This is a genomic window from Nostoc sp. T09, assembly GCF_002154695.1.
Classification (GTDB): domain Bacteria; phylum Cyanobacteriota; class Cyanobacteriia; order Cyanobacteriales; family Nostocaceae; genus Aulosira.
Genome location: NZ_MTAV01000019.1, coordinates 1 through 57,671 on the forward strand (window position 1 = coordinate 1; position 57,671 = coordinate 57,671).

The following is a 57,671-nucleotide window of genomic DNA, read 5'->3' on the forward strand; positions in this document are numbered from 1 at the left end:
ATGGTTAGACGACTTGCATGATTTTTTACCTGCTTGGACTTTTCAAACAACCTCTTAGAAATAAATAGTTTTCAGCATTTAGCTATAAGGTGGGTTAGACTCACCTTATAGCTCATTATCTTATTCACCACCATCTTCAAATTAGAAAAAAGTTGCGGAACTTTTGAGAAATTCTAAGTCAATATATGCTGGCTGTTTTCATTACGATGTTTTTTCAGATACTCCATGAATGGTGTGCCGCCCGTGCCAATATCAGTGTCGTTGTTTAACTTTGCAGTTTGTTGGTTAATGTAAGAAGCAGCAAATTTGAGATGCTGAGTCCGGAATTGTTCTATGAGAGCAACGCAGCCATTATATAAATCCTTCAGTTGAGGGACTTGATCCATGTGGTTTTTAACAAAATCACGCAGCGTTGAAAGGTTCTCTACTTCTTTAATAAAGGCTCTGTGTTTAGGTGGCATATAATCCCGCATTTCTATCAGGTATTCCCATAACGGGTCGCCTTGATGGGTAATGTTGAACAGAGCATCCATAGTAGGTACGATCGCACTTTGTGCGCCTGTCTCACCACGAAACTGCTGGGGTTGTTCACCGTAAGCCTCTACACCTTGATATATCAATCCTTCGGGCAATGCAGGGTTGTTTTTCCAGGCGTGAATGTAAGGACGCACTCGATTGTAGTACATATAAGGATCGCAGGCTTCTGGCATCCGGTTCATGGTGGTGTTAATGTTTATCCATGCCTGCTTGATATCCTTCAAACCAGCAATGACAGCAGTAGTGTCAGCTTGAGCAATTCCTGCCAAAATCACGGGAATTGCTGCTAGTGCGGGTGCAGCTTTAGCTTCGATTTCGATATGAATCAGGATAAACCAGTCTTCATCCAACCCACCTAAAAAGTTTTGCCACACCATGATATTGCCAATTTCAATAGGTTCGGTTTCGTGAATCCGTACCCAGTTATCCAAAGCATAGGAAGCATAAGACAACACAGGCGGCCTGCCCAGTTTTTGAGAAATTTTATAAAAAGGTACAGCAATGTTGCAGGGTAGCACTTTAGCGGGTGTTGGCTCGCCCCAAACATAGGCATGGGTTAGGTAGGAATATATCTGCATTGCCCGACGCAACTGCATTTGATTTAATGTTGCTCGCTCTACGTCTACTTTCAGGATGCTATCAAGGACGTGGCGAATCTTCCTGGTAGCCATCCACTTGGGTAATAAGCCCACAGTTTTTTGGACTTGCCAGAAAATGTCTGGTAATTGCGCCTCGGCTGGAGAATTCGTTGGTAAAAAACCAGTTTCTGGGCTAACTTCATAATCCTCCAGCTTCAGAGGATAGACAATTTCTTCTTTGGGTGCGATGCTTTCGGTAACCCCCTCAGTGTACGCAGTCATAATTCTTTTCCTCAAACCAATTTGTAGCTTGGTAAAATAGCTTGGTAATGTTCGCGTAGCACACGACGCATGACTTTATTAGATGCAGTACGCGGCAATGTATCAATAATTACGAGGTCTTGAATTTTAAATAAAGGATTGAGTCGCTGACGAATTGCCGTTTGTAAGAAAGTTTTTAGTACTTCTTTGTCATGCTGTAGATGAGTTTCCAGCACAGCGTAAATGACTAACTGGCTAGGCCCACCTTCAGGAGGTGAATAGGCGATCGCCACAGCTTCAGAAATTCCCTCTACAGAATTGACAATTTGCTCAATTTCCACAGAGCTAACTTTGATACCGCCTAAATTCATTGTGTCGTCAACTCGACCTTGGGCGCGGTAGTAGCCATTAGACAAACGCTCAATTTGGTCACCGTGACGGCGGAGGGAAGAACCAGGGGTATTAGCAAAGTAAACTTGATGGTGGTTTTTGTTCAGTAATTCGGTAGAAAGTCCTATTGATGGAGAAACGATCAACACTTCGCCTTTATCAGCAGGATGACCTTCTTCATCAATAATGACAAAATCTAGACCTAAAGTAGGTGTAGTAAAGGTTGAAGGTGCAGAGGCTTGTACCAGCGTACTAGTGATATATGCCCCGCCAATTTCTGTACCGCCACAATATTCCACAATTGGTTTGTAGCCAGCCTTAGACATCAAAAAGAGCATATCTTGCTGATTGGAACACTCACCTGTGGAACTGAAAGCTTTGATATTACTCCAATCAAGACCTTGCATACAGGCAGTGGTTTTCCAAACGCTGACTAAACTAGGCACTACACCCAGCATAGTGACGCGAGCATCTTGAATAAATTCACCAAATCCCCGTTCTGTAGGTGTGCCGTAATACAGCGCAATGGTTGCTCGATTCACCAAACTGGCATAGATTAACCACGGCCCCATCATCCACCCCAAATTGGTGGGCCAGGCTACCACATCACTAGGATGAATATCTTGGTGTAAATGCCCATCCACAGCACATTTGATCGGGGTGGTTTGTGTCCAGGGAATTGCCTTCGGTACTCCGGTAGTACCTGAAGAGAACAGGATGTTAGTATGAGCCGCCGGATGGGCGGGAACAGCATCGAACTGTTCGTTGTTACTAAGAAATTCCTTCCAAGTCAAATCGCCAGAACGCAGTTCCACAGAGTGTCCCAGCACGATCGCTTGCGGTGCGTTGGCATCAACCACTTTGCTATAAAGGGGCAATTGCTTGCCGCAACGCCAAATATAGTCTTGAGTAAAGATAGCTTTCGCCTCAGACAGGTGCAACCGCATCGCAATTTCCGCAGCCGCAAAACTATCGGCAATGGAAACAACCACACAACCAGCTTTGACAATGCCCAAATAAATTGCCACCGATTCAGCAGTCATGGGCATAGCAATTGCGATCGCATCCCCAGGAACAAAGCCAGCGTTTACCAATCCATTGGCGACTCGGTTAGTTAAACTGTGGAGTTCTCCATAGGTAAGGGTAGTAAGCGCACCGCCTTCTTCTTGAAAGATAATGGCGATCGCATTTTCATCTGCTAAAAAACAACTCTCAGCAATATTCAGGCGCGCATCCACCAGCCATTGGGGAGACTCTACACCTTGCGACAAATCAACAATTTCGCTGTATGGCTTTTGCAAGCGGATACCTAATCGTTGAATCATCATCTCCCAGAACTCACGACGATGTTCAGCTGACCAAGCGTGCAGTTCTGCGTAGGAATTCACTTTTAGGTGTTTCATCAACGCCGCGATGTTGGTTGCCTGTATCTGCTCGTCGGTAGGGAACCAAGCGGGAGGAGGCCCTTGGCTGGTTTTCCAGTCAGCAAAAGTGGTTTTATAAAGTAGTTCGTGGAAGTTAAAAGGTTGGTCAGGTTTAAGGATGTGGTGGGTAAGATACTGCCAGCACTCCGAGGCAGGCAGAGAAGATAACCACTGATTGATTTGTGGTAGCATTGCGACAGCCGTTTCTTTTGCTATGCCGCAACTGATAATTTGTTCTAGCGACAACTGCTTTGTCATCGCCTTTTACCTCTTATAAGAATTTTGGATTTTAGGTGTTGCTGATTGAGAGTAAGAATTAAGTCTCACGCAAAGGCGCAAAGACGCAAAGATAAGAGTTTTAAGGATTTATCGCAAGTAAATTTACCAAAATAAACAACCCACAAAGGATGCTAAGGACACAAAGAAGGATTTGGTATTGCATATTTGCAAACACTTTTCATGTATTTCTTTCTTCCTTTGCGCCTTTGCGCCTCTGCGTGAGGTAATTCATCTCCAGATTCAGCAAATAGTACTAAGTAAAAACTCTCGTTACTCTGTCTTCGTTGAGACCATTCCAAAAGACGGCGATCGCATCTAAAATTTCTCGCCCTCCTTGGATGAATTTGGCTCGCTCAAAGTTGGGCTGAAAATACACTTCTTCCAGTTCTTCTAAGGTATGTCCGGCGTGCTGTCCTTCAACGCGGTTGTGCCAAGTGAAGAATGCTAAATGCAGTTGCGGATGTCGTGTTTTTTTTATGCCCGTCAGTCCGTCTTCCAATTCTTGCCAAAAGCCTGCTGCTGCCCAATTCTCGACGGCAAAGCTAGCACCCTCAGCTATTTGGGGGTCATCGCTACCATATAGACGTTGCAACTCGTCGCAAAAATGCAGAGTGCTAGGGCGTCCATGCTTGCGCTTACCCAGTTCTTCGTAGTGCAGCCCCAATCCTTCAGCCACACCTAACAGCCATTCAAAATGAGCAGCCCGAAAACGGCAGATACCACCGTCTACAGTGCCCTCTGTACTGACTAGTTCGGGGTCGCCTTCTTGGTCTTTTTCTTCTTCTGTTTGAGAGGTGCGATCGCCTGCATTTCTCCCAGACTGACGATAAATTACGCCCAACTCGTTTAACAAAATCTCTCGACTAGCCCGCGACTGCTGGAGTGTAGGCGAGTTGATCGCTTTCAATAAAGCTGCAATTAAGAATTGGTTGGAGAAAACCGAGAATTGTTTGATGAAGTGCCGTAATTCTTCATCTGTTGCCGTACCGTTACTAAACCACCGAGTATAGGTGTTGTTAGTGATGATGCGGTGCTGCAAAAATTCATGTTCTACTTCGGTAAGGAAGTCACGGAAGCTGTCCACTTGAGCCTGAGTCAAATCGCCTCGCTGCAAGCGTTCCTCAATGCGCGAGGAAATAGTTAAATTGTTTGGTGTTGCAAGAACTTGAGTCATAAACACACCTCGTTTGAGAAACTTACGGCTTTAAACCGTGTACAGGTTCTCCTATATGTGAAATCCAACTGTAAGAATAGTTTTTGTCCTCCAGCGCCAAGGCATACTTCGTTAGTTTCAACGGACGAAATGTATCAATCATAACCGCAAGTTCATTCGTCCGCTCTTTACCAATCGACCCCTCGTATGTCCCAGGATGGGGGCCGTGAGGAATGCCGCTAGGATGAACGGTAATCGATGCTCGCTCAATTCCTTTACGAGACATAAAGTTGCCTTCTACGTAGTAGATCACCTCATCCGAATCAACGTTGGAATGGTTGTAAGGAGCTGGAATCGATTGGGGATGATAATCGAAAAGGCGTGGTACGAAGGAACACACCACAAAACCCGGAGCTTCAAAGGTTTGATGTACAGGTGGTGGTTGATGCAGTCGCCCTGTAATTGGCTCAAAGTCTTCGATATTGAAGGCAAAGGGCCAGAGATGTCCATCCCAGCCAACCACATCTAAGGGATGATGACGATAAAGATAACTGGTAATCCGGTTTTGCGCTTTAACTCGTACCTCAAACTCCCCTTCTTCGTCATGGGTAATTAGCTCATCAGGTGCGCGAATGTCACGTTCGCAGTAGGGAGAATGTTCTAGAAATTGACCGTAACGATTGAGGTAACGGGCTGGTGGCTCAATATGTCCGTAAGCTTCGATCACAAGCATCCGCTGCTCAATTCCAACGTCGGGAATGATGCGCCACATTACGCCTGTGGGAATCACCAAATAATCCCCCACTTGGTAACGCAGAATGCCGTATTGGCTTTCTAATATACCGCTACCATCGTGGATGAAAATCACTTCATCACCGTGAGCAAATCGATACCAGTAATGCATGGGTTGGGTGGGACAAGCCACCGAGATGCAGATATCTGCATTAGCCATTAGCGGAATACGAGATGCGATCGCATCCCCACTTGCTGCTACTGTTGCTGTCCGTAAGTGGCGGTGCAGCAAAGGGCCAGGTTCTTCATGAAGCAGTTCCACCGTTTGTTCCAAGAAAATTTTCTGAATTTGAGTAGGTGGACGCAGGTGGTAAAGCAGAGATTGCACACCTGAAAAGCCGTGTATACTAATTAACTCTTCGTGATATAAAGAACCGTTGGGTTGACGAAATTGTGTATGTCGCTTGTGTGGAATTTTGCCCAACTTATAGTAATAAGTCATATCGTTTCGCCCCTAGACGCTTACGAGATTTCCTCGCCGTGCTTGTTCGCGTTCAATAGCTTCAAACAAGGCTTTGAAGTTTCCTTCACCGAAACCACGCGCCCCGTGTCTTTCAATTACCTCAAAAAACAGTGTTGGTCTATCTTGTACAGGTTGGGTGAAAATTTGCAGCAAATACCCATCTTGATCTCTATCCACCAAGATGCCTAACTCTGCCAACTTATCTATAGATTCGTCAATTTTCCCTACCCGTTGTTCCAAGTTCTCGTAATAGGTTGGTGGGGTGACCAAAAACTCCACACCTGTTGCTCTCATGCAGGTAACTGTCTCAATAATATTGTCAGTTGCCAACGCCACGTGTTGAACTCCAGGCCCAAAGTTATATTCTAGATACTCTTCAATCTGGGATTTGCGTTTACCACCCGCAGGTTCGTTAATTGGGAATTTAATTTTACCTGCACCATCCTGCATCACCTTGGACATTAAGGCAGAGTATTCTGTAGTGATGGTTTTCTCGTCAAAATGTACTAAAAGATTAAAGCCCATTGTGTCAGCAAAAAACTGCACCCAGCGTTCCATTGCACCCAGTTCGACGTTACCAACTATGTGGTCAATGGCTTTCAGTCCCACTTCTTTACTATTGAGGTGGGTCTTACCTTGAGGCTCGAAACCAGGAGCAAACACACCTGCGTAATCGCTGCGATCGATGAACTTAATTAAAGTGTCACCGTAGCCACGAATCGCAGCATAGCGTAATCTGCCATAGGCATCTTCTTCTTCAATAGGAGCAATAACTCCTACCGCACCACGACTAGTTGTCTGTTCGTAAGCGCTAACAGCATCCGGTACTTCTAGGGCGATCGCAGCTACACCATCACCATGTTTCAGTACACTTTTGGAAATGGGATGATCTGGACTCAGCCCTGTACTTAAAACAAAGTTGATATTTCCTTGTTGCATCACATAAGATGCTGTTTCGCGGTAGCCTGTTTCTAACCCTCTATAAGCTATGTTAGTAAATCCAAAACACTTGGCATAAAACAGCGCTGCTTGCTTGGCGTTACCAACATGAAATTCCAAGTGGTCAATGCGCTTAATTGGGCAAAAATCGTTAATCATATATTACTCCTTCTAAAAAGCTTCTTTAACTGCTGAACTTCTTGCCAAGGTTGGTTTAACAGCAGTTTCAACAAGCTTAAATGCAGACAGTTTCAGGTCTTTCATTCCTTAACCAAACATGGTCGGCAATGAACACCTTTTCTTCTACACTGCCTGTGCTAACGATGTAGGCACAGTCTCCTAAAGAAGGAGATTTATATAGATAAACATCTCCCCTTTGGCAAGTTCACCTGATGCCTTTGCAAAAATCTGTCTTTATTTGCCGAAGTTTGAGTTTAGATTATTAACTCTACTCTCCTAATTTAGATTATAAATTTTACTTACAAGCATATACAAGTGTAAAATATTAACTTTTAAAATAAATTTAGAATGTAGTTTTAACTACCCTCTAGGGATATTCTTAAAAATAGCAACAAAAAATGCTATTTCCTTCTACGTATAGGAGGAAAGTTGCTTTGTGCTGTCAACTGAAGGTGCTCAGTATGAAGTATGAAATTAACCCTTTCCTTCTGCCTTCTGCCCTCTGCCCTCTGACTTGTAAGTAGGGAACAGGGAACAGGGAACGGGGAACAGGTAAGAACTACTTACATGCTTGGCGATGAAAATTTTTTCATGGGGACTGCCTTCTGCCCTCTGCCTTGCTTTATAAGACTGGAGAATGTGAAAGTGAAGCCAATACTCAAGAACTTGGAACAACTCCAACAATTGGATGACATAGACCGACAACTGTTGTGTCTGTTGCAAGAAAATAGCCGTACAACCATTGTTGAATTAGCCCGTCACGTTAATCTCTCAACGCCTGGGTTACAAAAGAGACTGCGAAAGCTGGAAGAAAAAGGCGTAATTGATCGCTATGTTACTTTAGTGAATCGAGAGGCGCTAGGTTTAGACTTGCTGTGTTTTGCCCAAGTTACCTTGGCAAATCATCAGCCTGAATGTGTAGGAATATTCTGCGATCGCGTCAAGGAGCTACCAGAAGTTTTAGAATGCCACCATCTCAGTGGAGAATTTGACTACCTATTGAAAATGGTTGTTCCTAACCATCAGCATTTAGCAAAGTTATTGTCAGATAAAATTACCCGCATTCCTGGTATAGATAGAATCCAGACCAATATTGTTCTTAATGAAATCAAAGCTTCAACCTCGCTACCATTGGATTAAATACAGCAGGTGAAATCCGATGGTTGCATCACTAGAGGCGCTTCTTTCATCAGTTGTGGACTACGCTGGACTGTTTCCGCCAGCAAAGTTGGAATTACAGTCAGCAATGGCAAATTATGCTCAATATCAAACAACTTCCTATACTTGGATGTTAGGACGCTTTATTTTGCCAATTTCCCGGTTGCACGAGTTTGAGCAACTTTTACCGGAGAAACCAACAAAATGGTCACTGAGCGTAATTATGACTGGAGATGTCCAAGAGGTGACCGCACAGCTACAGTCATTTAACAACCAGAAAATTGGCATTACGTCCCTAGAGTTTCCGCCACTTCCACCCACTGAAATCGAAACAATACTTTCTTATCTTCCTGATGGAATAGAATCATTCTTTGAAATTCCTTTTAACAGCGACTTCAAGAGCTATTTATCAGTTTTGCAACATACTGGTGCAGCCGCTAAAATTCGTACTGGCGGCGTAACAGTTGATGCCTTTCCGAGTTTGACTCAACTGTGCCAAAGTATCTTCGCCTTTGCAGAAGCTCAAGTTCCCTTTAAAGCAACCGCAGGACTGCACCATCCATTACTAGGCAAACATCGGTTAACAAGTGAGCCAAACAGCCCTGTCAGCATTATGCACGGTTTTTTAAATGTTATAGTCTTGGCAGCACTTGTTTATCAACACAAATCAACGCCAGAGACAGCCTTAGAACTACTCCAAGAATCATCCAAAGAAAATTTTAAATTTACATCTGATAGTATTTCTTGGAAAGATTACCAACTGAATATTTCAGAAATTGAGGAAACTAGACAGCGTTTCTTTCGTTCCTTTGGTTCCTGCTCATTTCAAGAGCCGATAGACGATCTTAAGGAACTCCAATTATTAATCTAATTAGCACTCAAGTTATGACTATATTCTACTTTGTGTGTTTGCAAAAACTTTTGTATATAGCAATCCGATTTGATTACTGAAATTATTTACATAGGGAAGGAACAGGGAACAGGGAAGAAGGAATAAACTGTACTGAGTTTTTTTCAAAAATCAAATATGAGTCCTATAGGTATTGAAGGGTTATACTTACCATTTACCAGTATTTGTAGAGTGGGCAGTGCCCACCAAAACCTTGATCTTGATACAGTGAGCGCTGCCTATTCCACGGATATTTCAAAACTTAAGTATAAATCCTATACTTACCATTTATCAGGGATTTTTGCTGCATAAAAAAACAGCATAAAACCTACTATATAAATGTAAACCTTAAGAGGTTATTGATATAGTCATACCAATTGGTAATCAATAATTTGTAATTAAAAAATTCAGATTTAATCTAGTAGATCGCGGCATAAATCCACCCTATAATCATAACTCAGAACTCACGAATTCTGAATTATGCTGTAATTTCTCATCCAAAAAAAATAAAATCGGTATGTGTCCACGTGGTGTTACTACCAGTCGCTCAACTCAAGCTAAACAAACAATTGCTCCGAAATTGTGGTTGTTACTTGTGGGTGTCAATCAATATCAGGATGAACAACTTCCTTCTCTACGTTATTCAGCAGTTGATTGCCAGGTATTAGCTGAGGCTTTAGCAGGTGCAACTAAGGAACAGTTTCCCCAAAGACAGGTAAAAATTTATCACGATTTTGCTAACCAGTTACCACTATTAGTAACTGTGCGCGAAAGTTTACGGCAAATTGCAGCTGATGCACAACCGATTGACACGATTTTATTCTATTTTTCCGGTCACGGAATGCTACAGCCAAATACACAGGAAGCATTTTTGTGTTTGGCAGATACGCAAAAAGATAGTTTAGAAAATACTGGTTTACCTGTTAAAGAACTGTTGACACAGTTAAGTAAAAGTGGGGCGCAAAATCAGTTATTGTGGCTGGATGCTTGCCATAGTGGGGGGATGACTCTTAGGGGAGCCATAGCAGAGCCATTACTAAATCCTACTCCGCAATTGGTAGACGCTTTACAACGTAACGCTACAAAAGGTAAAGGTTTTTATGCATTGCTTTCTTGTGATGTTAATCAGCAATCTTGGGAGTTCCCTGAACTGGGGCATGGGGTATTTACTTATTATTTAATGCGGGGTTTAAATGGTGATGCTGCTAATGCCCAAGGTGTAATTTTTGCTGATGAGCTTTATCGCTATGTTTATCACCAGACGTTGCAATATATAGATAAAACCAATCAACAATTACGATTAATTAATCAGCAGAAGCGCGGCAAAGGTGACACTCAACTTTTTAGCGAGTATCCCCTGCAAACACCGAAGCGTATTGTCGAAGGAGTCGGGGAATTGCTTCTAGGCTCAATACCTGCAATCGCGCAATCACGCCCTTCAAGAATAGCACTGGTAATTGAGGGATTTACTGGTTATCAGGCAACTCTAGATTTGAGTAAAGTCTTGGTTGGTGCTGGTGATTTCGAGTTGGAATATTTGCCTCGTTCAGGAGAAACAACCGCTAAGGATATTCGGGCTGCAATTCAAGAATGTTTGGGTTCAGTAAATCAACAACGCCACGAAATAATTGAAGAAACCTCAACTGTATTTTTATATTTACGCGGAAGTTTGGAAGAAACCCCGACTGGGGAAGCGGCATTATTAATATCAGAAGATATTTGGCTAAGCCGTTCTTGGCTAAGGCAACAATTACGCCGTTCACAAATTGCCCAACAAATCATTATCTTAGATTTTCCGGTAGTTGCAACTGCTGTTTCTTCTCTCCATGAGTGGGTAGAAGACTTACAGTTAGAATCGGAAAAAGGGCAATGTATTATCGCTGCCACTTCCCCAAAAGATAATTCGGAATTTTTTGCACAAACGCTGATCGAAACTTTAAAAAATGCTAATAACCCAGCAGGTTTATCTGTAGCTGGTTGGATTACTCAATTACAAGTTCAACTGGCATCACAAACACAAAATACCCCGTTTCTATCACTTAATTTTTGGCTATCAGGAACTCAAGGTGTAATTGAAATCATCCCTGCCACAACTGGCGCACGCAGTTATAAAAAAGCAGCATTAGATTTAAAAATTTGTCCTTACCGGGGATTAAGAGCTTTTGCTGAAGAAGATGCTCAATATTTTTTTGGCAGAGAATCTTTAACTCAGCATTTAATTAGTCAAATAGCGCATAAATCTTTCTTAGCTGTAGTGGGTGCTTCTGGTAGTGGTAAATCTTCTGTTGTGCAAGCGGGATTAATTGCCCAATTACGTCCAGGTAATTGTTTACCTGGAAGTGATTCTTGGTTAATTAAAAGTTTGCGTCCCGGTGCGCGTCCCTTGGAAGAGTTAGCGAGACGATTGGAGGAGGGAGGGGGAAGGGGACAAGGTAGTAATCTTTCTCCCTCATCCCCCCACACTCCCCACACTCCCTCCTCTCCTCCATCGCCCCAGCTTGTACTAGAGGGAATGCTATATCAGGGGGTGGAAGGCTTTGTCTACTGGTTGCGTAGCCGACCTGAGTCTGTGGTGGTTTTGGTGGTAGACCAGTTTGAGGAATTATTTACCCTTGCACCTATCGAAGATAGACAGCGGTTTTTAGAATTGGTGTTGGGAGCAATAGAATATGCTTCTGATAAGTTTAAATTAGTCATTACTTTGCGCGCAGATTTTATCGCTTCTTGTTTGGAAGTCTCTGCACTGGCGACTTTACTGCAAGAATTTAGCGTCTTAGTTCCGCCTCATCTGAGCGATCGCGATTATCGTCGTGTCATTATTAATCCAGCGGAACAAGTGAGTTTAAAAGTAGAGCCAGAATTGGTAGAAGTTCTGGTACAAGAGTTAAACCACTCGGCGGGGGATTTACCGCTGTTAGAATTCGTACTAGAGCAGTTGTGGGAATTCCGGCAAGAGGGAGAACTGACTCTAGCGGCGTATCAGCAACGAGTGGGTGGTATTAAGGGCGCGCTGGAACGTAAGGCCCAAGCAGTTTATGAAAGTTTAGATAGCCAAGCTCAAGATTGTGCGCGATGGATTTTTCTTTCTCTCACCCAATTAGGGGAGGGTACAGAAGATACTAGGCGCAGGGCATTGAAATCAGAGTTAGTAGTGCAAAAATATCCGGCGGCGTTGGTGGAAAGAACGCTGCAAGTGTTAACTGCTGCGAAGTTAGTGGTGGTGAATTTGGAAGAGGAGGGGGGGAGTAGGGGACAAAGAGACAAGGGAGACAGGGGGGACAAGGGGGATTCTGCGATCGCTTCTCTTCCTGCGTCGGCTGTGACTATTGAAGTGGCGCATGAAATTTTGATTCGCCATTGGTCAACTTTGCGATGGTGGTTGGAGGAAAATCGTAGTAGGTTGCGATCGCAGCGTCAAATTGAACAAGCGGCAGCTTTGTGGAAATATAATCATGAGCAAGCTGATTTTTTGTTGCATGGTATCCGTTTAGCTGAGGCGGAAGAAATTTATGTTAAATATACAGAGGAATTATCTCAAGATGTTCAACTTTTTATTGCTGCTTGTTTAGAAGCAAGGCAACGACAACAAATTGAACAAAAAAAGCGACTCCGACAAGCTCAAAAAGCTGTTGCTGTTATTAGTGTATTAGGTATTGCTGCTAGTGGTTTTGGCGGTTTGGCTTATTTCCAAAAACAAGCGGCTCAGTTACGCGAAATTTCTGCTTTGAATGCCTCATCAGAAGCATTATTGTTATCAAATCAGCAACTTGAAGCTTTAATTGCGAGTGTGAAAGCTGGGCGAGAAATCAAGCAGGTATTTGCGCCAGCTAAAGATATACAATTAGCAACTGTAGCAACTCTTCAGCAAGCTGTTGAGCAAACTCAAGAACTCAACCGCTTACAAGGTCACAGTCAACAAGTTAATGCTGTTACTTTTAGCTCCGATGGTAAAATTATCGCTTCTACTAGCGATGATGGCACAATTAAATTTTGGAGTTACAATGGTAAATTAATCAATACTATTACTGATACTAAAAATAGATTTACATCTCTGTATTTTAGTCCTGATAGTCAATTTATTGCGGCTGCGAGTACAGAGAAAAGCATTAAATTATATAACATCAATTTGGCAAATTGCCCGCAGGCTAGAAGCCTGGGGCTACATAAACAAAGCCTGCCTTCGCAGGCTGAGATATCTGCTATAAATGGGAAATGTTACCCATTAATTAAGAGTTTCACAGGACATAATGATATTGTCAGCAATGTAGTTTTTAGTCCCGATGGGAAGACGCTTGTTTCTGTTAGTCGAGATAAAACTATAAAGTTATGGCGCATTGATGGCAGTTTAATTAAAACCTGGAATGCCCATAATGGCTGGGTGAATACTGTTAGCTTTAGCCCTGATGGTCAAGTTATTGCTTCTGGTGGTGAAGATAATTTAGTCAAGCTTTGGCAGATTGCAGATGGTAAGTTACTGCAAACAATGACAGGGCATAAAGAACGGGTTACTTGTGTGAAATTTAGCCCTGATGGTCAAATTATTGCTTCTGCTAGCGGTGATAAAACTATCAAGTTTTGGAATCGTCAAGGCAAAATTTTACAAACTATTGAAGGTAATACAAATCAAATTAACAGTATCAGCTTTAGTCCAGATGGTCAATTAATTGCTGCTGGTGATGCTGATGCTATGTTGAAAATCTGGAATATTAAAAATAAATTAGGTATAGAATATAAAATCAAACAAAATTTGAGAGGGCATGGCGCACAAATTAATCATATTAGCTTTAGCCCGTCAGGTAAAATTATTGCCTCTGCTAGCGTTGACAAAACCGTTAGGCTTTGGCGAGTAACTAATTCTAAACAAACCCAGGATGAAGGTAGTTTTTATAGTGTGAGTGTTAGTCCTGATAACAAGATGTTTGCTGCGGCTGGTTGGGACGGCACAATCAAAATATGGGAAAGTAATAGTAAATTTATAAAATCTATTTCAGGGAATAAACAGATAATTTATGCTGTGGATTTTAGCCCCAATAGTAAAATTATAGCTAATGCAAGTGATGATAAAACAATTAAATTATGGAATATAACCAATAGTTCTCTACTTCAGACACTAATAGGACATACAGCGCGAGTAACTAGCATTATTTTTAGTCCCGATGGTAAAATGCTAGCTTCTGGTAGTGCCGATAAAACTATTAAGTTATGGCAAATTGTAGATGGAAAATTACTACAAACTTTCAAAGGACATACTGATGAAATAACCAGCGTTAGTTTTAGTATTGATGGTAAAATGCTGGCTTCTAGCAGTTACGATAATACTGTCAAAGTTTGGAAACTTGATGGTAGTCTTGTCAGAAGTTTGCAAGGAAATGGACTGGCGATCGCATCTGTAAAATTCAGTCCAGATAACACAATTCTCGCTACTGCTAGTTTGGACAACAATATCAAAATTTGGAACGTCGCCGACGGAACTTTAATCAATACCCTTGCAGGACATACCGACGGCGTAACTAGTTTGAGTTTTCTACCAAATAGTCAAATACTAGCTTCTGGCAGCGCTGACGGTACAATTAAGCTGTGGAATATCAGCGAGCGCACTTTACTAAAAACTCTATTGGGTCATCCTGGGAAAGTGAATAGCATCAGCTTCAGTCCCGATGGTAAGACGCTGATTAGTGCAGGTGAGGATACTGGGGTAAAGCTGTGGAATTTAGATTTAGACGATCTGAAGCGGCACGGATGCTTACAAATCAAAGATTATCTGCAAAATAATCCCAATGTAAGCGAGAGCGATCGCAATATCTGCAAAGATTGATTGATACAGTTATGAATAAATAACCACAGATGAACACCGATAAACACCGATATGGCGTTGCTGATTGATGGGATGAATTTTGTTTGACTTATTACTTGGTTTTAATCCCTGATAGGGATTTTAATTAATTGCAATTTATCAGGCGATCGTCACTGTAGTAGCCATTTTGCACGTTTCAATCCCTAATAGGGATTTTAGTTAATTGCAATATTTATTCGATTAATGGCGTGAAATGCCGTTTAAGTTTCAATCCCTAATAGGGATTTTAGTTAATTGCAATTTATTTTCAGTGAAAACCAGGCTAAACCAGCAAGTTTCAATCCCTAATAGGGATTTTAGTTAATTGCAATGCATTTTCTATTTAAATTGTTCAGGCTATTTTTCGGGTTTCAATCCCTAATAGGGATTTTAGTTAATTGCAATATTTATTCGATTAATGGCGTGAAATGCCGTTTAAGTTTCAATTCCTAATAGGGATTTTAGTTAATTGCAATCTAGTCGAGCTATCAAGTTTTTTAGCAATTGTTTTGTTTCAATCCCTAATAGGGATTTTAGTTAATTGCAATTACGGTTGGAATTGCCATATTGAGCCAAAATTACCCTGTTTCAATCCCTAATAGGGATTTTAGTTAATTGCAATTCGCGTTGCATCTCCTGATGTTGACTTGCTCGTGTTTCAATCCCTAATAGGGATTTTAGTTAATTGCAATTGGATACCACTGTAAGCTCTGCACAGTTTTATCCCGTTTCAATCCCTAATAGGGATTTTAGTTAATTGCAATGAATTCATCTTTTTTACAAAGGCTAGTTCATGCGAGGTTTCAATCCCTAATAGGGATTTTAGTTAATTGCAATTTGGTGAAGAGAATGTTGTTGCAACCACCTTGTCACGTTTCAATCCCTAATAGGGATTTTAGTTAATTGCAATGCTGTAACGTTGTCGGCAATGGATATCCCCATCTGCTCAGTTTCAATCCCTAATAGGGATTTTAGTTAATTGCAATCTTGTTTTGTTACCAAGCCCAACCATTATTTTCATGTTTCAATCCCTAATAGGGATTTTAGTTAATTGCAATTTCCGTGGCGGCTCCACTTAATTACTCGCTTAGCTTCTTTCGTTTCAATCCCTAATAGGGATTTTAGTTAATTGCAATCTAAAGCTTTTTTAGATTCATCACTACCTGGATTGTTTCAATCCCTAATAGGGATTTTAGTTAATTGCAATGTGCAGTTCTTAAAGTTTGCTCGTAATGATCCACTACGTTTCAATCCCTAATAGGGATTTTAGTTAATTGCAATACTGCCGGGGGTGGCATAGGGGTTACAGCACAAGGTTTCAATCCCTAATAGGGATTTTAGTTAATTGCAATTTTTGGGATTTTGCAGCCTCAATTGGCACGGCTGGTGTTTCAATCCCTAATAGGGATTTTAGTTAATTGCAATTGAAAAAAAACGGGCTAGTTTAGAAAAGTCTAAGCTCGTTTCAATCCCTAATAGGGATTTTAGTTAATTGCAATCTACAACATCAATAAAGATAAATTAGGACGCAAATCTGATGTTTCAATCCCTAATAGGGATTTTAGTTAATTGCAATGTAAATACCCAACTCAAAATCAACAGGAGAAAGATAGTTTCAATCCCTAATAGGGATTTTAGTTAATTGCAATTATTTATTCCCCGTCTTTCTAAATTCGGAGTTTCGTTTCAATCCCTAATAGGGATTTTAGTTAATTGCAATCGGTTTTAATATTTACACAGTTCTTAGTCTTCTAAGTTTCAATCCCTAATAGGGATTTTAGTTAATTGCAATGCATTTTCTCTTAGTAGGAAAGGGAGGCTGTTGCTGGTTTCAATCCCTAATAGGGATTTTAGTTAATTGCAATCACTTAGCTTATATTTCCCTAGCTTCGGCAATTAGTTTGTTTCAATCCCTAATAGGGATTTTAGTTAATTGCAATTTGCCAGTTTGCTACAAGTAACCAACTTGATGGCGAATATGTTTCAATCCCTAATAGGGATTTTAGTTAATTGCAATAAATTAATTCAACCACTAAGCTCAATAGAATTAGTTTCAATCCCTAATAGGGATTTTAGTTAATTGCAATCTGCCTCATTAACAGCAGCGAATGCTTCCATTGGTTTCAATCCCTAATAGGGATTTTAGTTAATTGCAATTTGAATTGCCAATAGCTCTGGCGTCCAGGGAATCGCTGTTAGGTGGTTTCAATCCCTAATAGGGATTTTAGTTAATTGCAATGCTCCTAATGATATTGATGCTCAAGCTAAGGCCAGTTTCAATCCCTAATAGGGATTTTAGTTAATTGCAATTTGTAAATCCCGGTGTAATTTGCCCATACCGATGTGTTTCAATCCCTAATAGGGATTTTAGTTAATTGCAATCTGTAGCTACAGCAATTAGGCAAGATGGGGCAGTTTCAATCCCTAATAGGGATTTTAGTTAATTGCAATTATATTGCGATCCTCCCTACCCACACAGCACCCGGGTTTCAATCCCTAATAGGGATTTTAGTTAATTGCAATCGCCCGCAGTTGAAAGCATTGATATATTTGGTTTTCAAGGTGCAGTTGCGTCAATCTCCAATCAAAGTAGCTTTTTGGGCATTGAGTTGTCAAGGGTGTCATGAGTAAAATCACTCCAAAAGCTTGTGTAGCAAGGCTTAACGAGTTTGCGTCAACCTCAAAGTTGGTGTAAAAGGGGTCAAAGCTAGAGGGAGTAAGCTTTTGAGGTGCAAAATTTTTCTTGATTTTTTAAACACCTAGTGGTTGACGCCAGCTTACCTTACCATCACTTTTACAATGGGATGTTTTAGCCATTCATTAAAATTGTTCCAAAATTACTCTTCAGTTTTGAGAGATAGAGAAATAATGAAAGGATGCTTCTTTTCTATCATGGCAGCAAGCTGTTCTCAATCCTAACCCACTTGTGTAGAAGCTAATGAAAGCAGGCATGACACGGAGACAAAAAAGTGCAAATCACTAAGCGCAATGTCGAGTTAAGAGTAAATGACAGTTTAATGCGTGTCTATGTAGCGGCTCCCAAAGCAGCAGGAGTTTACCCAGGTATTGTATTTTATAGTGATATTTATCAGTTAGGTAGTCCGATCGTTCGTTTAGCTAACTACTTAGCAGGATTTGGCTATGTAGTAGCAGCACCAGAAATTTTTCATCGCCTTGAGCCAATTGGTACAGTTATTGAACCCGACGATCTCGGTCGGATGCGAGGGAATGATGATGCACGCCGAACTGCGATCGCAGATTATGATGCTGATTGTCGTGCAGTTATTGAATTTCTCAAAACAGAAAGTGCCGTTTCTCCAGATAAAATAGGTACTCTCGGCTTTTGTATTGGTGGACATTTAGCTTTTCGAGCAGCTTTTCAAAACGAGATTAAGGCTTCCGTCTGCTGCTACCCTACCGGTATTCCTAGTGGCAAGCTGGGTCAGGGGATAGCTGATACAATCCATCGGGTGAGTGAAATCAAAGGCGAGATGCTATTGGTGTTTGGTACTCTTGACCCTCACATCCCAGAACATGACCGACAAAGCATAATTCAAGCTCTTGAAAATGCTAATGTACCTCACAAAGTTCTTCAATATGAAGCAGAGCATACTTTTATGCGCGACGACGGTTATCGTTACGATTCAGTTGCTACTACCTCTGCTTGGTCGGAAATAGTAACTTTCTTGCAACGTATATTTGCAAACTGAAGAAGAAACTTTCAGCCGGAAATCTCACTGGGCGATCGCTTAGGCAGGCGATCGCGTTTTGTTGAGGTTCGCAGCAGGCAACCAAAATAACCGACAATAACTAAGTGCTATTCAAACCTTGAGGAGTAAATTTATCATGTCCGGTCTGCTAAGAGCATTTGCCCAGAGATTTCTGCTAAGTATAACTTTTGCAATATTCTTAACCCTGACTAGTAGTTTAATATTTCCTGCTGCTGCTTGGGCTGTGTCTTCTAGCTTGGGAGTTAATAACGCTCATCTTAGTTCTTGTCCGGCTTCAGACAACTGTGTTGTCAGTCAAGATGCTGATTCTAAACACGCCATTGACCCGATTGCTTATCATGTAGACCGCAATGCAGCTAAAGAAACCTTATTAAAAGTTCTTACCGTTGTTCCCCGTACAGAAGTTATAGAAAATACGGATAATTACATCCATGCTCTTTCTAAAAGCCGCATCTTCAAATTTGTTGACGATGTAGAGTTTTATTTCCCGCCTAATGAGTCAGTAATTCATGTACGTTCGGCATCTCGCGTGGGAGAGTCGGATCTCGGCGTTAACCGCAGGCGTTTAGAGCAAATTCGTCTCGCTCTGAAAGATTTAAATATTTGATTTCATCTGACTTGAACTGCTGTAATTGCTACCAGTCTTACAAAGAGAACCGATACAAAATATTTCCCTCTTCACTCACTTCAAAAGAAGCATTGAGTTCTTTAGCTTTCTCATCTAAATATTGTTTAGCTTCCTTAATTGATATTTCAGCATTTCTCGCCAGTTGAAAAACCGTTACACTTCCAGCATTATTCTCTATTAATTCTAAGAACACTAAATTAAGACGCTTTTGTTCTGATGCAACAAGTAATGCTTGTTCTTTTCGCTTCTGCTGTGCTAAAGACCAAATCAACCCACCTCCTACAAATGTTGACGGAAGAGTAAGAATAGTTAAAGCAGCTATAGCATCGTGTTTATCTTTAGGGGTAGTTTTGGGATTGAGAATTTCCACCATCATCCCAACAGAAAATGGAATGCCAAATAATAGAAAACATATTGCCAAAAATTTCTTAATCAGTTTCATACAAGCTTTTTAAGGTACTACCAAATATTGAATTTATGAACTATGCAAAATTATTGAACTCTGTAATCTTGTTCAGTTATCCATAACCAATACTGACTACTTCGCGTGTACATAGGGAAATGCAGAAATCATATCTCTTCTATTATATAGCGTATAATAAAATACTTTGACAATATAAATATTGCTGGTGTTTCCTCTGTTAAAATGCTGTGTTTAGGCGATCGCTGTTGGTGGCTCATATAAAAGAGGAAAAACAAAGGGTTTGATTCTTCCCTTAGTTTTTCTCAGCCAAACCTGGGGCGGATTTCAAGCAATAAACGAACTGAAATCAAAGATTTGGCATCAAGCTAATTAGAATAAAGGCACATTTAACCCTATATTTACTCCTACAGAAAAGTTGTCCAAATCTACCAATGGATCTGATGAGGAGCCGAAAAGGTATGATGCTGAACCACTAATAAATAAGTCGGGGTTAATGTTGTAAATTGCTTCTAAAGCTATTTGATTTTGAGTATCAAATCTTTCTTGTTGGGTGAAGTCTTTTAAATTTAATCGATAGTCTAATGCACCTTGCAGTTGGGGTGTAATGTCATATCGCAAACGCGCGCCTAAGGTGTTAGCTACACGATTTTGGTCGCTGGGTGTGGCAAAGCTGGCTCGCAGTTCATAAAATGAATCGAGTCTGAGGCGATCGCTTAATTGGTCTTGTCGCCCGACACTTAAGCGAACCGAGTCATCTAATAATAAGCGATCGCCACTACCATCTCTGTAAAGTCTTTCCTGAACCCATCCCAGTTGACCATACATTCCTCGTGTGAGTCGTTGTTGTATTCCCACATTAAAGTTGAGGTAGTTGTAATTAAAGTCTCCTTGATCTGCATATCTCACCAAACCCCCACCCACAGCAGTCACTAAGCGGGTATCTTCTGCTAGTTTAGGTGTTGCTAGTAAGGTAGCACCATTGATAAACACCGTATCACTCGGTTGAAATGCTTCAAAACCCGTAATGTTAGAACTGGTAAAGGCAGAGGAACGCAGTAATAACTGCACATCAGGCTGACGGCGTTGGGGTGGTTGTTGTGGACGAGGAGGGATAATTTTAATTTCGCCTAATTCTGCCTCAACATCTTGTTGATCAGTCGCTTGATTTGAGTCAGCAGGAGGGAAATCTGCGGGATTAGTTGGGTCACCTGGAACTACAGGAACTTGAGCCTGCTGTACTTCTGAAAGTTTACCGTTTTGCTGATGCTGCCAAGATGAGTCAGTAATTAGTTCTGGTGTTGCTATTGTTGGCGCTGCTGTAGAATCTACGGATTTTATGCTGGTGGAAGGCGTTGACAAACTAACTGTTTTGGGAGTACGGGATTCAGCCACATTATGCTGAAAGTTGCAGGTGAGCAAGGTAGCTAACGAACAAAGCGCAATTGGAGACACAGGCATAAGAAATTTAAATTATAAATTTATACACTAAGCAACATACCGCAGAGAGCACGTATCTATTGTTGTTGTGGTAGAACAATTACCCCAGGCGGCTGTGTTTGTGGCTGTGGTTGTGTCTGCGGTTGTGGCTGTGGTTCCTCTCTTCTTCGTGGAGTTACAACATTGCGATCGTCTTCAAATCTCCGCAGCGGGTCATCGGAGTTAGTGGTGATACAGTTAGTTGAAAGTGTACTGGCTCCACTGCGAGAATTGAGATTACACAAACCTTCAACCCACACTCTTTGCGTTTCTAATCCTGCTAAAGTTTCCTTTCTGACTTTATTGAGAACTACCTGTACATTGGCAGATTCTTGAGATACTAATGCTTGTTGTCCTGGCCCTAAGCCAGCAGCCAGTTGGCTTGTTTGGTAAAACTTTTGTAAGTCAAAGTTTTGTACTGGACTGATTACCCCGTTGCTGATTGTGACTGTTTGACCAGCTTTTAAAATTTGGAATTGAGTACCATCCAAATTTGATATTTTAACTGGCAGATTGGTTAAATTAAAAGCTTGGGTAATATTAGTTGCGCTGTTATGAGTTACAGCTACAGCACCACTTGTGGCTGTTGGGGGTAATATATCTGAACCTGGAGGCGGTGCTGCTGCAATTACGTCAATGCGGCTTTGAGGAGTTTCGATTGTAGTTCCCGTACTACCAGATGGAGTGAGGATTAAGGCAGTACCATTTCTCAGTTCAAAAATAGTTTCTGCTTTGTAAACGCCACCAGGCAATTGAAAGCGACGTATTCCTGGCTTAAACCGAAAAGTAGCACTAGAACCAATCCTAGCTAGAGAACCTTCATTAAATAATAATTCAGCGCGCGATCGCGATTTTGTCTGAAGTGCATCTAGGGGAACCAACACATCTGCTTTTTTGGCAGTGCGCGGTGGTTTATCTTTCAGCAGCAATTGCACTTGATTTAACAGCTTGTAAACTTCTGCACGGGTAAGTAAATCTTGCTGCGCCAATGCTGGAGTTATCCAAGATGCTGTGAGAATAATCCCCACAATTATATTTTGAGCTAATGACCGCATCTACCACTCCATCACAACTTTAAATAAAAATCCTAAATATAATTAGAACATTTGTTCTTACTTTGATCTACAAACAGCGCTCGCCTTTTTCCAGATAACTGTTGTTACGTTTGGTAAATTCCTTAATTGTAGAGGTAGTTTCAAGTTTTCTCGATCAAAGAAAGCCTGATTTTCCTGTTGATATATAGGAATCCGGTTTTTTTTGAAAAAATAATCTACTTTTCTACCTGCCTTGTTTCTTGTTGTCTGTTTCCTTTCTCTATCTTTTGGTGTACCTTTGTTTAAGAAAATGTTGCAACTTCTGAGTGCCAATATTCAAATAAGTAAAGTTTAGTTTCAAGTTAATCCATCGTTATTTAAGAGTGCTATTTTAATAATATGAAGCTAATAAAGCTTCCCTGGCAGATACAACAGCCAAGTAGGTTAAGTCCCAGTTAGTTAAGAGGTAAAAACGCTGTTACATCATCTGTCTCGTCAACTAACAACAACACCCAACTCGAAAGCTGATATTTCCTCAATTTGATAAAGAGGGGGTAATACAACTAAAACTTAATTACATTGCGAGGATGTAATTAGTCAGTGTAGCCCCGTGTGTCAAGATAAAACAGAGGAAATCACTAGGCAAGTCGTAGCTTGGGTGTTGTTGTTTTTGGGTAAGAATTCAGCACCCAGGAGTCAGAAGTCAGAATTTAGAGGTAATCTAGCAGATTAGTAAATTGATTCATCAAATATTTCTCCTCATTCTTTAATCCTTCTGGCTCCTGAATTCTAACTCCTGAATTCTTACGTTTTTGGTATTCTTTATATTTAGCTCATCAATAATAGAAGTAGCTGCTCAATCTGCTAATAATTTTTAGCAGTTTTTTTGTCTATGTATTAGAAATTAGACAAGATGTAAAGTAATTGTTGCAGTTTATGAGTCTCACTCAATATTCACGTCAACTTGATATTCTTATCCTGACTGATTTTCGCCCTCTTTACAAAAAATTGAGATGCTCTCCATTGAATTTGGGTATTTAAGATAAGAAGTATTACGCAACCTAGCTTGAATGAGATGTTATGCAGTACAAATCAAAATTTTGTATTTGAAAAATTCAACTCAATCAAACTAGCAATCCATCCAAGCCACTACTAGCTGAGTTTGTATTAATTTAATCAGCAATTATGTGAAAAGCCGTAAATTTTTTAGTAATAAATATTGAGATGCGAGTAATTATGCGATACTTCCTCGCTTTCTAGCTTCTTTGTAAGAAGTGCTGACATTTTTCAAGCCTGCTCTAATCATTTGCTTTTCTAAGAGAGCAAAAAAGCGTGCTTTATCGCCACCGCGTACCACAGCCTGATTATGCGCTTCTGCGATTGCTACTGGGTAACCATATCCTTTTTGTACCTGTGCCAGCATCAATCCTAAGGCTTGGTCAAACATAGTTGTATTTTCTGCTACCCATTGCGGGACTTCTATCCGAGCAATTTCGGTGCCTACATGGATGTAACAAAAATAGATTGTTTGGTCTTCATACAAATCTAAAATCCGGGCATTACTTCGCCACAAGGGGCCGCGCTGTCCTGGCTTGAGTTCAGTTGCCCAAAGCGAAGTATCGCGCAAAGGTTCAAAGATTTTACAAGGTATCTTTTCTAGCTGATTAGGGCAATAACTTATACAGTCTGGTACTGGATGGGGACAAGCTAACAAGCGTAAAAAGTTCATGCCTTCAACGTTGCGAGAAGCGCTAAGATAGCCCATCAAAGGGATTTGAGCATTGCGCATCTGCTGCCAAGCTTCCAATATGGGTGGTAAGATGCGATCGCGGGCATCAATGGGCAACTGTTCCAAAAACCAGTAAATTAAGGAACCATCAACCATTGCTAAAGTTGGCGCTTCTGTTTTCACAGCGCAAGCCAATTCTGCTAACACTGTGGCTTCACTAGCTGTGCGGCGATAACCCATCCATTCCTCGGTTCTAATTCCCCACTGCCGAGACATATATAAATCTTCTGGACGGTAAAATACCTCTGGCAAACTATCTAATAATGGGTGGAGGTTTTGTCCGTAGTGCAAAACAACTCTGCCAATATTTAGCAGATAGCAGTAAGCAATTTCGTGATGGTTAGGTGCAATTTGGGAACCATCAGTAGCAATCACAGTATGAATTTTCGGGGGAATTGGAATATCAATGCAGGTTTGGAGTGGTTCAATCGGGGTAGCATTAGCAAAGAGAATGCGATCGCGCCATTTTTCCTGACGATCAATTAAATCTTTTTGAAATTCGTAAGCTCTTTTGAGATGTTGTTGCGCTAATTCTAAACGCTGGCGGCTTGCAGCAGCTTCTAAGGTAAGATGCTGGCTTAAACCTTGCATTTGCCGCGCTAGTTTTGTGAGGTCAAGCATAGGATTTTAGATTTAATCTTAAGCGAAAATTGCAAATTTGGGTTATTTAGTCTTTGGATTTTGAGAAATTATCTTAAAAACTTAACGGATAAAAAACTAGAATAGCATCCCAAAGGATGAACTAGCTTTGCAATTAAGTATCTATCCCTTTATAGTAAATAATTGTTCTCTTTGTCTTTAAGAAATCAGCATCTTTATTATTGGCATTATACTAATAATAGTATATAAAAACCCTTGCTATACAAGGGTTAAATGTAATCGTGTATCATTTTTAAGTTTAGGCAAACTGACCCAAATAGTAAGCTTTATCCTAAGGAAGCTGTTGACTATTCAAAATAGCTTTTTAATACCAAGCAGAGAAATCTTGCGCAAACTGAGAAAGTGTTAATAGCTGAATTTGCTGGTCATTTTGGGCAGTTTCCAGATCGTGTTGGGTATTATAGCCCCAGTCTCCCAAGAAGAGTTTTACATCTGTAAGGTCTGGTTGTTGTTGAACTAACTGCAATGTTTTGAGCCTATCTTCTACAAACCAGAGACTAACTGGTTTTTGATCTGCTGTCTGGATTAATTCTCGCAGAATTTCGTATTTAGGACGCTTTTCTTCTTTCCCAAAAATCGCTTTTGCTGGTAAATCTACTCCTTCTTGCTGTAAGAGTTGCTGAACGAAACGCCCTTCTTTAGTGGTAACGATGTACAAATTGACAGTACTGGCAACAGTTACTTTGATTTTGTCTATTACACCAGGATAAAATCTATGCAGACTTAGCCACCCATCTAAATCTGTAGCAATCCATTGATCTCGCAAATTATCTAGTTTTGCAGCAATTTCTCGTGCTTGTAGCTTTTGGTCTAATAAGATTTGTGGAGCAATAGTTACCCATTCATGAAGAATCTTTTCGTCAGAAATTCCGTCTACCAAAGCTTTGATTAATACAGGCATTTCCCAACCTGTTTCAATCACAGGTCGCAACCGATAAAATCTCGAAGCTAAATTATTGGCTGGTGTATTGTTAGCAGGCGACCAAAGTTGACAATAGGTGCGCCATGCTACCTCAAAATATTCAATTAATCCATCGCAAATCACTCCATCAAAGTCTAGGGCTAAAATTGTGGGACTACTTGCGGTCATGTTTTTGAGGATGAAAACTGCTTTAGGCTAGCTTATCCGATCCTACAAATATTTTTCTGTATCCGCGCTAGTTTACAGATTCATCTGAGAAGTCTAAAGCTTCTTGCTCAACATCCTTTGAACGGAGAATGTCTAGCGCATCTTGGTCTGCCATTTCAATGATTGCTACTATATATTGCCGTACCTGTTCAGCAACATCAGGCTGCCACTGACGCAATTTTGTGTCTAAGGTTTCCACTAAAGCGTCCATTGATACCTCTACCATTAATGATTGTGGTGTCTAGTACCATGTTAGATTATCTGTGCTAGAGGTTGCTGGAAAAGTATTCTGCTCAATATCAAATCCTCCAAAATGGAAACTCCCAAACCCTTTGGCTGCATGGAAAAAGAGGTATTTACAGTTTTCTCTAAGCAAAAAAATAGAGGGTTTGAAATAAGTATAGGGGTATAGTTTATAACTTATAAATCTCTTTTTTAGTTATACGGACTGTTGTTTAGTTTACTTAACTAACATCAGTTTTTTCCGATGAAGAGTAAATCTAATGTGTCTAGGAAGAGATAATAACGCCAACACAAATTATCCGGACAATAATAAAATAATTACAGACAGAGAAAGAAAGTTATATAAGTTACTAAAGTATATACGGAGGATGCTGGAAATTACATAGATGAAGGCTAGGGATAAAGCTTGAACATGAGAAGGGTGTTAATGGGCTGTCTTTATATCATTGGCAGCATATTACAGCATTCTTAATCATTAATTGTCATATTTATTTGCATAGATTATAAATCGGGAATGCAGATTTAAATTCAAAAATGAGAATATGCGATCGCAACATGAACCTGAGGTTTTCTCTGCTGTAATTAACGATTATCTGAGCAAGGGAGAATATCTCATCGAAACGTCCAGTAAGATTTTTTCTCCTACTGGTATGGGGGAAATAATTTCCTGGGACAAGATTAGTTTTGCAAAACTCTCAGCCTGTAGATCGTTTTTTGACGGTTCCTACAAAGTCCACAAGGAGACTTACGACGATTGGGTATTGAGTAACAATCAATCTTGCTTATTAACTCCATTAATCGCAAATCCTCAAGTCACACTAATTTCTCAAGCGACGTGTGACCAACTTTTTGATGAACAGAATCAGAGGTGGTCAGTTTTTCATTGGTTGACTCGACCAGGATTTTCTCAAGATTTTTCCCAAGCATTGATTCAGATAACTGCCCATTGTCCAGCCGGTCCACCTCAGTATGGCAGCATACTCTATCTCGAAAGAACTAGTAAGCAATGGGAAGTTAAGTCATCTTATGGTCTGTACAATCAATAAACTTGCCCTGAATCATAACCAATACGTACCTAAAAATACAACTTTTGCGTACAGTTTCTCCCAGAATTTACATAATTATAGTCAGATATACAGGCAGTGGAGGGTGAGGTACATCTGCACTTTCACGGTTGGTCATAGCTAAAATAAAAGCGCCAGTGAATACGGTGTAAAAGCTGGCGCTGGTGTTATCGGTATTTGTGAAGCATCATCTTACGCAAAGCGTTGATGATGCGCTAGGATGTCAGCCCCCCTAGGGGTTTGACCCCTAATGAGTGCTTATACTAGTGGTTCATCGCAAAAGTTATGACGAGTTGCGGGAGGTCAGATCCCCGACTTCTTGAAGAAGTCGGGGATCTGACCCCTCGCGAATGACAAATTACGACTATGCTGTTTTAAAAAATCGGATAATTTCGCGGACATGATCGAGAAATTGCCCATCAGTAGAAAGTTGCGCGATCGCATTTCTGGCTTCCCGCGATAAACGTTCATGTTCGGTTTGATTTGTAGCGCGTAATTCTTCTAAATTAGCGACAATTCTTGCTAAGTCACGGCGTGTTTCTTCGCTAAACCGTTGTTGAGTTGCAACAATTGAGTAGGGTTGTTCTGTATCGAGTTGTTCTTCTAAACGCTGCACTTTTTGTTCTAATACAGAAAAGCGATCGCGCAGTTCCACAATATCTTCACGAGGATATTTCCATTCTTGGCGAATCATCGTTAACCGCGCGTACAAATATTCGTAAGCACGGATGGCTGGACGGAGGATAGTTAATAATAAAGCTGCACCGGAACTAATGTAGCCTACAGTACTAATCCCGGTAGCCGCGAGTGTATATAAACCAACGGCTGAAAATAAATGCAAGGCTAAGGCAACCCAGAGCGATCGCTTTGCCAAAAGTCTGACATACTTTAATTGTTTTTCATCTACTGGAATGTGTTTTTCTATCGACTGCGCTGCTTCTGCTAAAACTTCTTTAGCCTGAAAATGCACATTCCAGGGTACGGTAACAATTACCAACAGCCACCAAAAACTCGCACCACCAATTACCCAATCAAGGAAGCTACCAGCGGGAATGTGCAACCATTGCAGTAAACCAAAAGCCGTCAGCACTAGAACCACAATTCCAATAATGGAACTAATGAAAAAGTTAATATACATCTTCCCTTGCCCCCCAGCGAAACTATTACCTCGATGATGGCTATACCTGGTCAGTTACACGGATATTATGTGATGGTTTTTATAGTTGCACATATAGCTAGAGGATCAGATAGCTATGCCAAATTGGTTCGGTATTTTTTCCCACCCTTTCTGGGAGCAGCAATCGCCAAGTTTTCCCTTCTTGCTGTATTTGTAAATAAACTTCAAACGGTTGTTGCAGTTGCGTCAAGCGTCTTTTTGGCAACTTAATTATTAAGTCATAGTTTCCCCGCACCCGAAAAGCTGGCAAACTTTCGATTGTGAGAGGTTTTTGTTCGGTAATTGATAACTTTTTAATATCAAAGCCTTGGAAGTCTAGATCTAGCTTTTGGCTAAGTTGTTGCTGAGTTTGTTCTAGTTGCAGTGCGATCGCTTTTTGCACTAACTGGCTAGTTGGTAGCAGCCCAATACTACCACAAGCTGTCAATAGCATTAATACAATTGCCGTCAAAACTAGTGCAGCTTGGCGAAGATAACTATTTACTTGAAAAGGATTAAACAGATTGTAAAATAAACTCTCTTTCCTTCTGCCTTCTAGCATCTTATTTTTTGCATACTACACTCCAGCGATAGTATAGCGGTTGATGACTCGCATTCTCTATCACCATGTCAAAACGAACTATTGGTCTTGACGAACAACTCTACAGTTATCTTTTATCAGTTTCGCTGCGGGAGTCAGAAATTCTCCAGAAGTTGCGCCAAGAAACGGCTACGCATCCTCAGGGTACAATGCAAATTTCCCCCGAACAAGGGCAGTTTATGAGACTGTTAATCCAGCTAATTGGAGCCAAGAAAACCCTGGAAGTTGGAGTATTTACAGGTTATAGCTCACTCTCTGTCGCCTTGGCGCTGCCTGCTGATGGTAAGATTATCGCTTGTGATGTAAGTGAAGAGTTTACTGCGATCGCTCGACGTTATTGGCAACAAGCAGGAGTTGCCGACAAAATCGACCTGCGATTAGCACCTGCCTTGGAAACTTTAGATGAGTTGTTGGCAAAAGGACAAGCCGAGACCTTTGATTTTGCTTTTATCGATGCAGATAAAGAAAATTATGACGGTTATTACGAACGTTCTTTGCAATTGATCCGTCCGGGGGGATTGATTGCGATCGATAATGTTTTATGGTCTGGACGAATTGCTGACCCCCAAATTCAAGATGAAAGTACCCAAGCTATTCGTGCTCTCAATCAGAAGTTACGTGACGACGAACGGGTAACGCTTTCCTTGATTCCCATTGGTGATGGACTGACTTTAGCACTTAAACGGCATTAGTCCGTTTCATTCCAATTTTCAACTAAAATCGTATCCTTCCGTAATAAAGAGTTTAGTCCTGATTTTGAGGGCTAAACTCCTTACTACAAACTTCCTAAATATGACTCTATTTGACGCCAAAGATAATGGGTAATAGATTTGACTTATTACCCATTAATCAACAATTAGAAGTTATAACCAACTCCTAATGTTAGACCTACGCTAGTTTCATCAAAAAAGGCTGCATTAACAGCACCTGTAGCTGTAAAGCGAGAACCTAAAGGAATGTCTACACCACCAGTTGCCATAACAGCAATATCGGTGTCCCCAGAAGTATCAATAGCTACACCAGCACCAATGAAAGGAGATATCGAGAAAGTTTGTCCAGATACAGGAGCTGCTTGTGAGGCAAAATCTAAAGTCACAGGCACTAGAACTATTGTCTCATCTCCAAAAACTGCCGATGGACGCACTGATATATTACGTGTTAGACCAAGTTTGCTGATTACTGAGATGTTACCTACACTCAGAGCGTTAGCACCAGTTAAACCAATGTTACCAGCAACCCCTATATAGCTAGGGCCACCAAGGGTCCTTCTACCTGGTGAAACTTGACCAGTAGTAGTTCCTCCTTGATTAGTACCCGGTTGTTGACCAGTGAGGTTAGGTGGAATCAGGACTTCATTAATTGGATAGATAACGCCATTGCTAGCTTGGACATTCGTTTGAAGAACTCTTGCATTGTTGACAGCAATTTGATTACTAGCGCTATCAACTTTAATATTTACAGGTGAGTCTTCAATAGTCTTTAATTCCCCAGTTGACAGTTGACTAGCGGTTATTTGACCGGGAACCACATGATATCGCAAAAGCTTAATCAATGTTTCTCGATTCTCTGGTTGCTGTAACTGCTGGAGAGTGCCAGGAGGTAATGCCGCAAATGCTTGATCGGTAGGAGCAAAAACAGTATAAGGGCCTGCTTGTTGTAAAGTTTCTGTTAAACCTGCTGCTTTTAATAAAGAAGTCAAGGTTGTAAAAGAAGGACTAGATGCAGCCAAGGAAACGATATCTGTACCGCCAGTAGTGCCAGGTTGAGTACCACCTGCAACAATATAACTAGCGGCAGGAAGATTGCTAGCAATGGGTTGTACCTGTCCTTGTCTCACCAAAGCTTGATACAAAAGTGCTGCTGCTTCAGCACGTGTCAGAGTCCTTTGCGGATTGAGTTGTCTAACTTCTGGATAGTTAACAACAATATTGGCTTGTGTTGCAGCTGCCACATTATTCACTGCATAATTTGGGATTGCTGAGGCATCTGTGTAGTAAGTGTTTAAAACGTTAGATGCATCGCTACTAGTCAAACCCAAACCACTGGATAAAGCAACGATCGCCTGTACTTTAGGAATTTGTTCATTGGGCAAAAACCGATTTCCTGGATAGCCTGACATAAATCCAGTTTCGTATGCTACTCGAATTGCATCCGCTGCCCAATAGTTAGCTGGAACATCTGAAAATCCACCAGAAGCTAATTGCCGAACTGTGTTCTGGTTGAAAGCTTTTTGAATCATTGCAGCAAACTGCGCACGAGTCACAGGTTGATCCGGCTTAAAGGTACCATCCGGAAACCCTGCAATCACGTTTCTTTGGGCTAACGCTGTAATGAATGGACTTGCCCAGTAATTTGAACCAACATCAGACAAGTTAGATGTTGTGCCAGGTGTTGTTGTACCTGGTGTTGTTGTGTCTGGTGTTGTTGTGCCTGGTGCTGGAGTAGTATCTTGAGCCGAAGCAGGAATAGAAATTACAATAGGAGTTAATGTGGCAGCTAGTACTCCTAAAGCTAGCAAACTGCTCTTTACAAATGAGCCGCGAAACCAACTAAACATGAAAATATCCTCCGAAAACAAGTAGAGTCGTTTCTCAATTCATTGATTAATTATTGGAAAGTGCTCTATGCAAGGTTAAGTAGGCACAGATATTGAGATGATGACTAGGTTTGCCTTTTGGACAAAACTACGAATGCGAAGTGTTAAATCCTTAAAGTCTAAAAATCTCCCAATACATCCACCTGCCCTTGCATTTCATACCTTCTTGTCAGTTGTTTGCCCCAGAGAGCAACCCTAAGTGTGTGATGAGAGTTAAGCTTTTCAAGAATCACAGATAACACTCAGCATCAAAAAGCTACTAAAGGTATCTGAGATTTTTCAACAATCAAGAAAATCTTAGTATAAAGTCATGACTTTATCAGTTTTAGTAATGTGGTCTTATACCCAAAAATTTGGTATTTATTAGCCGTCTTACCTTCTTGAACAAGCCTAATCACATCAATCTTGAGTTGCATGAGTCTAGTATTAAGAGCCGAGAATGTGCATTATCCACATAGTTAATATTTTTAATCTGACATCTGAATTCAACAACTAGCTAGAGGCTAAATTTTTAGAGAGTTTTTTCCCTCTTTAGATAGTTGACAACAAAGGTAAATCTTTGAGCATGGCAGCGAATAGACAAGCTTAGACCAGAAATTGGCGATCGCACTTCCAAAGTTAAACCATGATTAATGTCTAGTATCGCTTAGCAAAATTCACTCATTCAAAATTCAAACTTGAAAATCCTGATTTTATAAGCTTTTAAGCTTTGTTAGCTTGGTATATTTCTTTTTTGTCTGCTATCCTAATAAGTTTATAGATATATAAACTAGATTATAAAATAGATTTTTCCACTTAGGTGTTTTCTTGGTAATTCTCTAGAGAAAAGAATTTTAGATTTACAACTTCATCCTTATGTAATTGCAATTCTGACAAGCTGGCATCCTGCTGAAGATTGATAAACACTACCACATCAATCTCATTTAGGGCTACAAATACAGCACAAGGTATTTCAGCACAAAAAAGAGAGTGCCTTTTTTGACAACAAAATTTTTGAAAATATTTTTATCTCATATTAAAAGTAGTGGCTGAGTGTTCGCAGAGGATGCGATCGCACTCCTAAACCCTACCCTCTACTTCTTCCAAGGTAGCTTTGTCCCCATCTCGGTCAATGCCGAAAACACTAGATATATGACAAGCAGACCAGCAGTGATCAGAAAAAGCACAACGTCATTATTCATTATCTGTATATGTGCATTTCTTACCAACTGTACCAATTTTTGGGATCGCTAACAATTATCAAGCTAATTTCACCTCAGTGCGCACAACTCCCGCACGTTCATGACGAGCTAATAGTTTAACTGTGCTACCTAGGGGTCCACGTACCACCCATTCTACCTTTGCCCGGTCTTGAGTAGGGTCGCTCTGCCTCCTAGTAGGATGTGAAGGTTGATAGGCGCGTCCCTCTAATTGTCCCAAGTCTTCACGGGTTTTCCCTGTTTCCAAAGTTGCACTATCAGGTAATTCAATTTCACAGATACAGCCTCTTACCAGCTTTTTCTCCAAGGCTTTTTGGGTAACGTAGCTAGGTAGCCAGCCTGTATTATGCACTACCAGGCGCACTCGATACAGATCATTACCTAAGTTGCAGACACTGGTTTCATAAATCTCTAAACGAGGGGAGATTAATAAATGCCAAACTAACCAATCTGGAAAGCGGGCTATTTCCTTCTCTAAAAACTCTGGGGGTGGATTACCCCACGCATACATAGTATTCCATCCACCTAATTCTACCTGACCAAGTTGGGGATGCTCGAAGGCATACCAGTCAACATATCCCTTACCTGAGAGTTGTTCATCGTTCCAGCGCAACAGCTTCAGTTCATCTTCTAATGGGTGTTCTCGATACCATTCGATGTATTTATAATCTTTAATTCCGGCTTGGCTTTGCGGACTCCAAACTTCTACTGTCCAAGTAAATACTCCCCGCTCGTCATAACCCCAATCATCGAAAGTACCAGAGATAAAATCTTTGGGATCGTAGCGAAAGTCATGAAAAGCAGAAATAGCTGGGTATTCAGTAATTTCAGTACCTTTTTTACCGATGTATTCATAAGTGCGGAGGTCTTTGACAGGGAATTCCTCATCGCTGTGGTAGCTATAAGGACGGATGAGTACACCGCTAAAAGTGTGAAAAGATACAGCCCCAGTAATGTTAGGATGAGTAGTTATAAATTGGACAAGCGATCGCACTTCTGTTTCTGATGTTGGATAAGGGCCAGCCCCTGGCTGCTGAAATTCTTGTCGCCACATAACCGGAAAATTGCGGTTCAAGTCTAACCCCTGTTGGGTCGGCTGGATATTAATCTGCACTCCATCGTAATTTTCAATATGTCCTTCTGGTAACAGTCGATAATATTGACCACCAATTTCTGTTGGTTCACGACGTACCAATAAACGCGGTTCTGTGGGGCAGATTTTCCAAGCACCATTGGCATCGGGGATGCGCATGAGTAAAATCCGACCATCGCCATCTATATCTTCCATGACTAAACCATCGTTGCTTTCCCTACCTTCAGGATAGGGACGGGTAGCAGAACGAATAAATTTAGGTTTGTCAGCCAAGGCCCACTCCGCACCATCAGGGTTAACACGCGGGCAAATATAGAAGGTGCGAGTGTCTAAACAACGAGTAATATCTGAATGAGTGCCGTAGCCTGTAACTAATGTTTGCAGCAGGTACAGGCAGACAATCGACGGTGCTAATTCTACGGCGTGGATATTGCCATCAACCCAGAGAGCAGGTTTTTCTTGGTCTGATCCGGTAGCGAAATTAGTAACAGTCAGAAGCCAGATGTCACGACCTTCATAACTCTTGCCGATGCTTTCTATGCGTATCAGATGAGGAAATTCCTCAGCATAACTATGCAAGATGCTTGTCAGGTCTTCGTAACGGTAGTATTTATTAAACCGAACATCTGGCATAACAGCCCTCTCATGCGCCAGGTGAACATTCTCTACAATACCATTAGCCGGGCGATGCCTGCGGCGGGCTGCGCCAACGCTCTTAGTGCTGCTACTCGACAATAGACTCCTTGCATAAGTCAATTTTTTTGATATTGAACCACAGATAAACACAGATAAATATCGGTGTTTATCTGTGTTCATCTGTGGTTTTTTTATTCTTATTTTAATGTTGACAAAAATCCGGCTAATGAATAGCAGAATATCATTGGTGACATTCTGGTAAATTTTTACCTGCATAATTGCAATCGAAATAAATTAGAGCTTCCCTACTAGAGGTAAAATTTTTAGTTGTCTTATATGCGTTACTTTCTTGAATAACCTCCCTTAGCCAAATTTTCAAATAGTAATTACTGTTATCATCGCTAGACCATAATTCATAACGGTAATCACCGCCTGTCCCCTCGCTATTTAAGTAGTCGGCTAGTGCTGTATTTGATATTGATAGACAGCTAAATACAGCCATAACAGGAATGACAGCTACTTTTAGTATTTGATTTAATTTCATAAATACTCAAGAAATTTACTTTCTCTAGCTTCATTCACAGGTGGATATTTTAAAATCAGTAATAATGTTGAATATTATGTGAGGATATTGCAAGGACGGGAAGAAATGTTATTTTTTCCTATCTAGTCTCTAATTTTCCTGTACCAATAAAACTGATTTCACCTGTCGCTTGATTGGTTTTCTCAGAAGATTTAGCTTGCCGTAAAAGGTCTTGCCGTTGTAATAAAGTGAAGAAGAACTTCCTCCATCCAGATTCATCGCTTTTTTTGCACCAAGGGTTTTCATGAAATCTGCCAATTCTGGTAAGGACATCCCAGATTTAGCAAGACGGGCGTTTGGCTTTTGAGCTACCATTACTAAAACAATGCTCCCATCATCAGTAATCCCGACAGCGCTTCTAGAATTGGGTTGATTGCTGCCAATTGCATCTTTTCCATTGGCTTTATCTACAAAGGCTTCTTGTTCTGAGGTGAGTTCTGGTAACAGGCCTGGCCCACCGCCTACAGCATCGAGTAACTGACACCCTGCTAATGGTGACTCACTATGCAGGGCAATATCATAGGTGATAGTTTCACCGCATTGATAGCGGCGGAATTCTGTACGATTGAAAATTTTACTGAGGTAAGGTTTTAAGTTGGGATTGTTCACCAGCCGTTCATTATCTTTGGGATCGGCGACTACACGACCGGAAAGAACTACATGAGATGTAGATTTTTGATTAACTGGGTCAAAAAAGCCTGCGTTTAAGATTGCTTTCGCTTGATGTTTCTGGGCAAATTCTTCTACAGTAGCCACTTTAGGTGATAGTGCAAGTGTTACCAAAAATCGGCTATCAGTGGGAATTGACAGGATATGAACTATGCTTTGTGGTAGAGTTCGCTGCTCGTAGCGGATGGTTTTTGGTGGTGAAGGTGCAACCGTTGGTACTACTGATATAGATGAATGTAACTTAAATAATAGCGGCATCCCGAAGCTCACTAGTGTCAAACCCATCAGCCAGATTTTTCTCACTTGTATACCCCAATCCTTGAGCTAGATGAATATTACGATCGCAAACGAGCAAAGTCTTGATCCGAGTACATCTTAATATGGCGATCGCACCCCGATAGCAATCTTTCTAGGATTCAACTAAGAGGCTTTCGGTTGATACCACAGAATCAGCTGCAACTTTGAGCAGTAGTTACCCCCCTCACTGATTTCTGGCTCATGGTCAGCTATCCAATCATAAATTTGTGCAGCTTTTGCCAATGCTACCTTTTCTGAACGATAAAGCTTAGGGCTAGGGCAGAAGGCTTTGCCGTTGATGTGTATGGCTGCTATGTGCCAATAGTCGCTACTTTCACCCTCCGGTACAACTTCTAGAAATCCGTCACTGTACGGTTCGATTATTCCTATGTTCATCAGCAAATCAATCGCACTCTAAAAATATCTATCGTACAGTTGCAATTGATCGGTTGCCATCGTACTGCTTGGGTAAGAAGTAAATCAGTTTTATAGATGAAGCAAAGCCTAGGGAAACTTAACGCACGCTATTTTAAGTAATTCTCCAGATATAGTTCGCTCTGGCTAATTTTGTTCACTTTTGACAAAAGCTTACTTAATAAAATAGTCTTTTTAGCAGATGTTTGTGCTGGAAAATGGTCATATATTTATAGCATACAGTTCAGAGCTATTACTACACTAATAAAAGGAGCATTATTATATGCTTACCACCATGATTTTTTTTGCTAGTTACGCTGCTATTTCTACATTCTTTATCTCGACTGTTGAATAACAAAACACAAACTCCAAATATAGGGATTAGATTTGATAGTTGAAATACAAGTAGGGTGGGCATTGCCCACCCGATGGGGGTTTTGGTAAACTAGGCTATCCCTGTTAAAGTAGTTGCAAGATCCCAAAAATCGAAAAGTCAGGTTTTTGGCTCAAATGACTTTTTGCGATCGCCATTTTTTTAACGGAATAAATTTCAAATTTATGACAGGGATAGGTGGGCATTGCTCTACACTTGAAGCTGCAAATTTACGCAATTATTTCATAAATCAAACCAGATTTCCTTGTTAATCGCCTAAATAAATACCCAAACCCCGCGCAGTTTTCACTAAAGTATCTTCTGGATTGACAGCTCTATATTGAGCGATCGCCTCAGCAATTGGTACAGTCAGAACTTGGCGATTTTGCCAGGTTGTCATATAGTCATATTTTTCTTCATCTATGAGATTTACTGCTGCTACACCAAAGGCAGCTGCTACTAGTCGATCTAGTGGTGAAGCGGTTCCACCACGTTGGATATGTCCTAAGACTGTGACTCTGGTTTCTGCACCAATGCGATCGCTAAGTTGATCGGCTAAATATTGCCCAATCCCACCATATCGAGATTCACCAAAACGATTCGTCATGGTGACAGATTCACCCTCTTGAGTCCGAACTGCCTCAGAAACAATAATTAAACAATAGTTTTTGCCTTGCTCTTGGCGCTGTTTAATTTGGTAGCAAATGTGCTCCATATTGTAGAGAATTTCTGGAATTAAAATCACATCTGCACCCCCAGCAATTCCCGCAGCCAGAGCAATGTGTCCTGCATCACGACCCATCACTTCTAAAATCATGACTCGACTGTGAGATGCTGCGGTAAAATGCAACCTATCGAGTGCTTCTGTGGCAATATTCACTGCTGTATCAAAACCGATGGCATGTTCGGTAATGCCAATATCATTATCAATTGTTTTGGGTATCCCCACTAAATTGATACCGCCTTGTTGTGCCAAGCGGCGGAGAATAGCCAAGCTACCATCGCCACCAATCCCAATCAAAGCATCTAAACCTAGTTGATGATAGCCTGCAATAATTTCCTCTGAGCGATCGCATACACTACCATCAGGCATCGGAAAAGCAAAAGGATCGCCCTTGTTGGTGGTTCCTAACATTGTCCCACCAGAAGTTAACAACGGGTCAACTTGGTCAATTTCTAGTTTGGTGAATTGTGGTGGACGCGCCATTAATCCTACAGTTGCTTGACGAATTCCCAGTACTTCCCAACCTTTTCCACAAGCACAATGGACAACAGCTCTGATCACTGCATTCAAACCAGAGCAATCTCCTCCACTTGTAAGAATGCCTATCCGCTTACCTTTTCCCATCTATGGCTCCTATTTGATTTTTGAGAAAAACTACGTACACATTTACCTCCCTTGTTTCCCTTCTTTTCCTGTGGTCTGTTTCTACTTTGTACGTTCACGAATCAAATAGGATAGTGAAATATATTTATCAACAGATTACAGTGATTTTTAGGTGAATTAACTACATCTTTTTTTATCTCATGTATGGGTGCAAAAATATCAAGAATAATGCAAGATTATGTTCTAAATAAATGAAAACTACTGTAAACTTAGGTAAAGAAAATAGCCGAAAAGTTTAGGGTAATTTTATATAAATTGGGAAGCTATAAGCTTTATCTGGCAAAGCTTTGAGATTAATAAAGACTTTAGCTAAGAAAGAAAACTTAATATTAATAGTGAGTGCAATTATCATACTTAAGAGCGATCGCAGTTAGAGCGAATTTAGTGATATCATGTCCGGCAAATTACTTGTGATCTGTCATTGCGAGTGCAACGCAGTAAAACATTCGTCCTACAGCCCACTGGGCATCCTACGGCAGGCGTTCCCGCAGGGTAGCAACAGTTCAATTTTTCAGCTAAATCTCGTTACTTCATCCTGTTTCTGGCTCTCAGGAAAGCATAATTCGCTGCAAAAGCTTTAGGATACTGCACAATTAGCCGCGATCGCTCTTTCTCTCCCAATACCGTTCGGTTAAGAAATTTATTTATAGGGGCAAGCAGGGAGAGCAGAGGTAGAGGAAAGTGCTGGGGGAGAGAAGAACCATTGAAAAGTAACTCTTTTTTCTCCCCAGCCTCAAGAGCTTATCCGAACCATATTGGTTTCTCTCCCATCTGTTATAAGCACATCTTATAAATACCATCAATCTTTTGATGTCAAGTCCTGTTGACACTTTGTAACAATCTTGTTAAATTTAGTTACATAAGTTAACAAATAAAAAAACGCGCTATGTACACAACCGTTAATGAAGAAGGCATTTTAAATAACTACGCAACTGAACCCCAAATGTATTACGCTGAGTACCCTGCAATTTGGGAACAACGCAAATACGCTCTCCAAGGAGCATTCGCTACATTACTCGTTATTACTATAGGTTTGGTTGCCTTCAGCGTTAGCTAAGATTTTTTGACTTCGGTATCGGTATCTCTCATCGTCATTTGGTTTTCTCCCCCTCACCTCAGCCGCCAAGCTGAGGTTTTTTTTTGTTGGGTGCGATGAAATTCCCTTCCGAAGTTGTTTAGCAACGAAGCGGGAATTTATCAGATGTGAGTAATGACAAGGCTTCTAAATTTAGGGCTGTGAGTTACTTCAAATAAAACAATAATCCAATCCCCGCGATCGCTATGCCTACACCTGCGATCGCTCTGAGGCTCACCTTTTCACCCATTCCGATTGCGATGGGGATGACGAACAATGGGCTAGTCTGCAATAGTGTGGAGGCAATTCCCACAGATGTGAATTTAATTGCTGTTTGCTGCAACCAAATTCCTAAGAAGGTTCCACAAAAGGCAGCAAAGAAACTTGCTAAAATTACTCGCTTCGATTGCCAGTAGGGATAGGTAAATCTCATCTGCTTGGGAGCGGAAAACCATGCCCACACCAAAATCGTCAACACCGCTGCACTTAACCGCAACAAAGCAGCCCACAAAGGGGAAATACTCGCATTCGCAAATGCTGCACGGGATAGGATAGAGCCTGCGGTATTTGTGATTGCAGCTAACAAACCGAAGCCGATTCCTGGCCATAGGTGCGTTGAGTCAACCTCGCTTGTACCAGGAACTCGTTCTGTTACTACCCAAGCGACTCCCAAAATCGTTAGCAAAATTCCGCACCAAGCGCTGAGATTGAGCGTTTCTTGCAGAAAGATTGTAGCGGCGATCGCTGTCATTGGTGGGGAAAGAGTTCCCAAAAGTAAAACCCGTCGCGCCCCCAAGTAATTGATCGCAGCCAGGAAGGCTGTATCACCCCAACCAATACCTACAACACCGCTGAGAAAAAGTAAGCATACAGGCAAAACAGAAAGCTGCGGTGATAATTCGCCAGTCACCAAAATCGTCAGTAGCAAGAGAGCGATCGCAATTATCCCTTTAATCAAGTTCAGCTGTATTGGCGGAATACGTTGCCCTAGAAGACCATACACCACCGAAGCTACAGCCCACAAACAGGCAGCAGCTAAAGCCGCCACTTCACCTTTCCCATCCGTAAACGAGAGAATTAAAAAATTATTAAAAATAATCTGCATCCATGAAATAATGCTTGAAACTCTTTAATAATACACTACTGAATTTTCTCAAAATTAGCACTCAAAGGTTGCAAGTGCTAACTTGTAACTGAATTTTAATACTTATGATATAAGCCGAAATTCTACTTTTTGTGGATGCAAGTTACATAAAATTAGAGTCATAATTATTGCCATCAAAACTAAAACTTTCATATAATTGATTAACAAGTCGGAGGACTGGAATGAAATACACTTTTGACCTTGTAGGAGTATCTCCAGTTTTACAGTTCTTTAATCATCAACAGCAGAATCTTACAAAACCACAACATGAAGGTGTGGAATACTTAGGAACGCATATTTGTACATTAGATGCGTTCTTAGAATCTATAGAAACAGTTCCAGCGAAATGGGATTGGAACCTAGATCAAGTAGTAGACACCGTAATTCAATTTTGGTTAAATAACTCCGAAAGTATTAATTATTGGAAAAGACGTTTAACTGATGCAGGTAGAGATAATTTATTGGTAGCAAGAGTAGCAGATTTCACAGCTTTACAAGCTGAGTTTGAATCCCTCTTGGGGGAAAATTAACAAGAATAGTGAGCAGCAAAAATAGTCCTTTTGCATAAGTCGATGTTTTGGATATCAAACCACTGATAAACACCGATGCACACAGATAAATAGGGAGCATCCAACTTTTACAAAATCTAACAATTTTCCGTCATTGCGAGGAGGAACGACGAAGCAATCCCCGCCATTACGATTGCTAGCCTACGGGAAGCCGCTTCGCGTCTACGTTCCTCACAATGACATGTTAAATTTTATTCTTACCTCTTTAAACCTATCGGTATTAAAGGGTCATACCCACTATTCACCATGTATGCCGGAAGAAGTCGGGGATCTTGCTGCCCCGTAAAGGATTGGAAAAGCCCACCCCTACATGGTATGTAGGCAAATTTGACATCTTTGGAACTAACTCTACTGCCACTGCGTCTTGTTTGATCTGATACCATTATCATAATAGCTGCTCTATGTATGTCTTATCTACAGTCAGCAGCTAAGATGCTTACGAGTATTAGATTTTTCATTATAAATTTCTGAGATGTGTCCAGTTGGGGTTCGTACTAGTCACTCAACTCATGCCCTTGAAACCGGTGTAGCAAAACTATGGCTATTACTGGTGGGCGTGAATCAATATGAGGATGAACAAATACCTTGTTTGCATTACTCAGCATTGGACTGTCAAGGTTTAGGAGAAGCATTAAACGCCGCAACACAGGCTTTTCCGCAAAAGGAGGTGATGATTTACCACGATTTCGCCTCCCAACAGCCAAAGTTAGAAAATGTTCTTACTAGCCTCAGACAAATCGCCGCTGCTACTAAACCCATTGACACTGTTCTATTTTATTTTTCAGGACATGGGATGCTAGATCCATTGAGTCAGCAAGTGGTGCTGTGTCTTCAAGATACTCAAAAAGAAAAATTAATAGACACTGGTTTAAAGTTGCAGGAAGTTTTGCAACTTTTAGAGAGTTGTTCTGCCCAGCAGCAACTAGTTGTATTAGATGCTTGTCATAGCGGTGGGATGACGCTGTTAGGTGCTAGAGGAGAAACAGATGCCCAACTTAACCCTACACTAGAGTTGGTGGAAGTTCTGCGACAACGAGCCGTCCAGAGAAAAGGATTTTATGCGTTATTATCTTGCGATCGCGGACAGCAATCTTGGGAATTTCCCCAATTGGGACATGGCGTATTCACATACTATTTAATTCAAGGACTAAAAGGAGAAGCAGCTGACTCCCAAGGCGTGATCGAAGCTGATGGGCTTTACCGCTATGTTTATCACCAAACGCTGACATATATAGATAAAGCTAATCAACAGTTGCGAGTCATTAATCAACTCAAAAAAGGACGAGGGGACAATTCAATACATTCCGAATATCCCTCACAAACGCCTAAGCGTATTGTCGAAGGAGTAGGAGAAGTAATTTTGGGACTGAAATCCAAAAAAATAGAATCTACTCAACATCCGCGACAAGCATTGGTTGTAGAAGGACTTGCCAAGAGTAAAACTTCTTTAGCTTTGAGCAAAATACTTAGCACTGCTGGTAGTTTTGAAGTCAATTATTGGACTGTGCGCGGCAAAAATCCACAGTCAGATGTGCGTAAAGCCATCCAAAAGTGCTTGCTATCTCAATCTTTTACGGAATCAACCAATACCGCAGAAGCAGCCGCAACAGTATTGTTATATCTGCGAGGGCAAATTCAAGAGACAGAACAGGGAGAAGCGGTATTAGTTCTGTCTGATGATATTGTCATCCATCGCTCATGGTTGAGAAAACAGCTACGCCGATGCCGATCGCAACAAATTATCGTTTTAGATTGTCCGGTAGAACAAGGTGTCGGGAACGTATCGGTACGTGATTGGACCGAAGAACTCCAACTAGGATTAGACACAGGACAGTGTTTAATTACCGCTGCTGTACCACCTCACGAGAGTGAAAGATTTGCCACTATCCTTTTAGAAACTCTCAACCAAGGAACGCAGCGAACTGGACTCACCGCAGCAGGTTGGATTACACAATTGCAAATGCAATTGGCACAAACCGACATCAATTTCTATTTTTGGTTGTCTGGATCTCAAGGAATCATTGAAGTCTTACCAGGAAAAACCCTATTTGCTGGTGATAGTTTAAATGAACAGCCTGAAGATGCTAGCAGTCCTACTCTTGATGATTTGAGTTCTGAGGTAGGGATAGATTACACTCATCTGCGGGATTTACTCCAAGCCCAAAGATGGCTGGAGGCGGATCAAGAAACTACAACTCTCATGTTGAAGGTAGCCGGGCGAGAACAACAGCGCTACCTGGATCTCGACAGCCTTAAAAATTTTATTTGTAAAGATCTTTATACTATTAACCATCTTTGGGTAAGTTATAGTCATGGGCGCTTCGGTTTTAGCGTCCAGCACCGTATCTGGCAGAGTATGAAAGGTAATTCTGCTACTGACCCTGTATTAGCTTTGATGATTGGTAGCGCCAAAGTCGCTGCTTCAGAAACCTGTATTGATTTTGTCAATCGTGTTGGTTGGCGTCTGAAAGACTCTTGGGTTGATTATGACAATCTCATTTGGCAAGGAGAAGCCCCCATAGGACATTTACCTTATGTCGGTTTTATTGAACAGGCTTGGCGTGTCAAAGTTCTAGGTGTGTGGGAGTGGCATAGTGCGATCGCAACTGCTTCTTGGTGGGAATTGTGCGTGACTCTATTCTCGCGTCTTGAGACTTGTAAAATTGTGGATTCCATAGCAGATGATTTTAACCCTGATTGAGCCAGGAGGGTACAAGCGATCGTATCCATTTTGGAAATAAACGCAGATATATAAAGGAACTGTAAATTATCAATATAACCTCTGGAGATAAAGCATGAGCTAGATAAAAACTCTACTTTCGTTAACCAAGTTCCCGGAATTAGCTCAGAAAAAACTGTATCACCACACATACTGTTTTTTCTAGATAAAAAATCTGATTTTAACAAACACGCTTTAACTCTAAGTAATTTACCTTTGTTAATTGAGCCAGGATGATGCATCAAACACAATTACAGGGAATTTTTCAAGACATAACATTTAAATCTTGGGACTTAGAATATACCCCACATCCATCAGTACAGTCTAAATTTAAACGTTGTTTAGACATTTTAGGGAGTTTGGTCGGATTATTGATTGTAGCAATCTTGTTTGTGCCGATAGCGATCGCTATTAAAATCGATAGTCCAGGGCCAATTTTCTTTGCTCAAGAACGCTATGGGCTACAAGGACGCCCATTTCGTCTTTATAAATTCCGGTCAATGGTTAGTGATGCTGAACAATTAAAGTCTTTAGTCAATAACGAAGCGAATGGACTCATATTTAAAAACAAAAATGATTTCCGAATTACTAAAGTAGGTCGCTTTTTGAGACGCACCAGTTTGGATGAACTACCTCAATTTTGGAATGTTTTGCTTAATGATATGAGCTTAGTTGGAACCCGTCCGCCCACAGGTGATGAAGTTATTAAATATACAGATAAACATTGGCGACGTTTAAATGTCAAACCTGGTTTAACTGGCGAATGGCAAGTTAACGGACGTTCTCAAGTCACAAATTTTGAACAAATCGTTGACTTAGACTTGCAGTACCAGAGAAATTGGCATCCATTGTATGACTTATTTTTAATTGGGAAAACATTCTACGTCATCTTTGGCAAAATCGGAGCATTTTAAAAAATCTGTAGTGAAGTCTTTAGTCCTTGAGAACTAAAAGACCAAGATTCCCGACTTCTTTAAGAAGTCGGGAATCTTACTTTTTACTTACTTAACTAGCCCAAGTATCTCGCCATTTAACCGTACCTTTATCAGCTAAAATCCAGCGACGGCTAACGAGATTTTCCCGCAGAGGTGGTTGGTTTTCTCTCCAGAGAGCATATTTATAACATATCGCTTTTCCAGCGCTCTCATTAAAGGATATTTCCCCAAACCAAGTATTTTCATTTATATATTCTAAAGCGTAAGCTTTGCTAATATCCCAATCGCCTAACTCTGGACAATCACCTGTTACCACAACTGTATCGCCTGGTTGGGTTCTCAACCCATTTAACTGTGCCCTAACAATTGTTTTTCCCTTCACCCGTTCACCTAAATAACTAAGTACAATTAGTTCTTTCGGGTTGAGATTTAATCCTAATATTTTGCCATTTTTAACTTCTATTTGGCGCTGCGTTACTATACAGTTATATTCCCCATCTTCTAATTCTGTACTCTCTACATCAATAGTCGTTGCATCGCCTTTATTCATCGCTACTAAGCAACGATAATCGCGATAACTCCGCAGATAACAATAGACATTAGGCGTAATATATTTCTGTTTCTGACTTCCTAGAGAAACAGCAGGATTTAAACGCCGCAATTTAGATAATAATTGAATATCTTGGTAAAGCTGTGTATCTGTGTCCCATTTCTCCATTATCGGACGATTGTAAGGATCGTTTCCACCATGAGTATCATTGTGGAGATATTGCTCCGTCCCATAATAAATACAAGGAATCCCGCGACTAGTCATAATCAACGCCATTGCCAATCGTAGCAGTTGAGGATCGGGATTTAAGCTTTGAAATCGCGGCATATCATGATTATCAATAAAGGTAATCAATTCTGTTGCCGTGTTGTAAAGATAATCCAGATTTAAAATATCTTGAATTAAATGAAATCCCCCTGCTGCATTTTGAGCCAAAGCTTGGCGAATTCCCTCACAAAAACCAAAGTCTAAAATTGACATTCCAGACTCATTGGCAAATTTAACTGAACTGTTCTTTCTGGGATTGCTAAAACCCCATTCACCAAAAATAAATACAGAAGGCTTATGAGTTTGAATATCACTATTAAATTCTTGCCAAAACCAAATCGGCATATGCTTTACTGTATCAACCCGTAAAGCATCAACTCCTTTATCTAACCATTGCTTGATTGCACTTTTTATATAATTACGATAATCAGGATTGCTTTCGTTAAAAGTCGCTAATCCTGACATTTCATAATAAAGTAATTGATATTCATCTTCCCAATCCGTAATTTCAGGATTATGATGATACCAATGATTGACATCATTATAATAATCAGCAATTAAAACGCCATCTTCGTAAAGTTTTCCTTTTACACCATTCACATCCGGACTGCTATGATTGCAAACAATATCTAAAATTAGCTTCATACCTCGCTCATGTAAGCCAGAAATTAATTTATCTAATGTACTACTTTTAAATAAAGAATTTTCCTCGTTAGTACCAAGAAAACGTGGATTAATCCGTTTAAAATCTTTAGTCCAGTAACCATGCATTGCAGCATTATCAAATTGCAATGCTTCTACTTGCTCAAACAATGGAGAAATCCAAATAGCGGTGACACCCAAATTTTTGAGATAATCCAGTTTGTCAATAATTCCTTGTAAATCTCCACCCCAATATTTACCCCACTTTTGCTTAGTGGGGTCGTAAAGTTCAGGATGCGCACCTTCATTATTGCTGGGATCTCCATCATTAAAACGATCTACAATGATGAAGTAAATTGTTTCTTGGCGAAATTCAATTGCTCTGGTAAAAAGAAACTCAAAATCGGAAATAGTTTCTGATGCAACTGTTTCAGTATGAAAACCAGCAGCAGCCTTAGTAGCTTGAGCTTCAATATCAGAATGGGATGGAGAAATTTGCACCATAATTTTATTAAAAACGCTAACGATTTTGCGTTGTCTAGGTAGCTTAGGCTTAAGTAGTCAAAATTTATCTCACAAAAATTCTACATGGCTGTGAGTAGCTTAAGCTAGCTATGAGTATGCGATCGCACTTGTAAATCAAAGCTCTCAATCAATAAACAGTATTTGGGAGATTAAGTTGCTCTACTATTAAACTTGCTATTTTTTAAGCAACCCCATTTCTCTAAATAGCAGCTTCGATGTCTTTAGATAACCTAGAGATACTTAATTTAGTTTCTATAGCAACAATTCGTATCTAAAAAATTGCTATGTGACTGTCAATATGGACATTAATTTGTCAACGCGGACAAATAATTTTGCAATCGACACACCGACGACAAATAATTAGTCACTGTACATAAAATGGACGTAACTGGATTCGAACCAGTGACCTCTACGATGTCAACGTAGCGCTCTAACCAACTGAGCTATACGTCCTTAACCCACGGTTAACAACCATAGCATATCTATTTATGATAAGCAAGTATTTCATTGATGCCTGATGCAAACAGGTGTAGCAGTGAACGGCTTGATGTTACTGTTGCAGCCTTTTTTGAGCAGATATCAGCAGTCTTTGCGCTTCTGCGTAGGCAGTTGTCCCAGCTTTGATAGTTCTTAACCGATTGATAACACCTTGGATTTTACCTTTTAGCTGCTGCGGATCGGTAGGAGAAGAAGCTATCAAACTTTGGATTTGCTCATTAGCTTCTTGGAGCGATGCTTGTGCTTCATTTTCGTCTTTTCGTCGAGTCTCGATAATACCTAAATTAGTTTGATATTCTGCCAATAATTTTTGTGCTGCTACATAGCCTGGTTCTTCAACCCGAATCTTTTCTAGCTGATCAATAGACTTTTGCCATAATTTTTCAATTTGCTCCCACTTAACTACAGGGTGGGGTGGATTTTGCGATGCTTTAGCAGCTGCTATGGCAAATTCCTTTGCTGCTTCGATATATGTACCGCTACGAGGATCGGCAACTGTTTTGAGTTTTACTTGATAACCAGCTAGTAACCTTTGAGCTTCTAAATAACGAGGATTTTCTGTAGGGATTTGGTTGAGGCGCTTACTTGCCTGTTCCCATAGTTCAGATGCGGCTTTGGGTTGTATCGGTTGGATTTTTTCCGCTTCTAAATCAAATTCTTGAGCAGCAGCAATAAATGTGCCGATGCGTGCATTATCAATATCACGTTTGTAAGCTTTGAGTTTAGTTTTTGCAGTTTCTCCGGCAAATGTGGCTTCAGGAATTTGCTCTAATTGATCTATGGCTGCTTGCCAAGAAGCAATGGCTAGTTCTTTATCCTTAATACTGGTAGCTTTTTCGTATTCCTGGCGTGCTAACTTCAGCGCCATTTCTCCTTGAGCCAGGGGTGTAAAAGCATTCCTATCTTGGAAAGCGATCGCATCTATCCGCGCTACCCGCCGTCTAGCTGCTTCAAACTCATCTACGGTAAACTTCCAACTGCAACCAAAAAAATTACAGTAAGTCTGAGGATAATATCCTAAAAACCAAACTGGCAGATTATCCAGATTTTTTTGTGCTTCTTTAGCTCTCTGGGAACCTTGCTCAATATCATAAGGACTAGTAGCTTGATTAATTAACTGGTCTGCTTGCTCAAGGTTTTTAATTGCCTCACGATAGTGATAATCCATATTTATATAGCTAGGCATTAGCAGGATTGGCACAGTTTTAGCAACAGGCCAGCGAATCATTGGGTAAGGCAAATTTATTAGCCACAGCATTCCTGCTGAACTTCCCAAAAGTATGGTTGCCCATTTTACAGTGGTAAAAATACCAGGCGATTTATTAGCTTTTGCCGCTTGTTTGAGTACCTTCTCGCTAAATTGGGGATATATATCGACAACGCTATCGCGCATTTCATCAAACTTTGCTGGAGAACCTTTTTCCAAGCACAGTTGTTCTAATCGCTTAATTACTATTTCTTGCTCAATTTTGCTTACTTGATCGTTACCACTACATCTTTGAACTTCAGCACGCAAAATTTGCAAGGCTTTTTTATTTAACCGATACATAGACACAAGATGTAACTTATTATTCTAGTATTCCCGCCTAGCGCTAGAAAATTACTATATCCTTGAGTCTGAGTTTTGATCTTTTTGGCATATGACTCTAGATGGTTAAAAATAGTAATAACTATTGTTAATATCTATAAATTGATCTGATTTTTATCAAAATACCTAGAATGTCAACTGCTCTAATTACAGGTGCCTCTAGTGGTATTGGTAAAGCCTTTGCCCAACAACTAGCTGCACGCAATACCAATCTTGTTTTAGTTGCGCGATCGCAAGAAAAACTGCATCAATTAACTAAGAAATTACAAGAAAATTACAATATTCAAGTAGAAGTTATAGTTAAAGACCTGACAGAACCTAATGCTGCTCAAGCTGTCTTTGATGCTACCCAAGCGAAGGGATTAACGATTGACTTATTAATTAATAATGCTGGTTTTGGTGATTATGGTGATTTTGCTAGTTCTGACGGCGAAAAGCAAGTTAAGATAGTGCAATTAAATATTCTAGCTTTAGTAGATTTAACCCATAAATTTCTACCTTTGATGCGGCAACATCAATCGGGAAGCATTATTAATGTATCTTCAATTACCGCATTTCAACCAATGCCATATCTTTCTGTTTATGCTGCCAGCAAAGCTTTTATTGTCAATTTTAGTCAGGCACTATGGGCAGAAAATCGTCCCTACGGTATTCGTGTTCTCGTTACTTGTCCAGGTCCTATAGAAACTAACTTTTTTGCTGAAGCTAATTTTCCTCCGACTTTGGCAGGAAGCACAGAGCAAATGTTTACTTGCGAAGAAGTTGTAGAAATGTCACTAAAAGCTTTGGAAAATTGGCAGCCAGCCGTTGTAATTGGTGATGTTAAAACTCAAATTAGAACTATATTAGCGAGGATAGTACCAAGAAAAATTCTGCTGAATATGTTAGCAAGAAGTTTTAAACTCTCAGATAAATCTTGACTTCATTGTGATATTAAAACTTCTTATTGCTAACTTTTGAATTTTTACATGTACCTAGTTAATTGAACTCGGTAACGGTCTTTTTTAGTAACAGCAACTTCTCCAACTTCTAAGCGTCCCTTACCGCGAATAGCGATTAAGTCCCCTGTTTTCACTTGAGAACTCGCTTGAGAAACGTCCTTCCAATTAACCCGGACATCACCGGAGTCGATTAAATCAACCATTTTGCTGCGAGACATCCCAAAACCAGCAGAGGCGATCGCATCCAACCGTAAGGAAGCTTCGACAGTAGTTAATTCTTTTTTCTTGGGTTCTCGAACCTTTAACTCGCTAAATTCAATTCGCTGGGTTTTTACCGGAACCGATCGCACCTGTTTGAGATTCATCTCTAAAAATTCTGTCAACTCTGGTGCGACAATTGCCTGTGCGCCTCGTTCACCCAGGACAATAATATCTCCTGTCTTTTCCCGGACGATTCCCGTCCCCAGCATTGCGCCTAAAAAGTCGCGGTGAGTGGCGGTATCAAACAAGAAATTACCAGCAATTTCTAATACAGCCAAGGCGACTTGGGATTGATCTAAAGGAATTTCCGCACGCGCGATCGCGAGTCTTTGGCGTTCTGCTTGGGGATATCCACCCCCAGCTACCAATTGCACCTCTGTTAACCGACTGAACACCCGTTGAATTTCTACTAATTCTGGGGGAGACAGAAAATCTGTCAAAACAACTTCCCAAGTTTTGATTGCTTGTTCTGCCTGATCGATTACACGAGCTACAGTATCTCGATTTTCAACACTTTTTAAAAGTTCTTCTCTGGGCAACATTCTTAAAAATTACGAGTTGTGAGTTTGAAGTCGGCAATCAAGCTCTATTGACTCATTACTCATGACCACTGTTTGATTCTAGCGTCATCTGCCATTTCAAAATTGGTGCAGTCGGATAATCAGGTGAATTAAAGGTTTCTAAATGCTGCATTCCTAGTTTTTCCAAAATCCGACACGAGGCCATAATATCCTGCGGAGAATGGGCAATAATTCTCTTCAGTTCCGGCTGAGTAAAGGCAAAATTGACTAATGCTTGTACTGCTTCAAAGGCATATCCTTGGTTGCGGTACTTTGGTAACACTTCATAACCTAGTTCCACAGTTCCTTGTGCATCAGGTTTGCCACCAAATCCCAAATCACCAATCAGAGTACAATCGCTAGCATGAATCATCAACGACACACCCCAGCCTAGATAAGATGGTTCCTCTATCAGCATTTGCGCATATCTAGGGAAAAAATCTAGGACTTGTCCAGCATACCAGTCATCAGGAACAGTTACCCCTAAAAGCTTCTCCACTTGCGATTTATTTTGTGCAATCACCGCTTGTGTCACCTCCAAAGAACAGGGAAGTAACTCAAGGCGCGGTGTAGTAATGTGTAATATGTGATTCATTCACTACTAAGCTTGCAGCTTTTAAAATTACATAATACTACACGCTGTAGTGCTTGCTTTATGTAAGCTTCTTCATTTTGAGTTTTGAGCTTTTTAGACGCTAGTTGTATCTGCGTAACCTTGGATATTTTCTGGCTCAAACTGACGTAAGATTCGAGTTGCTTGCCGAGTCAGAGTTTCAGAACCCTGAACTACTATGAGATATTTGCCTAGATCCAAACGATTGCGATAGGGTAAAGCATCACCACCACCCGCAATTAAACCGACTCCGCCACCGACAAACACGCTACCCATAGCGCCACTTGCAGCACCCAATATTCCCCCGACAATGTGATTGCCAATTTCTCCGGCCCAAGCAAAGGTATCTAAACCAGTGATCAAGCTGAAGGTGAAACCAGCAAAAAAGCCGAATGGTACTAACCAGAATGACATGAGCCGTGCTTGCTTTTTGGCTTGCTCTTTGGGATCAATCAAGCCAAACTCATCCGCAGTCTTGTAACCCCTACCCAGGATAGTACTTTTAATGGACTCTTTTTCTAAAGCTAAGTAAGCAGCTTCAGCTTGGATACGGTCTGGTAATACGGCAACGAGGTAATTCATTAATTTAACAAGAGTGATTTTAGAAAAATTTGCCTTAATTAACAGCGTACCAGTGCTGGTCAAATCAATCTTGTGCCTAAGTCAAAATCATCAGCGTTAAGAGTTAAATCAAAATTCAAAATTTATAATTTCGGATGCTGCTCCCTGTATAGTTGGCATCTCGTTAGATTAAATATTACTTGAGCGCATCCAACGGTTCACAAAAATTGTTCACGCCTTGTTTGAGAACATAGAGCAAAACGGGTACTGCCAAAATCTTTGGAAATGTCGGCATTGTATAAAGGTACTCCATCATCCCTTGAACAGAGCCACTCTGTAAGTCGTCCCGAAATTGTTGCTCGCAAATAACAGCACGCCACTTTCTAGCCAAAGCATCTAACCATTCTGAATTGGCTCTTTCTGGTTGCTGTCCCGCCCTAATGGCTAAACTCATCGCCGCATCTTCTAAATCTCCCTCGCAGTCCTCAATTAAATCCAGCACTTCCATTGCTGTGGTGTTATCTGTAAATTGAGAGCGAAACTGTGCAATTTCTTGTGATGTCAGTGTAGTCATAAGTTTGTTATCAGCCGAGTAATTAAATACTCAGCTATGTTATTCCAATTTCGATTGATTATTCATCGTTCTCATCGCTGCACTTGAAATTGCATAGACTTGTCAAGCAATTTCAACCCCAAGCTGTCCAAAAATGACAAAGAATGAGTAGAGGTAGGCTATAAGACTCTTAGCCCACACAGGTAGGCTTTGTAACTTTAGCTTCTGGCTGGAAGCCTGAGGGCGGTTCACTAAATTGACGAAGTTTTGGATAAATTAGCGTATATTTTGACTAATTTAAAAGTTTTTTTTCGGAAAATATACTTACAAATATCGAATTTTTCGCTTTTAAAAGCGAAACGTCAGCAATAAAAACTACCACCTATTGACTAGGCACAATACCAGCACTAGGACATCACGGCGGAAATAAAAATAGCATGAAAAACAGTGTAAAAGCCTAGAATACAATTCTGTTAACTTTTGACTTCCGCGTTCGTCTTCAGGCGTTGTCGCAGGCTAGGGGTAGTAGTTTTTTCAGAGTCAATAGTCATTAGTATTCAAACTAAGGACAAATGACTAACGACTAATGACTCTTAACGGAATGCTCTTGAGGTAACAAAGCGTTGTAACTGAGACAAAGCGCGGTTGTAATCCAAAATAGCGCGAATGCGATTACCTTCGGCTCTTGTCAAATCATTTTCAGAGTTAATCACATCAGTTTGAGTACCTACACCAGCTTGAAAACGCAAACGTGCTAAACGCAAAGCTTCTCTAGCTTGTTCTAGAGCCGTATTAGCGGTTTGAACATTTTGCAAATTAGATTGCTGAGTGGAATAGGCCTGCTCTACCTGAAACCGGATTTGGTTGCGGAGATCGGCAAATTGAGTTTCTGCGATCGCAATATTAGCTCTTGCTTGAGCTGCCCTTGCTCTTGCTGCTCCCCCATCAAACAAATTCAGGGTTGCCCTCACCCCAACCGAATAACCATCGGTAACGCTGATATCATCATTAAACTGATCAAACAGATTGTAGGCTGCAACCAAACTTACCTGTGGACCCAGCCCCGCCAAAGCTTGTCGGCGTTGTTGCTCGTTGATGTTACGTTGTGCCAACTGTTGTTGCAGATCTGGACGGTTTTGGAAAGCTAGTACAATACTTTGCTCTAATGACTGGTTCCAAAGACCGGCTAATCTGACTGGGTCTGCCGCACTAATATTCACCGACTGTGACAAACTTAAACGAGCCGCTAACTGACGGCGGGCAATTTGCTGCTGGGAAGTAGCATTAGTTAAATCTTGTTGCGAATTTGCTAAATTCACCTGAGAACGCAAGACATCGAACCTAGTTCCCACCCCAGCGCGCTCTAAAGCTTCTGCATCCCGCAAACTAGCCAGGGCATTTTGTACAGCTGACTGGGCAATACGTACTTCTTCATCACGTTGTTGCAGATTGTAGTAGTCAGTAGAGACATTCAGCCGAATTTCCTCAAACTGATTCTCTAGAGCTAATTCACTAAAACGTACCTGTTCCTCCGCCGCCCTAATGTTAGCTTGCCGTCTACCAGAAGTGTAGATGTCATATGAAAGTTGTGCTTGACCATTAAAATTTGTAGTGCTAGGGGCAGGGTCAACTGGTTGACGGAATGCAGGCGGTAGCGCAGCTTCTTGCTGCTCGGCAATTTTCACCTGATAGGTATCTGAAACAGTACGCTGACGAGTCACATCACCACTAATACCAACGTTAGGAAATAGAGCAGCTTGTGCCTCACGAAGAGCTGCTTGACTACGCTCTAGCTCCAATTGGGTTACCTGTAGTTGCCGATTGCTGCGTCTTGCTAACTCCAACGCCTGTGCTAAAGTAATTGGCTGATTTCCTTGAACCGTTACTTCCTCTGGCTTTGTAGGATATTGCAGGGGGTTTGGGTTGGGAATCAAATTCTCGGGAACCTGTACAGCACCAGCAGGTGTGGGAGTCACTGTTCCCGGTACTGTTGGAATCGGCACAGCACCAGCAGGTACGGGAGTTGCTGTTCCCGGTACTGTTGGAATTGGCACAGCACCAGCAGGCGCGGGAGTCACTGTTCTCGGCGTAGTAAGAGTATTACCCTGAGCCACCAAATCCTTAGCAGTCATTCTCTGCGCACAAGTTCCATTCAGCAGTAAAGAAGCTGAGGAAGCAGTTTTGTTTGTTCCCTCTTGCTGTGCACAGCTGGGTATTTCTAACAGCTTTGCCGACCTTGCATTGATGATTGCAGATGGTAAAACTGCCTGCAATTGAGTATTAGGATTTTTCTTTTGAGTTTTGGGTTGCTGTGAAGAAGATAACAGCAAATTGTTTTGCTGGACAGAAACAGGTTTTGAGTTAAAAGAAGGAACGATTATATTGTCTAATTTCTGCCCAGAAGTTGCTGAGTTATTCTGTTTTTGCTCTTTGTCAGCAGAACTGTTCAACTCTGGCTGCTGGGCAGGATGAAAGGTAGGTGACAAACTATGAAATCTACCTTGATTTTCCCTAAGTAGTTGTGCTTTTATCGAACTAGTATTTCCTGCTTTTAGCATTAAGATACTGTGATGACTTAAAGGTTTAGCATTCAGTGACATCCAATTACTAGAAGGTACTAAAGTTGGAAACCTACGGTCTGCTAGATAGGGCATTTGCGTATTAGTGACATCCGCAACCAAGGTTCGACCATAATTAGAAGTCAAGACACTAGGAGAAGACGCCAGTTGTACCCTACTTACTTTCACAGTACCAGCCCAAGCGGGCTGGGTTGTTAATACTGCTGCTGTCACACCAGGCAAGAAACTATGAAATAATTGCTGTCCTTTCACCGCATCCCCTCACACAAAATCACTCTAGCGGCAGAAAACTTTTCTTCACCACAGAATATAGCACGACACTAAATTAAGAAGAGAATATAGTACGATACCAAATTTAGGAATCGGAACTCTGTTTATCTTCAAAACGTTTAACTATGCGAGAAAGTTCCGCCTTTTCATCGATACTAACGCGGGTAGGAGCACCACTAACAATTCTTTCATAATTCCGGAAAGAATCTTTAATTTCTGGACCATCGGGGGTAATATTGTACTCGCGGATACCTTTATCGTGCCAAGATCCCCGCATTTTGAATACATTAATTGCCCGCGACATTTCTCCACGAATTTCTACATACTGCAACATCAATATTGTGTCAGTAATCGTGGAAATATGGGAGTCAGTAATCGAATGTGACCCCATAAATTGGTCAGTTGTGTTGGTAAAAAACCCTGTAATTTCTTCTTGCTTAGCGTAACCCGTAACACCAATTACAAACTGTCGAAATGCATTATTGCTTACTCCTCTAGCTAGCGCGGAAAGGGAGTCGATCGCAATCCGAGCTGGCTTAAAGACAGCAATTTCTGACTTAATAATTTGCAAGTGGTCTTCCAATCCAGTCGATTCAGGATAAGTACAGATGATTTTGAGTAAACCTTGTCTTTCTAGCTCCTCAAAATCAATTCCCCAAGAGGAAGCATTACGGGATAGTTGAGCGCGTGATTCTTCATAGGCAAATAATATTGCCTGTTCGCCATTCAAGCAAGCCTCTTGAATAAACTTGCTGACCAACAAGGTTTTACCAGTACCCGTAGCTCCTGTAGCCAAAATAATCGAATCTTTAAAGAAACCACCACCGCACATCTCATCAAGGGTTTTTACACCAGAAGACACCCTGACATTAGAAGACCGTTGAGTCAACCGCATTGCTCCTAATGGGAAAATATTGACTCCTTCGTTGGTAATTGTAAAAGGATATTCGCCTTTCATATGAGTTGTGCCGCGCAATTTGAGAATCTCAATTGTGCGGCGACGGCGTTCTCCTTCTAAAACGTTGCGCACTATTACCACATTATCGGAAACAAATTCTTCCACGCCAAAAGACGCAACAGGTCCATATTCTTCGCTACGTTCGGTTGTAATTATAGTGGTGACACTCAGCTGTTTAAGACGTGCTACAAGGCGAAAAATTTCCCGCCGCACTACTCCCATAGCTTCATACTGCTGAAATACCGCTGTGATCGAGTCAATTGAGACTCGTTTGGCTTTGTATTTGCGAATGGCATACTGCAAGCGTTCAATCAATGCTGAAAGGTCAAAGTTACCCACGATATCTTGACCTTCTGGATCTGGTGAAGCATCGAGAATAAACAATTTGCCTTCGTTAATTAAGCGTTGCAAGTTCCAGCCAAAAATATTGGCATTTTTAATAATATCGCTTGGTGATTCTTCAAAGGTAACAAATACCCCTGCTTCATCAAAGTAAGTGATACCGTTATAGAGAAACTGTAGAGATAATAAAGTTTTGCCTGTTCCTGAGGTTCCGCTGACTAGGGTAGTTCTTCCAATTGGTAAACCGCCATGACTGATATCGTCAAAACCCTCGATCATTGTGCGGATTTTTTCTACACCCCCAATTAACGGTGTTTTGCTTTGCTCTGGTTGCTCTTTTTCAATCATTGCTTGCTAAAAAAGGGGTATTAAGCCCAGGTTTTCTATTACTAATGTTTGGAGTTTGTCAATAAATTTTACGCTTAAATATTTTACTCTTCCCAACCTTCTTCACTCAGTTCTTCATAAAGTAAATCCAATCCAATCAACACACGTTCTCTATCCGAAAGATCGCCAATAATCTTGCGTACTGGAGGAGGCAAAATTTTCGATAATGTCGGTGTGGCTAATATCTTATCCTCTTCTGCCAGTTGTGGGCTTTTAAGAACATCGATTACTTTTAAAGCATACACACCTTGAAACTCTTGGTCTAAAATGTCTTTTAGTGTTTTTAATGCCCGTACTGAGTTAGGCGTGTTCCCAGCTACATACAGCTTGAGAACATAGGTCTTTCTTGCTTGATTCATAAAGGTACAGGCTAGACTTGAGGATATAAATATAGGATACGTTCGCACATTGGCAGGGAATGATAGCGGCTGCTTTTGCCGACTTCAACTTCGATACATTTATTTTATTTATATATCGAACACCTATAAGTTTCACACAGGTGAGCCAGAATATCTATTAATGTCAGTCGATAATCGAGTAATGCTTCATCACTTCTTCCTTCTAGTCTTAGCTGTTTGGCAAATTCTTCAATTATCTCCATGTGAATTTCTATGATTTGCGGCACAGGAATATTAGCACAAAATACTGCATTGATAAATTTATCAATTTTTTCTTTTAAGGTTTTTTCTGTGGTAAAGTAATGTATAAGTATTTCTCGGTAATTGGATTTAATTTCTTGCAATAAAGCTTCTCGTTCTTCTCTATCCATCTGCTGAAAAAAATTCTGGTGTTTTTGCTTATAGGATGCGAATACATAGCAATATTTTTCAGTGGAGATTTCATTGAGGTTGGAAAGAACCCACTTCATTAAATAATTGATACTATTAACATCGATTGTCTTACAAGGTAAGATTAAAAGCTCGCTAATGCTAGTGCCGTGAACCAAGTTATTTATCCACCAGGTAAATTTTTGTTTAATGGCTAAGGCAGGTCGATTATATAAATTTTTTTTAAGAATTGGTTGAAAAATTAATATTGGTAATAACATTTTTGGTTTATAGATCTCCTTGATCGTT

The 57,671-nt window shown here is 40.8% G+C and carries 42 protein-coding genes, 1 tRNA gene and 1 CRISPR repeat array; of the genes, 12 read left to right on the top strand and 31 right to left on the bottom strand.

Annotated elements, in window-relative coordinates:
• Positions 1–173: 173 nt before the first annotated feature.
• The 5 genes from BV372_RS06045 to hppD all read right to left on the bottom strand — a co-directional run bounded on the left by BV372_RS06045 (position 174) and on the right by hppD (position 6,972).
• Positions 174–1,397, bottom strand: coding sequence for a hypothetical protein (locus BV372_RS06045; RefSeq protein WP_086684666.1), 1,224 nt, complete (start codon positions 1,395–1,397; stop codon positions 174–176).
• Positions 1,398–1,408: 11 nt separating this feature from the next.
• Positions 1,409–3,448, bottom strand: a complete 2,040-nt coding sequence (locus tag BV372_RS06050) for an AMP-binding protein (RefSeq protein WP_086684669.1) — start codon at positions 3,446–3,448, stop codon at positions 1,409–1,411.
• 274 nt (positions 3,449–3,722) lie between these two features.
• Positions 3,723–4,643, bottom strand: a complete 921-nt coding sequence (locus BV372_RS06055) for a hypothetical protein (protein WP_086684672.1) — start codon at positions 4,641–4,643, stop codon at positions 3,723–3,725.
• A gap of 22 nt (positions 4,644–4,665) precedes the next feature.
• Complete coding sequence (locus BV372_RS06060) at positions 4,666–5,856, bottom strand: homogentisate 1,2-dioxygenase (protein WP_086684675.1); 1,191 nt, start codon at positions 5,854–5,856, stop codon at positions 4,666–4,668.
• 12 nt (positions 5,857–5,868) lie between these two features.
• A complete protein-coding gene (gene hppD / locus BV372_RS06065) occupies positions 5,869–6,972 on the bottom strand; it encodes a 4-hydroxyphenylpyruvate dioxygenase (RefSeq protein ID WP_086684785.1) in 1,104 nt (367 codons plus the stop codon).
• Positions 6,973–7,641: 669 nt separating this feature from the next.
• Between hppD and BV372_RS06070 the strand changes: the two genes are divergently transcribed.
• The 5 genes from BV372_RS06070 (at position 7,642) to BV372_RS06090 (ending at position 19,214) form a co-directional block, all read left to right on the top strand.
• A complete protein-coding gene (locus tag BV372_RS06070; RefSeq protein ID WP_256973099.1) occupies positions 7,642–8,136 on the top strand; it encodes an Lrp/AsnC family transcriptional regulator in 495 nt (164 codons plus the stop codon).
• Between the two features lie 19 nt (positions 8,137–8,155).
• Complete coding sequence (locus tag BV372_RS06075) at positions 8,156–9,025, top strand: hypothetical protein (protein WP_086684678.1); 870 nt, start codon at positions 8,156–8,158, stop codon at positions 9,023–9,025.
• 535 nt (positions 9,026–9,560) lie between these two features.
• Complete coding sequence (locus BV372_RS06080; protein ID WP_086684681.1) at positions 9,561–14,858, top strand: caspase family protein; 5,298 nt, start codon at positions 9,561–9,563, stop codon at positions 14,856–14,858.
• Between the two features lie 98 nt (positions 14,859–14,956).
• Positions 14,957–17,399: direct repeats of the CRISPR family, unit length 37 nt; unit sequence GTTTCAATCCCTAATAGGGATTTTAGTTAATTGCAAT.
• Positions 17,400–17,845: 446 nt separating this feature from the next.
• The gene (locus BV372_RS06085) at positions 17,846–18,586 is read left to right on the top strand and encodes a dienelactone hydrolase family protein (protein WP_086684684.1); all 741 of its coding nucleotides are present in this window, start codon (positions 17,846–17,848) and stop codon (positions 18,584–18,586) included.
• Between the two features lie 136 nt (positions 18,587–18,722).
• A complete protein-coding gene (locus BV372_RS06090; RefSeq protein WP_086684687.1) occupies positions 18,723–19,214 on the top strand; it encodes a DUF1499 domain-containing protein in 492 nt (163 codons plus the stop codon).
• A 37-nt stretch (positions 19,215–19,251) separates the two neighbouring features.
• On the opposite strand, the gene BV372_RS06095 is transcribed toward BV372_RS06090, so the two are convergent.
• The 6 genes from BV372_RS06095 to BV372_RS06120 form a co-directional block, all read right to left on the bottom strand.
• On the bottom strand, positions 19,252–19,677 hold the full coding sequence (locus tag BV372_RS06095; protein WP_086684690.1) for a hypothetical protein: 426 nt from the start codon (positions 19,675–19,677) through the stop codon (positions 19,252–19,254).
• A gap of 351 nt (positions 19,678–20,028) precedes the next feature.
• Positions 20,029–21,117, bottom strand: coding sequence for an outer membrane beta-barrel protein (locus tag BV372_RS06100; protein ID WP_086684694.1), 1,089 nt, complete (start codon positions 21,115–21,117; stop codon positions 20,029–20,031).
• 56 nt (positions 21,118–21,173) lie between these two features.
• Positions 21,174–22,190: a hypothetical protein gene (locus BV372_RS06105; protein ID WP_086684697.1), complete on the bottom strand. Its 1,017-nt coding sequence runs from the start codon at positions 22,188–22,190 to the stop codon at positions 21,174–21,176.
• Positions 22,191–23,403: 1,213 nt separating this feature from the next.
• A complete protein-coding gene (locus BV372_RS06110) occupies positions 23,404–24,579 on the bottom strand; it encodes a DNA double-strand break repair nuclease NurA (protein WP_086684700.1) in 1,176 nt (391 codons plus the stop codon).
• Between the two features lie 343 nt (positions 24,580–24,922).
• Complete coding sequence (locus BV372_RS06115) at positions 24,923–25,708, bottom strand: HAD family hydrolase (RefSeq protein WP_086684703.1); 786 nt, start codon at positions 25,706–25,708, stop codon at positions 24,923–24,925.
• 67 nt (positions 25,709–25,775) lie between these two features.
• Entirely contained in the window at positions 25,776–25,958 is a 183-nt protein-coding gene (locus BV372_RS06120; RefSeq protein ID WP_086684706.1) for a hypothetical protein, read from the bottom strand.
• Positions 25,959–26,532: 574 nt separating this feature from the next.
• On the opposite strand from BV372_RS06120, the gene BV372_RS06125 reads away from it, so the two are divergent.
• Positions 26,533–27,036, top strand: a complete 504-nt coding sequence (locus tag BV372_RS06125; protein WP_086684709.1) for a hypothetical protein — start codon at positions 26,533–26,535, stop codon at positions 27,034–27,036.
• 382 nt (positions 27,037–27,418) lie between these two features.
• On the opposite strand, the gene BV372_RS06130 is transcribed toward BV372_RS06125, so the two are convergent.
• Both BV372_RS06130 and BV372_RS06135 read right to left on the bottom strand, forming a co-directional pair.
• Positions 27,419–28,192, bottom strand: coding sequence for a hypothetical protein (locus BV372_RS06130; protein WP_086684712.1), 774 nt, complete (start codon positions 28,190–28,192; stop codon positions 27,419–27,421).
• Between the two features lie 97 nt (positions 28,193–28,289).
• Positions 28,290–28,664, bottom strand: a complete 375-nt coding sequence (locus BV372_RS06135; RefSeq protein ID WP_086684792.1) for a hypothetical protein — start codon at positions 28,662–28,664, stop codon at positions 28,290–28,292.
• Between the two features lie 173 nt (positions 28,665–28,837).
• On the opposite strand from BV372_RS06135, the gene BV372_RS06140 reads away from it, so the two are divergent.
• Entirely contained in the window at positions 28,838–29,503 is a 666-nt protein-coding gene (locus BV372_RS06140; protein WP_086684715.1) for a class I SAM-dependent methyltransferase, read from the top strand.
• A gap of 164 nt (positions 29,504–29,667) precedes the next feature.
• Here BV372_RS06140 and BV372_RS06145 read toward each other — a convergent pair whose 3' ends face one another.
• From BV372_RS06145 to BV372_RS06170, 6 genes are all read right to left on the bottom strand, one after another.
• Positions 29,668–31,368, bottom strand: a complete 1,701-nt coding sequence (locus tag BV372_RS06145) for a fasciclin domain-containing protein (protein WP_086684717.1) — start codon at positions 31,366–31,368, stop codon at positions 29,668–29,670.
• Positions 31,369–32,646: 1,278 nt separating this feature from the next.
• Positions 32,647–34,515 (bottom strand): M14 family metallopeptidase, encoded by a 1,869-nt coding sequence (locus BV372_RS06150; RefSeq protein ID WP_218776687.1) that lies wholly within the window; start codon positions 34,513–34,515, stop codon positions 32,647–32,649.
• A 61-nt stretch (positions 34,516–34,576) separates the two neighbouring features.
• The gene (locus BV372_RS06155; protein ID WP_086684723.1) at positions 34,577–34,879 is read right to left on the bottom strand and encodes a hypothetical protein; all 303 of its coding nucleotides are present in this window, start codon (positions 34,877–34,879) and stop codon (positions 34,577–34,579) included.
• A 129-nt stretch (positions 34,880–35,008) separates the two neighbouring features.
• A complete protein-coding gene (locus BV372_RS06160) occupies positions 35,009–35,890 on the bottom strand; it encodes a phosphodiester glycosidase family protein (protein ID WP_086684726.1) in 882 nt (293 codons plus the stop codon).
• 117 nt (positions 35,891–36,007) lie between these two features.
• Positions 36,008–36,280, bottom strand: coding sequence for a hypothetical protein (locus BV372_RS06165; protein WP_086684729.1), 273 nt, complete (start codon positions 36,278–36,280; stop codon positions 36,008–36,010).
• 659 nt (positions 36,281–36,939) lie between these two features.
• Entirely contained in the window at positions 36,940–38,019 is a 1,080-nt protein-coding gene (locus BV372_RS06170; RefSeq protein WP_086684732.1) for an ATP-dependent 6-phosphofructokinase, read from the bottom strand.
• A 925-nt stretch (positions 38,020–38,944) separates the two neighbouring features.
• Between BV372_RS06170 and psb34 the strand changes: the two genes are divergently transcribed.
• Positions 38,945–39,115 carry a photosystem II assembly protein Psb34 gene (gene psb34, locus BV372_RS35035; RefSeq protein WP_143841989.1) on the top strand — a complete coding sequence of 57 codons (171 nt, stop codon included), beginning with the start codon at positions 38,945–38,947 and terminating at the stop codon, positions 39,113–39,115.
• Positions 39,116–39,299: 184 nt separating this feature from the next.
• On the opposite strand, the gene BV372_RS06175 is transcribed toward psb34, so the two are convergent.
• On the bottom strand, positions 39,300–40,238 hold the full coding sequence (locus BV372_RS06175) for a DMT family transporter (protein ID WP_086684735.1): 939 nt from the start codon (positions 40,236–40,238) through the stop codon (positions 39,300–39,302).
• Between the two features lie 221 nt (positions 40,239–40,459).
• On the opposite strand from BV372_RS06175, the gene BV372_RS06180 reads away from it, so the two are divergent.
• The 3 genes from BV372_RS06180 (at position 40,460) to BV372_RS06190 (ending at position 44,479) form a co-directional block, all read left to right on the top strand.
• Positions 40,460–40,807, top strand: a complete 348-nt coding sequence (locus BV372_RS06180; protein WP_086684738.1) for a hypothetical protein — start codon at positions 40,460–40,462, stop codon at positions 40,805–40,807.
• Positions 40,808–41,318: 511 nt separating this feature from the next.
• Positions 41,319–43,547, top strand: coding sequence for a GUN4 domain-containing protein (locus tag BV372_RS06185; protein WP_179197991.1), 2,229 nt, complete (start codon positions 41,319–41,321; stop codon positions 43,545–43,547).
• Positions 43,548–43,801: 254 nt separating this feature from the next.
• Entirely contained in the window at positions 43,802–44,479 is a 678-nt protein-coding gene (locus BV372_RS06190; protein WP_086684741.1) for a sugar transferase, read from the top strand.
• 91 nt (positions 44,480–44,570) lie between these two features.
• Here the strand turns inward: BV372_RS06190 and BV372_RS06195 are convergent, their stop codons facing one another.
• From BV372_RS06195 to BV372_RS06205, 3 genes are all read right to left on the bottom strand, one after another.
• Positions 44,571–46,463 (bottom strand): alpha-amylase family glycosyl hydrolase, encoded by a 1,893-nt coding sequence (locus tag BV372_RS06195; protein ID WP_086684745.1) that lies wholly within the window; start codon positions 46,461–46,463, stop codon positions 44,571–44,573.
• 400 nt (positions 46,464–46,863) lie between these two features.
• Positions 46,864–46,937, bottom strand: a tRNA-Val gene (locus BV372_RS06200).
• Positions 46,938–47,034: 97 nt separating this feature from the next.
• Positions 47,035–48,531, bottom strand: coding sequence for a hypothetical protein (locus tag BV372_RS06205; protein ID WP_086684748.1), 1,497 nt, complete (start codon positions 48,529–48,531; stop codon positions 47,035–47,037).
• A gap of 170 nt (positions 48,532–48,701) precedes the next feature.
• Here BV372_RS06205 and BV372_RS06210 point away from each other — a divergent pair, with 170 nt between their 5' ends.
• Positions 48,702–49,490, top strand: coding sequence for an SDR family oxidoreductase (locus BV372_RS06210; protein ID WP_086684751.1), 789 nt, complete (start codon positions 48,702–48,704; stop codon positions 49,488–49,490).
• A gap of 44 nt (positions 49,491–49,534) precedes the next feature.
• Here BV372_RS06210 and BV372_RS06215 read toward each other — a convergent pair whose 3' ends face one another.
• The 8 genes from BV372_RS06215 to BV372_RS06250 all read right to left on the bottom strand — a co-directional run bounded on the left by BV372_RS06215 (position 49,535) and on the right by BV372_RS06250 (position 57,643).
• A complete protein-coding gene (locus tag BV372_RS06215) occupies positions 49,535–50,314 on the bottom strand; it encodes a photosystem II S4 domain protein (RefSeq protein ID WP_086684754.1) in 780 nt (259 codons plus the stop codon).
• Positions 50,315–50,369: 55 nt separating this feature from the next.
• A complete protein-coding gene (locus BV372_RS06220; protein ID WP_086684757.1) occupies positions 50,370–50,927 on the bottom strand; it encodes a GNAT family N-acetyltransferase in 558 nt (185 codons plus the stop codon).
• A gap of 93 nt (positions 50,928–51,020) precedes the next feature.
• Positions 51,021–51,527 carry a hypothetical protein gene (locus tag BV372_RS06225; protein ID WP_086684794.1) on the bottom strand — a complete coding sequence of 169 codons (507 nt, stop codon included), beginning with the start codon at positions 51,525–51,527 and terminating at the stop codon, positions 51,021–51,023.
• A gap of 175 nt (positions 51,528–51,702) precedes the next feature.
• Positions 51,703–52,080, bottom strand: coding sequence for a hypothetical protein (locus BV372_RS06230; RefSeq protein WP_086684759.1), 378 nt, complete (start codon positions 52,078–52,080; stop codon positions 51,703–51,705).
• 572 nt (positions 52,081–52,652) lie between these two features.
• Positions 52,653–54,890, bottom strand: a complete 2,238-nt coding sequence (locus tag BV372_RS06235) for a TolC family protein (RefSeq protein WP_086684762.1) — start codon at positions 54,888–54,890, stop codon at positions 52,653–52,655.
• Positions 54,891–54,993: 103 nt separating this feature from the next.
• Positions 54,994–56,556, bottom strand: a complete 1,563-nt coding sequence (kaiC, locus tag BV372_RS06240) for a circadian clock protein KaiC (protein WP_086684765.1) — start codon at positions 56,554–56,556, stop codon at positions 54,994–54,996.
• 83 nt (positions 56,557–56,639) lie between these two features.
• Positions 56,640–56,954: a circadian clock protein KaiB gene (kaiB, locus tag BV372_RS06245; RefSeq protein WP_086684769.1), complete on the bottom strand. Its 315-nt coding sequence runs from the start codon at positions 56,952–56,954 to the stop codon at positions 56,640–56,642.
• A 104-nt stretch (positions 56,955–57,058) separates the two neighbouring features.
• Positions 57,059–57,643, bottom strand: coding sequence for a KaiA family protein (locus BV372_RS06250; RefSeq protein ID WP_179197992.1), 585 nt, complete (start codon positions 57,641–57,643; stop codon positions 57,059–57,061).
• Positions 57,644–57,671 lie beyond the last annotated feature (28 nt).

Bases quoted from the DNA above. Each gene is read 5' to 3' on its own strand.
- BV372_RS06075 (WP_086684678.1), top strand. From the start codon at position 8,156: ATGGTTGCATCACTAGAGGCGCTTCTTTCATCAGTTGTGGACTACGCT.
- BV372_RS06250 (WP_179197992.1), bottom strand. From the start codon at position 57,643: ATGTTATTACCAATATTAATTTTTCAACCAATTCTTAAAAAAAATTTA.
- kaiC (WP_086684765.1), bottom strand. From the start codon at position 56,556: ATGATTGAAAAAGAGCAACCAGAGCAAAGCAAAACACCGTTAATTGGG.
- BV372_RS06190 (WP_086684741.1), top strand. From the start codon at position 43,802: ATGCATCAAACACAATTACAGGGAATTTTTCAAGACATAACATTTAAA.
- BV372_RS06110 (WP_086684700.1), bottom strand. From the start codon at position 24,579: ATGCTTGACCTCACAAAACTAGCGCGGCAAATGCAAGGTTTAAGCCAG.
- BV372_RS06225 (WP_086684794.1), bottom strand. From the start codon at position 51,527: ATGAATTACCTCGTTGCCGTATTACCAGACCGTATCCAAGCTGAAGCT.
- BV372_RS06120 (WP_086684706.1), bottom strand. From the start codon at position 25,958: ATGGACGCTTTAGTGGAAACCTTAGACACAAAATTGCGTCAGTGGCAG.
- BV372_RS06135 (WP_086684792.1), bottom strand. From the start codon at position 28,664: ATGCTATTGACAGCTTGTGGTAGTATTGGGCTGCTACCAACTAGCCAG.
- BV372_RS06045 (WP_086684666.1), bottom strand. From the start codon at position 1,397: ATGACTGCGTACACTGAGGGGGTTACCGAAAGCATCGCACCCAAAGAA.
- psb34 (WP_143841989.1), top strand. From the start codon at position 38,945: ATGTACACAACCGTTAATGAAGAAGGCATTTTAAATAACTACGCAACT.
- kaiB (WP_086684769.1), bottom strand. From the start codon at position 56,954: ATGAATCAAGCAAGAAAGACCTATGTTCTCAAGCTGTATGTAGCTGGG.
- BV372_RS06115 (WP_086684703.1), bottom strand. From the start codon at position 25,708: ATGACCGCAAGTAGTCCCACAATTTTAGCCCTAGACTTTGATGGAGTG.
- BV372_RS06175 (WP_086684735.1), bottom strand. From the start codon at position 40,238: ATGCAGATTATTTTTAATAATTTTTTAATTCTCTCGTTTACGGATGGG.
- BV372_RS06195 (WP_086684745.1), bottom strand. From the start codon at position 46,463: ATGGTGCAAATTTCTCCATCCCATTCTGATATTGAAGCTCAAGCTACT.
- BV372_RS06205 (WP_086684748.1), bottom strand. From the start codon at position 48,531: ATGTATCGGTTAAATAAAAAAGCCTTGCAAATTTTGCGTGCTGAAGTT.
- BV372_RS06220 (WP_086684757.1), bottom strand. From the start codon at position 50,927: ATGAATCACATATTACACATTACTACACCGCGCCTTGAGTTACTTCCC.
- BV372_RS06140 (WP_086684715.1), top strand. From the start codon at position 28,838: ATGTCAAAACGAACTATTGGTCTTGACGAACAACTCTACAGTTATCTT.
- BV372_RS06180 (WP_086684738.1), top strand. From the start codon at position 40,460: ATGAAATACACTTTTGACCTTGTAGGAGTATCTCCAGTTTTACAGTTC.
- BV372_RS06230 (WP_086684759.1), bottom strand. From the start codon at position 52,080: ATGACTACACTGACATCACAAGAAATTGCACAGTTTCGCTCTCAATTT.
- BV372_RS06155 (WP_086684723.1), bottom strand. From the start codon at position 34,879: ATGAAATTAAATCAAATACTAAAAGTAGCTGTCATTCCTGTTATGGCT.
- BV372_RS06050 (WP_086684669.1), bottom strand. From the start codon at position 3,448: ATGACAAAGCAGTTGTCGCTAGAACAAATTATCAGTTGCGGCATAGCA.
- BV372_RS06095 (WP_086684690.1), bottom strand. From the start codon at position 19,677: ATGAAACTGATTAAGAAATTTTTGGCAATATGTTTTCTATTATTTGGC.
- BV372_RS06105 (WP_086684697.1), bottom strand. From the start codon at position 22,190: ATGCGGTCATTAGCTCAAAATATAATTGTGGGGATTATTCTCACAGCA.
- BV372_RS06060 (WP_086684675.1), bottom strand. From the start codon at position 5,856: ATGACTTATTACTATAAGTTGGGCAAAATTCCACACAAGCGACATACA.
- BV372_RS06055 (WP_086684672.1), bottom strand. From the start codon at position 4,643: ATGACTCAAGTTCTTGCAACACCAAACAATTTAACTATTTCCTCGCGC.
- BV372_RS06100 (WP_086684694.1), bottom strand. From the start codon at position 21,117: ATGCCTGTGTCTCCAATTGCGCTTTGTTCGTTAGCTACCTTGCTCACC.
- BV372_RS06165 (WP_086684729.1), bottom strand. From the start codon at position 36,280: ATGAACATAGGAATAATCGAACCGTACAGTGACGGATTTCTAGAAGTT.
- BV372_RS06080 (WP_086684681.1), top strand. From the start codon at position 9,561: ATGTGTCCACGTGGTGTTACTACCAGTCGCTCAACTCAAGCTAAACAA.
- BV372_RS06125 (WP_086684709.1), top strand. From the start codon at position 26,533: ATGCGATCGCAACATGAACCTGAGGTTTTCTCTGCTGTAATTAACGAT.
- BV372_RS06130 (WP_086684712.1), bottom strand. From the start codon at position 28,192: ATGTATATTAACTTTTTCATTAGTTCCATTATTGGAATTGTGGTTCTA.
- BV372_RS06215 (WP_086684754.1), bottom strand. From the start codon at position 50,314: ATGTTGCCCAGAGAAGAACTTTTAAAAAGTGTTGAAAATCGAGATACT.
- BV372_RS06210 (WP_086684751.1), top strand. From the start codon at position 48,702: ATGTCAACTGCTCTAATTACAGGTGCCTCTAGTGGTATTGGTAAAGCC.
- BV372_RS06145 (WP_086684717.1), bottom strand. From the start codon at position 31,368: ATGTTTAGTTGGTTTCGCGGCTCATTTGTAAAGAGCAGTTTGCTAGCT.
- BV372_RS06185 (WP_179197991.1), top strand. From the start codon at position 41,319: ATGTGTCCAGTTGGGGTTCGTACTAGTCACTCAACTCATGCCCTTGAA.
- BV372_RS06090 (WP_086684687.1), top strand. From the start codon at position 18,723: ATGTCCGGTCTGCTAAGAGCATTTGCCCAGAGATTTCTGCTAAGTATA.
- BV372_RS06150 (WP_218776687.1), bottom strand. From the start codon at position 34,515: ATGAACACAGATAAACACCGATATTTATCTGTGTTTATCTGTGGTTCA.
- BV372_RS06170 (WP_086684732.1), bottom strand. From the start codon at position 38,019: ATGGGAAAAGGTAAGCGGATAGGCATTCTTACAAGTGGAGGAGATTGC.